57 protein-coding genes, 1 other RNA gene and 1 pseudogene are annotated in these 56,643 nt (G+C 56.6%); 40 read left to right on the plus strand and 19 right to left on the minus strand.

Going from position 1 to position 56,643, the window contains the following annotated elements:
• Positions 1–101: 101 nt before the first annotated feature.
• Positions 102–971, minus strand: coding sequence for an HpcH/HpaI aldolase/citrate lyase family protein (locus HMPREF3138_RS25985; RefSeq protein WP_223294880.1), 870 nt, complete (start codon positions 969–971; stop codon positions 102–104).
• Between the two features lie 171 nt (positions 972–1,142).
• Between HMPREF3138_RS25985 and HMPREF3138_RS24220 the strand changes: the two genes are divergently transcribed.
• The 10 genes from HMPREF3138_RS24220 to HMPREF3138_RS26575 all read left to right on the plus strand — a co-directional run bounded on the left by HMPREF3138_RS24220 (position 1,143) and on the right by HMPREF3138_RS26575 (position 13,446).
• The gene (locus HMPREF3138_RS24220) at positions 1,143–3,002 is read left to right on the plus strand and encodes an IucA/IucC family protein (RefSeq protein WP_038875468.1); all 1,860 of its coding nucleotides are present in this window, start codon (positions 1,143–1,145) and stop codon (positions 3,000–3,002) included.
• A 34-nt stretch (positions 3,003–3,036) separates the two neighbouring features.
• On the plus strand, positions 3,037–5,142 hold the full coding sequence (locus HMPREF3138_RS24225; protein WP_038875470.1) for a TonB-dependent receptor: 2,106 nt from the start codon (positions 3,037–3,039) through the stop codon (positions 5,140–5,142).
• An 11-nt stretch (positions 5,143–5,153) separates the two neighbouring features.
• Positions 5,154–6,554, plus strand: coding sequence for a Y4yA family PLP-dependent enzyme (locus tag HMPREF3138_RS24230; RefSeq protein ID WP_038875472.1), 1,401 nt, complete (start codon positions 5,154–5,156; stop codon positions 6,552–6,554).
• An 11-nt stretch (positions 6,555–6,565) separates the two neighbouring features.
• Positions 6,566–7,579: a PLP-dependent cysteine synthase family protein gene (locus tag HMPREF3138_RS24235; RefSeq protein ID WP_038875474.1), complete on the plus strand. Its 1,014-nt coding sequence runs from the start codon at positions 6,566–6,568 to the stop codon at positions 7,577–7,579.
• Complete coding sequence (locus HMPREF3138_RS24240) at positions 7,579–8,736, plus strand: NAD/NADP-dependent octopine/nopaline dehydrogenase family protein (protein ID WP_038875476.1); 1,158 nt, start codon at positions 7,579–7,581, stop codon at positions 8,734–8,736. The genes HMPREF3138_RS24235 and HMPREF3138_RS24240 overlap by 1 nt, the downstream gene beginning before the upstream one ends.
• A 2-nt stretch (positions 8,737–8,738) precedes the next feature.
• Positions 8,739–9,965 (plus strand): MFS transporter, encoded by a 1,227-nt coding sequence (locus tag HMPREF3138_RS24245; RefSeq protein ID WP_038875479.1) that lies wholly within the window; start codon positions 8,739–8,741, stop codon positions 9,963–9,965.
• Positions 9,962–11,122, plus strand: a complete 1,161-nt coding sequence (locus HMPREF3138_RS24250; RefSeq protein WP_047727816.1) for an ABC transporter substrate-binding protein — start codon at positions 9,962–9,964, stop codon at positions 11,120–11,122. Before HMPREF3138_RS24245 ends, HMPREF3138_RS24250 begins: the two co-directional genes overlap by 4 nt.
• Positions 11,091–12,275 (plus strand): aminotransferase class V-fold PLP-dependent enzyme, encoded by a 1,185-nt coding sequence (locus HMPREF3138_RS24255; RefSeq protein ID WP_038875482.1) that lies wholly within the window; start codon positions 11,091–11,093, stop codon positions 12,273–12,275. Before HMPREF3138_RS24250 ends, HMPREF3138_RS24255 begins: the two co-directional genes overlap by 32 nt.
• Positions 12,276–12,282: 7 nt before the next feature.
• Positions 12,283–12,699 carry a ParB N-terminal domain-containing protein gene (locus tag HMPREF3138_RS25990; RefSeq protein ID WP_071605388.1) on the plus strand — a complete coding sequence of 139 codons (417 nt, stop codon included), beginning with the start codon at positions 12,283–12,285 and terminating at the stop codon, positions 12,697–12,699.
• A 429-nt stretch (positions 12,700–13,128) separates the two neighbouring features.
• A complete protein-coding gene (locus HMPREF3138_RS26575; RefSeq protein WP_071605385.1) occupies positions 13,129–13,446 on the plus strand; it encodes a hypothetical protein in 318 nt (105 codons plus the stop codon).
• A gap of 122 nt (positions 13,447–13,568) precedes the next feature.
• On the opposite strand, the gene HMPREF3138_RS24260 is transcribed toward HMPREF3138_RS26575, so the two are convergent.
• The 8 genes from HMPREF3138_RS24260 to pyrC all read right to left on the minus strand — a co-directional run bounded on the left by HMPREF3138_RS24260 (position 13,569) and on the right by pyrC (position 19,127).
• A complete protein-coding gene (locus HMPREF3138_RS24260; RefSeq protein WP_038875485.1) occupies positions 13,569–14,558 on the minus strand; it encodes a zinc-dependent alcohol dehydrogenase family protein in 990 nt (329 codons plus the stop codon).
• 3 nt (positions 14,559–14,561) lie between these two features.
• Positions 14,562–14,678, minus strand: coding sequence for a DUF2770 family protein (locus tag HMPREF3138_RS26000; protein ID WP_004927822.1), 117 nt, complete (start codon positions 14,676–14,678; stop codon positions 14,562–14,564).
• 122 nt (positions 14,679–14,800) lie between these two features.
• Positions 14,801–15,427: a LuxR C-terminal-related transcriptional regulator gene (locus tag HMPREF3138_RS24265; RefSeq protein WP_038875489.1), complete on the minus strand. Its 627-nt coding sequence runs from the start codon at positions 15,425–15,427 to the stop codon at positions 14,801–14,803.
• Between the two features lie 216 nt (positions 15,428–15,643).
• Positions 15,644–16,759 (minus strand): N-methyl-L-tryptophan oxidase, encoded by a 1,116-nt coding sequence (gene solA, locus HMPREF3138_RS24270; protein ID WP_038875492.1) that lies wholly within the window; start codon positions 16,757–16,759, stop codon positions 15,644–15,646.
• A 141-nt stretch (positions 16,760–16,900) separates the two neighbouring features.
• Positions 16,901–17,155, minus strand: coding sequence for a biofilm formation regulator BssS (bssS, locus tag HMPREF3138_RS24275; protein WP_004927812.1), 255 nt, complete (start codon positions 17,153–17,155; stop codon positions 16,901–16,903).
• Positions 17,156–17,356: 201 nt separating this feature from the next.
• Positions 17,357–17,635 carry a hypothetical protein gene (locus HMPREF3138_RS24280; RefSeq protein WP_038875495.1) on the minus strand — a complete coding sequence of 93 codons (279 nt, stop codon included), beginning with the start codon at positions 17,633–17,635 and terminating at the stop codon, positions 17,357–17,359.
• Positions 17,636–17,765: 130 nt separating this feature from the next.
• Entirely contained in the window at positions 17,766–18,005 is a 240-nt protein-coding gene (gene dinI / locus HMPREF3138_RS24285; RefSeq protein ID WP_038875499.1) for a DNA damage-inducible protein I, read from the minus strand.
• Positions 18,006–18,080: 75 nt separating this feature from the next.
• Entirely contained in the window at positions 18,081–19,127 is a 1,047-nt protein-coding gene (gene pyrC / locus HMPREF3138_RS24290) for a dihydroorotase (RefSeq protein WP_038875502.1), read from the minus strand.
• Between the two features lie 213 nt (positions 19,128–19,340).
• Between pyrC and HMPREF3138_RS24295 the strand changes: the two genes are divergently transcribed.
• Entirely contained in the window at positions 19,341–19,628 is a 288-nt protein-coding gene (locus tag HMPREF3138_RS24295; RefSeq protein WP_015377446.1) for a putative quinol monooxygenase, read from the plus strand.
• 61 nt (positions 19,629–19,689) lie between these two features.
• On the opposite strand, the gene rne is transcribed toward HMPREF3138_RS24295, so the two are convergent.
• On the minus strand, positions 19,690–23,064 hold the full coding sequence (gene rne / locus HMPREF3138_RS24300) for a ribonuclease E (RefSeq protein ID WP_071605384.1): 3,375 nt from the start codon (positions 23,062–23,064) through the stop codon (positions 19,690–19,692).
• A gap of 552 nt (positions 23,065–23,616) precedes the next feature.
• Between rne and rluC the strand changes: the two genes are divergently transcribed.
• The gene (gene rluC / locus HMPREF3138_RS24310; RefSeq protein ID WP_038875510.1) at positions 23,617–24,576 is read left to right on the plus strand and encodes a 23S rRNA pseudouridine(955/2504/2580) synthase RluC; all 960 of its coding nucleotides are present in this window, start codon (positions 23,617–23,619) and stop codon (positions 24,574–24,576) included.
• A 6-nt stretch (positions 24,577–24,582) separates the two neighbouring features.
• Here rluC and HMPREF3138_RS24315 read toward each other — a convergent pair whose 3' ends face one another.
• Entirely contained in the window at positions 24,583–25,164 is a 582-nt protein-coding gene (locus HMPREF3138_RS24315) for a Maf family protein (RefSeq protein ID WP_038875513.1), read from the minus strand.
• 141 nt (positions 25,165–25,305) lie between these two features.
• Between HMPREF3138_RS24315 and yceD the strand changes: the two genes are divergently transcribed.
• The 16 genes and pseudogenes from yceD to HMPREF3138_RS26015 form a co-directional block, all read left to right on the plus strand.
• Positions 25,306–25,827, plus strand: a complete 522-nt coding sequence (yceD, locus tag HMPREF3138_RS24320) for a 23S rRNA accumulation protein YceD (protein ID WP_004927780.1) — start codon at positions 25,306–25,308, stop codon at positions 25,825–25,827.
• A gap of 16 nt (positions 25,828–25,843) precedes the next feature.
• Positions 25,844–26,011: a 50S ribosomal protein L32 gene (gene rpmF / locus HMPREF3138_RS26005; protein WP_004927778.1), complete on the plus strand. Its 168-nt coding sequence runs from the start codon at positions 25,844–25,846 to the stop codon at positions 26,009–26,011.
• A gap of 11 nt (positions 26,012–26,022) precedes the next feature.
• Positions 26,023–27,057 carry a phosphate acyltransferase PlsX gene (gene plsX / locus HMPREF3138_RS24325; protein WP_071605383.1) on the plus strand — a complete coding sequence of 345 codons (1,035 nt, stop codon included), beginning with the start codon at positions 26,023–26,025 and terminating at the stop codon, positions 27,055–27,057.
• Between the two features lie 6 nt (positions 27,058–27,063).
• Positions 27,064–28,017 carry a beta-ketoacyl-ACP synthase III gene (locus HMPREF3138_RS24330; protein WP_070559430.1) on the plus strand — a complete coding sequence of 318 codons (954 nt, stop codon included), beginning with the start codon at positions 27,064–27,066 and terminating at the stop codon, positions 28,015–28,017.
• Positions 28,018–28,035: 18 nt separating this feature from the next.
• A complete protein-coding gene (gene fabD / locus HMPREF3138_RS24335) occupies positions 28,036–28,965 on the plus strand; it encodes an ACP S-malonyltransferase (protein ID WP_015377451.1) in 930 nt (309 codons plus the stop codon).
• Positions 28,966–28,976: 11 nt separating this feature from the next.
• Complete coding sequence (fabG, locus tag HMPREF3138_RS24340) at positions 28,977–29,711, plus strand: 3-oxoacyl-ACP reductase FabG (protein ID WP_016928193.1); 735 nt, start codon at positions 28,977–28,979, stop codon at positions 29,709–29,711.
• Between the two features lie 154 nt (positions 29,712–29,865).
• Positions 29,866–30,102 carry an acyl carrier protein gene (gene acpP, locus HMPREF3138_RS24345; RefSeq protein WP_004719003.1) on the plus strand — a complete coding sequence of 79 codons (237 nt, stop codon included), beginning with the start codon at positions 29,866–29,868 and terminating at the stop codon, positions 30,100–30,102.
• An 82-nt stretch (positions 30,103–30,184) separates the two neighbouring features.
• Entirely contained in the window at positions 30,185–31,426 is a 1,242-nt protein-coding gene (gene fabF / locus HMPREF3138_RS24350) for a beta-ketoacyl-ACP synthase II (protein ID WP_070559432.1), read from the plus strand.
• A gap of 145 nt (positions 31,427–31,571) precedes the next feature.
• Positions 31,572–32,369, plus strand: coding sequence for an aminodeoxychorismate lyase (gene pabC / locus HMPREF3138_RS24355; protein WP_015377453.1), 798 nt, complete (start codon positions 31,572–31,574; stop codon positions 32,367–32,369).
• Between the two features lie 13 nt (positions 32,370–32,382).
• Positions 32,383–33,408 carry an endolytic transglycosylase MltG gene (gene mltG / locus HMPREF3138_RS24360; protein ID WP_038875523.1) on the plus strand — a complete coding sequence of 342 codons (1,026 nt, stop codon included), beginning with the start codon at positions 32,383–32,385 and terminating at the stop codon, positions 33,406–33,408.
• Positions 33,398–34,036 carry a dTMP kinase gene (gene tmk / locus HMPREF3138_RS24365; RefSeq protein ID WP_038875525.1) on the plus strand — a complete coding sequence of 213 codons (639 nt, stop codon included), beginning with the start codon at positions 33,398–33,400 and terminating at the stop codon, positions 34,034–34,036. The genes mltG and tmk overlap by 11 nt, the downstream gene beginning before the upstream one ends.
• Positions 34,036–35,043 carry a DNA polymerase III subunit delta' gene (holB, locus tag HMPREF3138_RS24370; RefSeq protein WP_038875527.1) on the plus strand — a complete coding sequence of 336 codons (1,008 nt, stop codon included), beginning with the start codon at positions 34,036–34,038 and terminating at the stop codon, positions 35,041–35,043. The genes tmk and holB overlap by 1 nt, the downstream gene beginning before the upstream one ends.
• A gap of 19 nt (positions 35,044–35,062) precedes the next feature.
• Positions 35,063–35,839 (plus strand): metal-dependent hydrolase, encoded by a 777-nt coding sequence (locus tag HMPREF3138_RS24375; RefSeq protein WP_038875529.1) that lies wholly within the window; start codon positions 35,063–35,065, stop codon positions 35,837–35,839.
• A 343-nt stretch (positions 35,840–36,182) separates the two neighbouring features.
• Positions 36,183–37,616, plus strand: coding sequence for a PTS glucose transporter subunit IIBC (gene ptsG, locus HMPREF3138_RS24380; RefSeq protein WP_016928184.1), 1,434 nt, complete (start codon positions 36,183–36,185; stop codon positions 37,614–37,616).
• 234 nt (positions 37,617–37,850) lie between these two features.
• Positions 37,851–38,360: a hypothetical protein gene (locus HMPREF3138_RS26010; RefSeq protein ID WP_048233419.1), complete on the plus strand. Its 510-nt coding sequence runs from the start codon at positions 37,851–37,853 to the stop codon at positions 38,358–38,360.
• Between the two features lie 24 nt (positions 38,361–38,384).
• Positions 38,385–38,510 (plus strand): annotated as a pseudogene (locus HMPREF3138_RS26015) (transposase); the annotation flags it as partial.
• A 10-nt stretch (positions 38,511–38,520) separates the two neighbouring features.
• Here the strand turns inward: HMPREF3138_RS26015 and HMPREF3138_RS27320 are convergent.
• Both HMPREF3138_RS27320 and mntR read right to left on the minus strand, forming a co-directional pair.
• Positions 38,521–38,706, minus strand: a complete 186-nt coding sequence (locus HMPREF3138_RS27320; protein WP_223294879.1) for a DUF4180 domain-containing protein — start codon at positions 38,704–38,706, stop codon at positions 38,521–38,523.
• A 196-nt stretch (positions 38,707–38,902) separates the two neighbouring features.
• Positions 38,903–39,373: a manganese-binding transcriptional regulator MntR gene (gene mntR, locus HMPREF3138_RS24385; protein ID WP_038875534.1), complete on the minus strand. Its 471-nt coding sequence runs from the start codon at positions 39,371–39,373 to the stop codon at positions 38,903–38,905.
• A gap of 230 nt (positions 39,374–39,603) precedes the next feature.
• Here mntR and HMPREF3138_RS24390 point away from each other — a divergent pair, with 230 nt between their 5' ends.
• Positions 39,604–40,908 carry an Nramp family divalent metal transporter gene (locus HMPREF3138_RS24390; protein ID WP_070559434.1) on the plus strand — a complete coding sequence of 435 codons (1,305 nt, stop codon included), beginning with the start codon at positions 39,604–39,606 and terminating at the stop codon, positions 40,906–40,908.
• Positions 40,909–40,945: 37 nt separating this feature from the next.
• On the opposite strand, the gene HMPREF3138_RS24395 is transcribed toward HMPREF3138_RS24390, so the two are convergent.
• Positions 40,946–41,695, minus strand: a complete 750-nt coding sequence (locus tag HMPREF3138_RS24395) for an SDR family oxidoreductase (protein WP_038875540.1) — start codon at positions 41,693–41,695, stop codon at positions 40,946–40,948.
• 99 nt (positions 41,696–41,794) lie between these two features.
• Between HMPREF3138_RS24395 and HMPREF3138_RS24400 the strand changes: the two genes are divergently transcribed.
• Entirely contained in the window at positions 41,795–42,172 is a 378-nt protein-coding gene (locus tag HMPREF3138_RS24400) for a winged helix-turn-helix transcriptional regulator (RefSeq protein WP_072145090.1), read from the plus strand.
• On the opposite strand, the gene HMPREF3138_RS24405 is transcribed toward HMPREF3138_RS24400, so the two are convergent.
• Positions 42,169–43,074 carry a transporter substrate-binding domain-containing protein gene (locus tag HMPREF3138_RS24405; protein WP_038875543.1) on the minus strand — a complete coding sequence of 302 codons (906 nt, stop codon included), beginning with the start codon at positions 43,072–43,074 and terminating at the stop codon, positions 42,169–42,171. The two genes, HMPREF3138_RS24400 and HMPREF3138_RS24405, sit on opposite strands and share 4 nt — an antisense overlap.
• Before the next feature lie 221 nt (positions 43,075–43,295).
• On the opposite strand from HMPREF3138_RS24405, the gene hinT reads away from it, so the two are divergent.
• From hinT to HMPREF3138_RS24450, 9 genes are all read left to right on the plus strand, one after another.
• On the plus strand, positions 43,296–43,646 hold the full coding sequence (hinT, locus tag HMPREF3138_RS24410) for a purine nucleoside phosphoramidase (RefSeq protein ID WP_004928776.1): 351 nt from the start codon (positions 43,296–43,298) through the stop codon (positions 43,644–43,646).
• 11 nt (positions 43,647–43,657) lie between these two features.
• A complete protein-coding gene (locus tag HMPREF3138_RS24415) occupies positions 43,658–44,053 on the plus strand; it encodes a YcfL family putative periplasmic lipoprotein (protein WP_038875546.1) in 396 nt (131 codons plus the stop codon).
• Positions 44,054–44,079: 26 nt separating this feature from the next.
• A complete protein-coding gene (gene lpoB / locus HMPREF3138_RS24420) occupies positions 44,080–44,670 on the plus strand; it encodes a penicillin-binding protein activator LpoB (protein ID WP_038875549.1) in 591 nt (196 codons plus the stop codon).
• Entirely contained in the window at positions 44,651–45,517 is an 867-nt protein-coding gene (gene thiK, locus HMPREF3138_RS24425; protein WP_038875552.1) for a thiamine kinase, read from the plus strand. The genes lpoB and thiK overlap by 20 nt, the downstream gene beginning before the upstream one ends.
• 38 nt (positions 45,518–45,555) lie before the next feature.
• Positions 45,556–46,575, plus strand: coding sequence for a beta-N-acetylhexosaminidase (gene nagZ / locus HMPREF3138_RS24430; RefSeq protein WP_038875555.1), 1,020 nt, complete (start codon positions 45,556–45,558; stop codon positions 46,573–46,575).
• A 79-nt stretch (positions 46,576–46,654) separates the two neighbouring features.
• Positions 46,655–47,197: an alpha/beta hydrolase YcfP gene (gene ycfP / locus HMPREF3138_RS24435; protein WP_033638056.1), complete on the plus strand. Its 543-nt coding sequence runs from the start codon at positions 46,655–46,657 to the stop codon at positions 47,195–47,197.
• Between the two features lie 332 nt (positions 47,198–47,529).
• Positions 47,530–48,834 carry an NAD(P)/FAD-dependent oxidoreductase gene (locus HMPREF3138_RS24440; protein ID WP_004928794.1) on the plus strand — a complete coding sequence of 435 codons (1,305 nt, stop codon included), beginning with the start codon at positions 47,530–47,532 and terminating at the stop codon, positions 48,832–48,834.
• A gap of 355 nt (positions 48,835–49,189) precedes the next feature.
• Positions 49,190–49,726, plus strand: a complete 537-nt coding sequence (locus tag HMPREF3138_RS24445) for a glycine zipper 2TM domain-containing protein (RefSeq protein WP_168166356.1) — start codon at positions 49,190–49,192, stop codon at positions 49,724–49,726.
• Positions 49,727–49,990: 264 nt separating this feature from the next.
• A complete protein-coding gene (locus tag HMPREF3138_RS24450) occupies positions 49,991–50,470 on the plus strand; it encodes an RrF2 family transcriptional regulator (RefSeq protein ID WP_015377469.1) in 480 nt (159 codons plus the stop codon).
• A gap of 64 nt (positions 50,471–50,534) precedes the next feature.
• Here the strand turns inward: HMPREF3138_RS24450 and sdeB are convergent, their stop codons facing one another.
• Entirely contained in the window at positions 50,535–53,678 is a 3,144-nt protein-coding gene (gene sdeB / locus HMPREF3138_RS24455) for a multidrug efflux RND transporter permease subunit SdeB (RefSeq protein ID WP_038875562.1), read from the minus strand.
• A 24-nt stretch (positions 53,679–53,702) separates the two neighbouring features.
• Positions 53,703–54,890, minus strand: a complete 1,188-nt coding sequence (sdeA, locus tag HMPREF3138_RS24460) for a multidrug efflux RND transporter periplasmic adaptor subunit SdeA (RefSeq protein WP_038875565.1) — start codon at positions 54,888–54,890, stop codon at positions 53,703–53,705.
• Positions 54,891–55,185: 295 nt separating this feature from the next.
• Between sdeA and HMPREF3138_RS24465 the strand changes: the two genes are divergently transcribed.
• Positions 55,186–55,542: a helix-turn-helix domain-containing protein gene (locus HMPREF3138_RS24465; RefSeq protein ID WP_004928813.1), complete on the plus strand. Its 357-nt coding sequence runs from the start codon at positions 55,186–55,188 to the stop codon at positions 55,540–55,542.
• A 69-nt stretch (positions 55,543–55,611) separates the two neighbouring features.
• On the opposite strand, the gene HMPREF3138_RS24470 is transcribed toward HMPREF3138_RS24465, so the two are convergent.
• Positions 55,612–56,307 (minus strand): hypothetical protein, encoded by a 696-nt coding sequence (locus HMPREF3138_RS24470; protein WP_139145181.1) that lies wholly within the window; start codon positions 56,305–56,307, stop codon positions 55,612–55,614.
• A gap of 146 nt (positions 56,308–56,453) precedes the next feature.
• Positions 56,454–56,573: non-coding RNA, RtT sRNA (locus tag HMPREF3138_RS24475), on the minus strand.
• Between the last annotated feature and the right edge of the window lie 70 nt (positions 56,574–56,643).

Raw genomic sequence — 56,643 nt, forward strand, 5'->3', positions numbered from 1 at the left:
GTTGTTAATGCGTTTGAATACCCCCCCCCCCCCAACGGTGGCTTAACGCTTCTATCTGACTGTTTATAGTTTGCGTGGTTGACCAATACATTCACTCTGGTTTATTTACTGTTCATTAAACGGACTGCCTGTTTTATTAAGGGTAAATCAACCATCGAGCCACCAACCTGAAAAGCATAGTTATCTCTGGATTGTTTTAACACCTCTTCAGCCCATTTAATTTGTTCCTCCGTAGGGCTAAATGCCTTGGCAACCACATTGATTTGATCCGGATGAATACATAATTTAGCACCGAATCCAAGGGAACGAGCATGGCAGCAATCCGTTAACAACGTTTCGGACGTACAAAATTCGGGGGTGACGCAATCAATAGGGGGCGATAGGTTGGCAAGCCGTGAAGCCACCACGATACGACTTCTCGCATAGAGAAGTGCCTCAGGTGTTTGCAGACAATTAATATCGTGTGAATAATCTAAAGAGCCGAACGCTAATCTGACTACACCGCTACAGGCTATACTCTCACAGTGATACAATCCTCGCGCCGTTTCTATGATGCCGATAAAGGGTAGTCTTGATATTCCGGAATTAAGCCTTGAATTTATATGGACTATCGTTTCACTGCATTCCAGTTTTGGCACCATCACACCCGTAATCAATGGCTTATTTAATGAATTGAGCAAGCTGATGTCGTCATCAAACTCCTTGTCGTTTGGATGATTTATCCGGATATATATTCCGGTTTTAATGCTGCTCTTATTAATTTTATGCAGCCAACTCAGAACGTTATCGCGACCAAGGGGCTTTTCGTTCGGATGAACGGCATCTTCAAGATCAATAATGATCGCATCGGTACCACTGGCCAACGCCTTTGAAAACATAACCTCTTTATTAGCAGGGACAAACAAATAGCTAATCTCTACACTCATACCTTTACCGCCTAAGTGATTGATATAAATTTGTAATCTCATCATTGATTACGGTTATGAGAATGATATTGATTATCATTTACATGAATTTATTTTGATGGTAGCGTAGTGACTGAAAGTTTTCAAGGAGCCTGAGAGAGCAATGAAATATCACGTTGACCTTAAGATGCTCAATTTACACCTAATCGTTTCAACCCTCTTACATTGGGAGAAAATATGATGGAGTTGGCAGAGGAGAATGGCTTTGCAGGACAAGCACTTTCAACACAACCTGATTTTTCGGCACGTAACGCACTCTCTCGCATAATTCGTTGTCTTTTTGCGGAAAAACTACTTGATGAAAAGAAACTTGAGGTTTTCGGTGAAGAAAGTAGGGTTAATTACCGCCTCTCTGATGGAGAACATATCCTTCAGCTAAATCTAACGGCGGTTTTTCCGGCGAATAGTGTTATTAATCGTGGTGATATTATCCTCGAGGCAGCCGACGGGAGCAAAACCCCGATTCAGTCACATGAACAACTGATCGACGTCCTGAAAAATGAATTTAGTTTCAGCCCATCGGCTGAGGGGATAGCTAAATTCAATAAAGATGTTGCTAACAGTATCCATAATGATCGGCTGGCCAGAGCACATCGGTCAAAATGGCGGAATAGCATTGCTAAAGATATGGAGAAAGAGGGGGAGTCTTATTTTGTTAAATGGGTAGGACGCCATCACAGTTTGAGAGAGGGGGCGACCCTCCTGGACCAGTGGGGATCTCTGGAAGGCCACCCTTATTATCCTACCTGGAAGTCCCGGCCTGGATTAAACGATGAAGACATCGAAGCCCTGTCCGCCGAATTTGGAGCCCGAGTCACTCTTCGCATGGGGGCCATACAGGACGACATGGTTTATTGCGAGAAGATGCCTCATGTTCAGGATATCCGTCAATGGCTGTCATCGGCCTTTCCTGGCGTCTGGAGTGAATGGTGCGACTGGCTCGAAAGTCAGCATCGCAACCCTCAAGAATGGCTGCCCATTCCCCTTCACCCCTGGCATCTTGAACATTGGATCTTGGGTCATTTCGCCAAAGAAATAGACGAAGGAATTCTTTTGCCATTTGGTCCCGAAATTGAAACCGCACCCTCAATGTCGTTCAGAACAATGCTTCCGACGGCCCCGGCATTGCCTTTTATAAAATTGCCCGTTGCCATATGGATGACCAGTGAGATGCGCAGCCTCCAGGCTAAATCCATTCACATGGGGCCGCGTATTAGTACGATTATTGAGGATATCCTGGATGTGGAGCAAGGTTTTGACGGCAAGCTCGACTTTTTCCGGGAAGATGCCGCATGGCACTTTCGTCATAAAGATCGTATGGATGACGCTGAGGGTAAGTTTCTCTCCGTCGTGTTTCGTAGTACGGATGCGTGGACAAGAAACGATAATTCATTGGCTATCACGGTTGCATCGCTATTTACCGCGCTCCCGCATAAATCCGATCCCCTTATCAGTGAGCTGATTGCCTTGTCAGGAGACACGCCTGAGACATGGTTTCGTCATTACACCCGGATCATACTGAAGCCGGTCTTGGCTATGTATTTGATTTATGGCGTGGCGCTTGAAGCACACCAACAAAATACGCAGGTTTTATTTGATGATTCCGGCCGCGCTGTGGCCATGCTTATCCGTGACTTCGGTGATGGCCGCAGCTGGGCCCCGGCACTCCGTAAGCAAGGTTACGAACTCAAACCTTATATCTGGCCTGGCATTTTACCCACGGTGTTTGAAGATGATATTGAACCCGTCAGAACCTTCGTCGTGGATGCTTGCCTTGTCAGTCATTTGCATGAAATCGCCCTTTGCCTGACTCACTTCTATTGCATCCCAGATAACCGTATGTGGAAAGTTATTGGCGAAGAACTTGACCGTGTATTTAAAGAACTTCACCCAAGGCTGGATGCCAGCTTCTGGCATCAGGAACGCGAGCATTTTATGAACCATCCCTGGTATACCCGCTCATTAATGAGCATGCATTTACAACAATATACTGATTATCGACTTCAGCACGGTCTTAATAATCCTTTAGCTGATTGATACGCCGGTAACTCTGGGACTAGAGATAATGGTTATGAATCGTAGAAAGAAGTTTCTGGTTTTGGCTGTTGTAGAAGTTTTAATTCCTTATATTGCGAACGCGGAAGATACCGTTGTCGTTAGCGCCGACAGTACAGTTACACAAACTGAAGATGCACTATCCAAACAAACCCATATTGGCTTATTAGGAAGTAAAGTCATTCATGATACGCCATTCAGTATCAAGGTATATAACTCGCGATACATTGAAAATAGGCAGGCTAAATCTCTCGGCGATGTTATAAAAAATGATTCATCCGTGCGGGTTACCTCTCCTTCAGGTGGGATCCTGGATTCTTTCATGATCCGTGGATTCCCTATTGGTGAAGGCAATACCGGTGAAGTGGCACTCAATGGTGTCTATGGTGTGGCACCAAATTATCAATTATTGCCGCAATATCTCGAACGAATAGAGTTACTGAAGGGGCCGGGCGCGGGACTCTATGGGATGTCCCCGAACGGAGGGGTTGGCGGTGTCATCAACGCAGTGACTAAAAGGGCTACAGCTCAGGATATTAAACGCCTCACCACCGCCTGGGAGTCCAACAACCAACTCGGTGCATATGTCGATGTCGGTAAATTGTGGGTTAACCCGGACGGGGAGATGTGGGGAATCCGTTTTAACGGTGGCGGTAGTGGTGGCGATTTGGCACTCGACAATGCCAATAAAAATACGGCATTAGGCGCGCTTGCTCTCGATTATGGGAACGGAGGGGTGAGGGCTTCCCTTGACCTGCTTGATCAATATCAGCGAGTCAAATCCCCAAATCGCCCCTTCACCGTCGCTGCAGGCATTGATGTTCCGGATGCTCCTGATGGCAAGACAAACATCGCACAAAAGGGGATGTGGTGGAAAATCCGGGATCAGGGGGCATTGCTACACACAGAATACGATATTAATGACAACGTGATCGTTTTTGCGAATGCAGGCGGTGGACGCTCGATGGTTTCACGCATATCAGAGCAAACCCCTAATATTATTAACGACAAAGGGGATGTCGTCTCGACGATTACTAATTTCCGCTTTAAGGTGAATCGTTATATTTTAGAAACTGGCGCAAGAAGTTATTTTTCAACCGGTTCCATTGATCATCAGGCGACGCTGCAGGTCAGTTATTACCATGATCGCCTCGCTATCGCCAGCACCTGGGGACAAACGGTAGATTCCAATATTTATTCCCCGCCAGACGTTGATGTCACCCTGCCTTCTGCGCCAGCCAGAGTATCAAAAACCTCCTCCAGCCAGTTAAGTGGTCTCGCGCTTGCCGACACAATGACCGTACTGGATGGAAGTGTTGACATCACGCCAGGCGTGCGTGTCCAAAGGGTTCGTGCCGATAACTTCGCCGCTAATGGCGATCGTTCATCCTCCTATGATGAATATGCCGTCACTCCGATGCTTGGCCTGGTCTACCGTCCCTGGAAACCCGTTTCGCTGTATGCCAACTACATTGAGGGGCTCAGCAAAGGTGATGTCGCCCCTGGTACGGCACAAAACGCAGGTCAGGTGATGCGTCCATACCGATCGCGTCAATACGAAGTGGGCATTAAATACGATGAGGCGGGAATCCAAAGCAGTCTTGCTCTTTTCCAGATCACGAAGCCAAGCGGTGCAATCGACGGTAACAATACATTCAATTCCAACAGCGAACAACGGAACCGTGGAATTGAACTGAATATCTCCCATGAACCTCTGGATAATTTGCGAATGTCAGGAAGTCTTTCCCTGATTGATGCTGAGCTCACCAAATCTCCCACCACTGGCGTTCGTGGTAACAAACCCGTTGGTGTATCCCCGATACAAGCAAACACGAGTGTGGAATATGACCTCCCTGTCCTACGGGGATTGTCCCTGAACAGTCATGTCAATTACAGCGGGAAGCAGTACGTCAATCAGGCGAATACGCAGTCTATCCGTTCTTGGACCACGGTAGATATGGGGGCTGCCTATAAAACGCGTGTTTACGGTACACCGGCAACTTTCCGCTTTGATGTTCAAAACGTGTTAGATCGCCATTATTGGGCTGGCGTGGCGTCATACAGCACCATTGCGCAGGGAGCGCCACGCACCTTCCTTGCATCGGTAACCATTGATTTCTGAGAGGATTTAATATGGCTTCGCTGTTAAATACCTATTGCCGGGAAACAACTTCATGGCGGTTAAGCCCGGCCAGAGAATTACCCCCCTATGTGGATCCTGTTATTGCCCGATGGTTAGAGACGTCCCCTGATACTCTTGTTCGCTTATCAGAAATTTACGGTTCTCCGCTCAATATTGTTTGGCCGCATACCGTGGAGGATAATTTCAATGCGATGGCTGCTATTACGGCGGGATTTGGCATTGAAGCGAAATTTTATTATGGCGTTAAAGTCAATAAATCACAGTCGTTATTACAGGCGGCCGTCACTGCCGGAACAGGGGCTGATGTATCCAGCCTGCATGAACTCAACGATGCTATCCGCGCTGGATGCAGAGGCAACGATTTGTGTGCCACTGGGCCTGCAAAAACAATACGTTTTTTGCAGGAGTTAATTCTGCAGGGGGCGCGGATTGTTGTGGATTCAGTCGAGGAAATGGACGACCTCATGGAGGTAGCTAAACGCTGGAAAAGCCCGACAGGCCGGATCAGTATACTACTGCGCCTTCGCCCCGCGTTCAGCCATACCAGCCGTTTTGGTATGTCATCCCGTGAAGTGAGTGCTGTGCTTCAGAAACTCGAGACCTGTAATCCCTTAAAAATCGATGGCTTCCATTTCCATCTTAGTGGCTACTCGCCCGTATCCAGGGTTAACGCTTTTTTTGACACTTTACCGTTAATTGCCTGCGCCCGTAATCTTGGCCATTCCCCATGCATTATCGATATCGGGGGAGGATTGCCCGTTCAGTATGTAGAGGGGAATTGCTATAAGGCATGGCTATCCTCACAAACGCAGGAAGACTATCGTACTCGACGGGTCCCGGATGCTTTCTATCCCTATGGTGGCGATATAAACGCTGAGCACTGGCTCACTCAGTTTCTTGGCGGCGCGGACCCTGAGGGTAAAAGAGTCTGCGATGCATTAATCGATGAAGGATTAACGCTGTGTGTCGAGCCCGGAAGAAGTCTGGCCAACCAGAGCGCCATAAGTGTTTTTCGCGTATGTCGAGTCCGGCCTCACGGTGATTCCGGATACGTTATTTTTGTCGAGGGAAGTAGCTTCAGTGCATGCGAAACATGGTTCAACTCTGAATTCCTGAGCGATCCGCTCCATATTCGTCAGAATTCTCATGAGCCACCTCCTGCTGCGAAAGCATGGATTGCGGGTCATAGTTGCCTTGACGAGGACGTTATAACTAACCGTCTGATTACATTCAAGCACCTGCCTGAACCGGGCGACTTGCTGATATTTGCCAATACTGCTGGTTACCAAATGGATTTACTGGAAAACCAGTTCCACCGGCACCCGCTCCCCACAAGACTGACCGCGGTCATGAGCTCGCGCCAAAATCTCATTTTTACCGTTGACAATTAAGGAGTTGTAAAATGATCTTCAGAAAAGTAACTGATTTGATTGGCAATACTCCCGTCATTCAATTACCGCTGGCGCAATCTGAATCTCGTCTTTATATCAAAGTGGAGAAAAACAATCCTGGCGGGAGCATGAAAGATCGCATGGCCAGAAATATGATTGTTGCGGCGCTGAAATCAGGGCGGATCCAACCAGGCGGGACAATTGTTGAATCATCGTCAGGAAATACGGGGATCGGCCTGGCCATTGCGGCTATCGAATTTGGGCTTAAATTTATTGCAGTGGTGGACCACCATGCCGCTCAGGATAAAATTACCATCATGCGAGCTCTGGGAGCAGATATTCGTTACGTTAAGGGTAATTACGGCGAAAATGAAGTCGCGGTTGTGGAACGACAGCGTATGGCGGCTGAAATTGCGAGTGAAATACCCGGCGCAGTGTTCATGAACCAATCAGATAATGCAGCCAATGCCGGTGGATATGCAGACCTGGTGCGTGAAATTATCTGCCAGATTGGCAAAGTCGACGCGTGGGTTGGATGTGTTGGTACTGGCGGTTCGATGACAGGGATAGCGCATGGCCTCAAGGTTCATAATCCGGATACAGTCACGATCGCCGTAGAGCCAGAAGGCTCTATCGTATTTGGAAAGCCAGGAAAGCCCTATTATCAATCAGGAACCGGCACACCGGAAGGAGACACCGTCGGATTAGTTCTGGATTACAGCTGCATTGATTATGGTGAACAGGTTTCCGACGTCTGCGCTTTTGAAACTGCACGCTATCTTGCGCGCCGTTTCGGGCTGCTTGTTGGCGGTTCTACCGGTGGTGCAATATATAAAGCGTTGGAATTTATCAATAATGGAACGATTCGGGGGAATGTGGCTCTCGTTATTGCAGATGGCGGTGAAAAATATCTAAATACGATCTTCAATGAGGAGTGGCTCAAAGAACGGGATCTTCTCTCCGAGCAAGTTTGGGGGCAACTTGATAGCTGGTTTGCACTCTCTTCTGTTGAGGAGGGAGAATAATGTTCTCAGGCGAGAAGTTAAGGGTAACAATATGTGGGGCCGGCCGTACGGGCCATCTTGCTGCCATTTTATTCAGTCAAAATCCCGCAGTTGCAGTCACTCTCTACACTAGCCGGCCAGAAACTGTCACCGCATATCAAGGCAGTGGCGCTCAGTTGCATGCGATCATGCCTGACGGAAATGTTATAAAAGCCCCTGCCGTCAGGATGACGGCGTCAGCCGATGAAGCCTGTAGCGCTGCAGATCTCATTATCATTACTGCCCCAAGCCATGTGCGCGAAAGCGTGCTTCACAGCATCGCGCCAGCGCTGCCCCGGCATAAGCAGGTCTTCGTCGGAGCCATTCCCGGTTTTGGCGGATTTGACTGGATGGCAGAAAAAGCATTTGGAGGCTTATCGAATATTGTTATATGGGGCATGAAAGATGTCCCCCATATTGCGTTTGATCTTGTACCTGGAAAAAGTGTCAGGATGGGGGGGGCGAAATCACAGTTGTACGTGGCTGTTCATTGCCGGGAAACACCTGAGAATACCGATATTCTGCTTGATTACCTAAAGCAGCTTTATGAAGCTCCCGTCACTCTGCTTTCTAATTACCTGGAGATTACCCTTACACCAGGAAATCCAATCATGCACAGCTCCGTCATTTATGGTCTCATCGGTCCATGGGGGCAGTGGCACGGGCATGCTTTCAATCATATTCCGTGTTGGTGGAGTGACTGCCCGGAACTCGGTGCTTATTTCCTCGCTCGCTGTGATGAGGAAAATCAGGCCTTATGTAAAGCTGCCGAACTTTCACTGGGTATCGATCTCAGCTCTGTGCAGTCATTGCAGCAGGAAATAGTCGAGGCATACGGTGACTCAATTTCTGACCCCAGAACACTCCTCAGCGTTTTACGAACGAATAAGGCCTATGAGGGTATCCCGCTGCCTCTGATCCGCGAAGGGCGATCCGACACTTTTATTTTTGATAAAAACCATCGGGTTTTTCGGGAAGATATTGGCTGTGGTTTAAGCCTGCTGGTTTCGATCGGCCAGAGGCTCAGGGTGCCAACACCATATATAGAAGAAATCTATTACTGGTGTTGCGAGTATATGGGAGGGAAGATTGCCCCCTCTCCGATCCCCGCCGATTGGCCAACGATAAGGGGGGAGTGAGGATGCGCGTAACGGGCAGCGTGACTTTTATTGTCCAGTTTCTGTTTATCGTGCAACTGCTTTCGATGGGAGCGATGGAAATGAGTGGCCCTTTTTGGCCGCTTCATCTCGAAAGTATGACGTCCACAGAACTACTGAGCATCGCTGGCACGGGAGTGTATATAGCGCCGATGCTTGGCGTTATGCTAACCAGTACATTCTGGGGGCGGGTAGGCGACAAAACGGGCAATAAAGTCATGATGATCCGCGCACTGATGGGCCTGGCATTAACGCAACTCGGGCTTGCTTTCGCCAATGAAGTCTGGCTGGTGCTTATTTTACGTTTTTTGCAGGGTACCTGTGCGGGTTATATTGCGCCGGCTCAGGCCTATGGTATTGCAATGGTGCCAGCGGCACAGCGTACGAGACTTTTTGCCTGGTTACAGGTGTCAACCAACGCAGGCTCTTTGACAGGGGCGATTATCGGGGGAGCCATTCTCGATCTACTGAGTTTCTTCTGGATAAACGTCAGCGCATTTATTATTTGTACGCTGTGTGCACTGATTGTTCTTTTCATATTACCTGCTGATGCTCCTCATGAAGTCTCGTCCACTTCAGCTGTTCATTCAAAAGATAAGAAAAGGACTCCAACTGGAATCAACAATGGCGTCATTGTTGGCTTACTGACGGTTCTTGGCTTGTTATTAATGAGCCGCATGATTACGCAAACGCCTTTTTCTCTTTATGTCAGCACGGTGTTCAATGCCCCTAATTGGCTAACAGGATTAGCTTATGGATTACAGGCTACGGGAGTGATTGTATCAGCGTCTCTCTGGGCAAGATTGTTTGAAGCGCACGATATAGCCAGCACGCTCTACCGAATGGTGGGGGTCATCATGGGATGTATCTTGGTAACACTGCTGCTGGCTACAGTAAGGGAAACCCTCTGGTTTATCGGGCTTTATTTTTTATGGGGAATTCTCCTTGGCGCAACCACGCCTGTGCTTACCGCATTAATCTCGCGTACAACAGCCGAAGGTATGCAAGGGTATATATTGGGGGTAGTCCAGAGTATCAGCCAGTTCGCCTCCATTGCAGGTATTGCTTTGGGGGGCGTAGTCCTTCTCTGGCCAGGGTTGTCAGCGTTGTTTCTTTGCGTTGCGGTCATGTATTCCATGACTTTAATTATTACGTTAAAAATCAGCCGCTCTTCAAGGGAATTCAACAAGAAAATAGGTTATGAGAAATGATATTACGACTTGTGCTCTTTATTGTATTGTTAACCTCATCAGTTGCTCATGCTGAACAGACGATGACGCCTGTAACCGATCTCTTCGGCCGGACCGTTAACATCAAATTACCGGTACAGCGTGTCATCCTTGGGGAAGGGCGCCAACTGTATCTGGTCGCCATGCTTGATAAAGAAAATCCTGCCAAGAGGATAGTGGCCTGGCGGAAAGATTTAATACAGTCAGATCCGGCAACATGGCAGCAGTACCGGCAACAGTTTCCACAACTGGAGAAAATCCCGACATTTGGGGGCCGCGAGCAAGGGACCTTCGATATCGAACAGGCTATTAATCTGAAACCTGACGTCATCATCATGAATATGGATGCGCGAAATGCTATTGTTGACTCAGGGTATGAAGCCGCACTTGCCAGTGCGGGTATCCCAATTGTCTACGTGGATTTTCGGTATGACCCTATTGCACATATTCCTCCAACAGTGAAACTATTTGGCGAGTTATTTGGCCAATCGGAACGCTCTGAAGCCTATTTGAAATTTCGCGAGAGTGAGTTACAACGCGTCACATCCAGGACTTTAAAATTAAAGAATCCATTGCCAAAGGTATTTTTAGAACGTCTTGGAGGTTATTCAGAAGAATGCTGTATGACCTTTGGCAAGGGGAGCTTTGGGCGTTTTACTAAATTAGCCGGAGGAGACAATATCGCAGCCAATCTTGCTCCCGGTTCATTTTTTACGTTAAATCCTGAAAAGGTGATAGCTGCAAATCCTGATGTCGTCATACTCACCAGCGGGAATTTTCAGGCCTTCGTTCCTGGTGGAAGGTGGATCCCTCTCGGGCCGGGCGTCAATATCGACGAATCCAGGCGTAAGCTGGCATGGTTCACCAGCCGTCCAGCTTATGCAGATAGCACTGCACGCCGTAATAGCGCATTTTTCGCCATCTGGCATCAGTTCTACAACAGCCCGTATGATGTCATTGCCATCCAGCAACTAGCCAGATGGATACATCCACAATTATTCGCGGACCTGGACGCTGATGACACATTCCGTCGCCTGCATCAGGAATTTCTTCCCGTTCCGTATCAATCCGGATATATGGTAAGCCTGCAAAAAGAGGAGAATAACCATGACGTTAAGTCTGGCACAACTCCGCGCTGACACGCCAGGGACTGAGCATGTTATTCATTTTAACAATGCAGGAGCAAGCTTAATGCCTGTCCCGGTTATACAGGCTGTACATGAACACTATTTAAAAGAAATTACCCTCGGTGGGTATGAAGCCGCAGATCGTGAGCGCCAATGGCTTGGTGATATATATGGTTATCTGGCGAAATTGATCCAGGCAAAGCCTGCAGATATCGCGCTTGTGGAAAATGCTACCCGGGCCTGGGACATCGCATTCTACTCTCTTCCCTTGCGCCCAGGGGATATCATCCTGACTTCGACCACTGAATATGCAGGCAATTATATACCTTACCTGCAACGACAAAAACGTGATGGCATTCAGATCAACATTCTGGAAGCGGATGAGGATGGGGCTGTTTGTCTGAAGCAGTTACAACATGCCCTTGACAATCCTCGAGTCAGATTAATCAGTCTCCCAATACTGGGAACTCATGGAGGACCAATACAGCCGGTAGAAAAAATAGGCGCCCTTGCTCGTGATGCTGGCGTGTGGTTTTTCCTTGATGCTTGCCAGGGTATTGGACATTTACAACTTGATGTCCAAAAAATTGGGTGCCACGTGTTAACAGCCTCAGGGCGTAAATACCTGAGAGCTCCACGCGGTACGGGTTTTTTATGGATGGACAGCACCCTGAGTTCGAATATTGAACCGGTGTGGCTTGATCACCATGCTGCCAGTCTTATAGATGAGCAGCGTTATCATATTAGCGAAGGAGCCCGACGATTCGAATGCTGGGAGGCAAATATTGCTGACAGGCTTGGCCTGGGGGCGGCCGCGAAATATGCGCTTTCGTTAGGGCAAGGTAAAGTAACGCAAAGGATTTTTAAGTTGGCTAAGCAACTTCGCTCAGGCCTGAAATGTATACCGCACGTTCAGTTACAGGATAAAGGAGAGAATCTGTCAGGAATCGTTACATTTACCGTTAAAAATAAAACAGCTGAATCTGTTAAGGAATACCTATCGGCTCAACCACGTCGAATTAATGTCTCATGTTCTCGATCGAGTTCGACATTCATTGACATGCGAAATCGTGGGCTGGAGTCAGTCGTTCGTGCATCCGTTCATGCGTATAACAGTGAAGATGAGATAGATATCTTACTTAATGCCCTTGAAAATTTCAGGTGAGGTGAACATGCAGTATGAGGTAATATTACATCCAGTTGCCTTGATCCGTCCCTCTGAAGAGGTCAACATGGAACATGTTATAGCATTAACAGAGGAGATAGCGCGTTGCCAAAAATGGATAACACCCGTTCCCATTGAAAAAAACACGGGGATCATTATGGATGGCAACCATCGATATCGCGTGGCCAATAATCTTGGGCTAACGTACCTTCCTTGTATATTGCTTGACTATACTGATGTACGCGTGAGAGTGCACGACTGGAATAATGGTGAGCCGTTCTGCCCGTTAAAAATCAGAGAGCACATAGTCAACCAAGGAAAAATTTTTCCGTATAAAACCACTCGTCATTTATTTTCACCGGTTCTTCCAGTTGTTGATTTTCAGCTAAGGCAGTTACTCGATATAAATTCATTAACCATGTAACTATTGTTGGCTCTGAAAAAAATTAATACCGGAGCCTTTTTTGCTGGAATAGTTTTGCACTAGGGAGTTGGCATGGACTGTGGAATCACTGAGGTTTTGCTACTTGTAGTGAATGCTTTTAGAAACTCTGTCATTACTTAGCTCATGACATTTTAATAATCGCCAATGCTTAGAGGTTTTTACAAAAACCAACTCTATCGACAAATATATACCTGCTAAAACGATTTAGCTTGTCGATAACATCTGCCAGCAGCGTGTTCCGTTGATTCAACTGACAGAGATGGCTTTTGGAAAGGGCGGAAAGGCACAAAAATCTGACTGGTCGCCGGCATCACTGACATGAGAAACGGTTTCAACTGTAGTGGCACAGTAAATTTGCCCACCTGATTAAAGGTGATATTCTCACTCCAACATGAAACAAGTGACTTAATGAACAAGAAAACTAAGCGTAACAACGGGGGGCTGACGCCGGAAGAATCAGAGAACAGATACCGTTCTTACTGTAAAACCGTGGCCAGTATTACTTTACCACTACAACCCCAATCTGCTGTTGTTGCCTGGCTTGTCGTACTGGCTGAAGTTGTTTTCAGGCATCTATCAGAGGATACGTACTTAAAGGTGGCGAAGATCTCAAACCCACTAGATTTAATGAGTTCATCGTTTGACTCTTTAATTGTCATGCTCATTTTACTATCGATCGTTATTTCTTGGGTAACGATGCGCCTTATCTCAAAGCGTAGAGATTGATAGCATAATAATGTCCGTTGCCCTAATAAAAGGGCATCTCACCACTAATAAGTTTGCATTAACGGAAAAGGCGCCTTTTCCTCCATTGTATTTTATTTATTGGGAACCCCGTTGAGTAATGGTTAATCCACCGCAATCGTCTCCGATACCGTCGGCGTAAGGAATATTTTGCCGCATACGCCGGGTAGGGCTGCGTGCTGCAGCGCCGCTGCGTACTGACGCAAAGGATAAATCGCGGCGGGGGGGCGCAAAGCCAGCTGGCCGCGTCGCAGCAGCTGGAATAGCTGATAAAACGCCGTTTGCCACTGCGCCGGTGCTGCCTGCGCATTCCATTTGCGCAAGTGGAACAGCGAAGCGCGCAGCTTCAATTCGTCTACCACGCGCCGCCAGTCCACCTGGCGCCCACCCAGCAGGCCCAGCGCCACAAAGTCGCCGCCGGTGCGAACCGCCCGCGCCAGCTGCAATCCGTCTTCTCCGCCGATGCAGTCGATAGCGGCGCGGGCGCCAAAGTGGGTCATTTGCGCCAGCTGCGGGGCTTCAATAACGCGCCAGGCGCCGGCGGCCAGCAGCGCTGGGCGATGAGCGAGGTTGCGTACCACCACCGCCAGACGAATGCCACGCAGCGCCGTCAGTTGCGCCAACAGCAGGCTAACGGCGGAGCCGCCGCCGTTGAGCAGCAGCACGTCGCCAGCGCTGAGCGGTAGCCATTGCGTCAGCAGCACCCAGCAGGTGAGCGGGTTGATATAGATTTGCGCTGCGCTGGCGTCGTCGATGTCGTCCGGTACCCAGACCACCCGTTCTTCAGGCAACGTGACGAAGGTTTGCCAACTGCCGTCACCCGCTACCGCCAGTGCGCGTCGGCCGGTCGAGCGTCCGCTTTGCGGATCGATGATGACGCCTACGCCTTCATAGCCAGGCACCTGCGGCAGGGCGATGCGGTGCGCGTATTGGCCGTGAATCGGGATCAGGTCGGAAGGGTTGATCGGGGCATAGCGCATCTGCAGTAGCCGCCGGCCGGGGCGCAGCGACGGCATGCTCGTCTGCTGCAGCGCCAGCACCTGGGCGGGATCGCCGAAGCGGCTGAAGCTCAATCGGGGAAATGACGACGGCATGGGTTACATCACGAAGAAAAAATAGACATCCAGCGCCAGCAGCACCAGCCACAGACAAAGATACAGCACCAGGTGCTCACGCACGTTGTTGACGATAGCCGCCAGTATTCGGTTTAACATTTCAGCCGCCTGAAGAAAGAGACCTTTGATTATAGTCCTTTTCTCGGCACCTTTTATAGCGGGGCGCGCGTGAGCGCTGGAAGAGTGGCGATAAAAAAGCCTGCGTTATCGCAGGCTTGATGTTACACCGCCAGCAGCGCCAGCGGCGTCGAATTCGTTGGCGCGCTGGGCGGGTAGAAATAACGCAGCACGTTATACAGCGAGTAGAACTCCAGCCGGTTGCGCGCGTTGATCTTCTCCGTGATATGGCGCTTGTGCACATACACCGTATGCGAGCTGATCTGCAGCTTTTTCGCGATGCGGTAGTTGGGCATTTCCGCCATCCAATATTTCATCACCGTCAGTTCCTGCGGGCTGAACAGGGAACGCTCTTCGCCGTCATCGGCCAGCGCCAGCGGATTTTCGCGCAGCGTGCGCAAGGTGAGCGGCAGAATGCTTTTATTGAACAGGAACGCGTTATCGGCGATGCGCATTGGCGTTTCGCTGTAGGGGTAAGGCGTATCGAGATAGATAAACAGCAAGGCAGACTGACTGGCTTCCATAAACGCCAGCAGCTGTGCGTCCGCTTCGTTATAGCGGCACTGGTTGCTGAGGTTCACCAGAATGTGGCTCGGCTGAAAGCTGGCCAACAGCGGCGTAGCGTACTCAATGCTGTGGCAGCACTTGATCGTTGTAATCCCACTATCAGCAAAGTAGCTGGCTATACCGACCCGGGTGAAGCAGCATTCGTCCACGACAAGTAGTTTCATGGTGACGTCCTTGTTGAAAGCCGATGGAGCATATCTTCTGTAAAATAGGACTTACACTGCAAGTGTTCAATTCGGAAATTCAAATGCTGAATGCAAGAAATTTCCGTTATCAGAATTTTTACTTGGTATTTAAAAGAGTTAGCAGGTTAATAAATTGTAACCGCCAAATTTTGCTGTCCAGGGCTCTGCGGCAACCTGGACAGAGAAATCCTTCGCTTAGCTAAATCGTTTCAGACCAAAGCTGGAGACGTCGACCGGCGGCGCTTTGTCCTGCGCGAACAGCGCGGCAATCTCACCCAACGCGCTGGCGAACTTGAAGCCGTGGCCGCTCAATCCGCTGATGACCATCAGGCGATCGCACTCCGGCAGGGTATCGATAATAAAGTCTTCGTCGGGGCTCATGTCATAACTGCAGGCTTCGCCGTGTAAACATACGCCTACACCCGGCAAAAACTGCCGCAGGAAGGAGAAAACTTCGGTACCGTCGCTGGCGTAGCTACCGAAGGGTTTACGCTGCTCGGGGGCAGCCATCGGCTGCCCGCCGTCGTGTTTACCCACTTTCAGGCCGTCGTTATCCGCCGGGAAGCCGTAATAGTGCGTGCCGTCCTGCGCTTCGACGGTAAAGGCCGGGAAGCGATTGTTCACGCTGTAGCGGCCGTCCGCCTGATGCCAGGAGAATACCTTGCGCAATGGCGTAATCGGCAGCTGCGGCAACAGCGCTTTCACCCAGGTGCCGGCGGTGACCACGGCTTTTTGCGCCGTGAAACGCCCTTCGCCGGTGACGACCTCAACGCCGCCATCGATAGGCTCCACCGCGCTGACCGGGCAGTTGAACAACTGGCTGCAGCCGGCCTCTTTCGCCAGCTTGATCAGGCTGGCCACCGCCAGTTCGGAACGCAGGAAGCCGGCGTCCGGCTCGAAAACGCCGACGTAACCTTCCGGAGCGCGGAATTCCGGCCAGCGTTGAGCGATCTGTTCGGCACTGAGGGTTTGTGCGTTCAGGCGGAATTTCTGCGCGCTCTGCTGAGCATTGCGAATGAATTCGGAGTGCTGCGGCCCCAAATTGAGCACGCCGCACGACTGGAACAGTTCCTCGCCGGATTGTTGAATCAGCGCATTCCACAACGCCTGTGCGCGCAGCACCAGCGGCACGTACTTTTCACCTTCGCCGTAAGCGTGACGGATGATACGGGTATCGCCGTGATGGCTGCCGTTGCGGTGCGGGGGAATGGCGCTGTCGATCATCAGCACTTTCAAGCCGGCCCGGGTAGCGTAATACCCTGCCGCCGCGCCGACTGAACCGCTGCCCACCACAATCAAATCATATTCCACGTGCCCACCCTCTCTGATAGCGATTTCTTATCGCCCCATGATAAAAGGTTGCCGAGCGCAATGCACTGATTGAACGGCGAAAGGCAAAGAAAAAGGCGCCGGGAATGGGGCGCGGCGCCTCAGGGGTTAGAGGACGATGAATCAATGTTTTCTGCGATCAAGATCCTGGTAATCCGTAGCTTCAATCTTGGCGATGCCGGCCTCTAAAATATTGATTAATTGACGGGCGACATCTGTGGTCAGCCAAAGCGTTCTGTCTACTTGGGCTTCTTCTGGCGTTTGGTCTAGTGAAGACAGGTAATGAAGGCGTATCATCATGGCGTCGTAAACGTCGACAGTACTGATATCCCAACCGACAAGCGGGTGCGTCTGAATTACTTCATCATTTCTGTCCATAAAGACCCCTTATTGAGTAGTAACTACCGTGAGTGACTAACGAGGATCAATGCGGCTCATCATCATGAGAGCAATTACAGTATACGCATCCGCTTTCATCGGTGGAGGGGGTTGTCACCGAAATTTGCAAAATAAATATTTATTCGAACAATTATTCTACAAACCGGTATGCGAATTTTTGGATGAGTAAAGCGCAGGGCGTTATTCCGCGCCGGCTGGCGGCGGTGAGCCGTGCAGGCATTTTTCCAGCTCTTCGGCCAAATGGGCGAAATGTTTTTGCGTTTCGGCGTCGCGGTTCTGGCTGTGCGATTCCAGCTTCAGGCTGTGGATCAGCAGTTGGTTGGCTTTGTCATCCAGGCTGAAGGCCAGATAAGAGAAAGCCACTTCCAATACGTTCAAGCGCCTTTTCTGATCGGCAATCAGCGCCAGCAGTTCACCAAACGTCATCGCGTCTTCGGATTTCACCTTGTCCGGGGCCATGCTTACTCCTTTGCGTTAACTACAGCGCTGAGGCGGATTTTGTTCCAAAGTAAGGGTAAGCGATGAATGGGCAGGGCGCCAGAAACAAAAAAGCCGGAGAGCGACCCCCGGCAAAAACAGCATTGCAGTGTTATTCTGCGCTGAACCACTCGTCCGCGCTTTCCCAGGTTTCCTGAAGGATTTCCTCGATCAGGTCCCGGTCGGTTTTGGCGCCTCCCAGCACGGAGAGGCCGTTGGCGCCGGCATAACGTACTTGCACGACGGCGTCTGGAAACTGGCGATTGACCCGCTTGCCCAGTTCGCCGGTCAGCGCCTCAATGGCACCCGCCGGCAGCGGCCGGGTTTTATCTATAGTGACTTCAACACGCATAATTGCCCCCGAAGCGATTTACTGTTTATTTATACAGTTAACCGCGTGCGGGGGCAAGAGGGCGGAGCAAAAATATCAGTCTTTCAGCGACCAGTTCAGGGTTTCACCGGCCAGGAAGGGGATCACGGATTCATTGCCCAGGGCGATCTCTTCCGGTTGGGTGGTTGGCACGCGCTGCAGCTCGATGAAGTCTTCGTTGAGCGGCAGACCATAGAAGCGTGGACCGTTGAGCGAGCAGAAGGCTTCAAAGTGCTCCAACGCGCCGAGTTGTTCGAACACGGCAGCGTAAGCCGGGATGGCATTCGGCGCGTTGAAGCAGCCGGCGCAGCCACAGCTGGATTCTTTGCGGTGCTTGAGATGCGGCGCGGAGTCGGTGCCGAGGAAGAAACGATCCGAACCGCTGGCGACCGCCTGACGCAGCGCTTCCTGGTGGACATTGCGCTTGAGGATCGGCAGGCAGAACAGGTGTGGGCGAATGCCGCCCACCAGCATGTGGTTGCGGTTGAACATCAGGTGCTGTGGCGTGATGGTGGCGCCGAGGAAACGATTGCCTGCCTGCACATATTGCGCCGCTTCTTTGGTGGTGATGTGCTCGAAAACGATCTTCAGCTCCGGGAACTGGCGGCGGATAGGTTCCATGACCTGTTCGATAAAGCGCGCCTCGCGGTCGAAAATATCGACGGCAGGATCGGTCACTTCGCCGTGGATCAGCAGCGGCATGCCGATTTTTTGCATCTGTTCGAACAGCGGGTAAATGCCGGTCACGTCGCTGACGCCGTGGCTGGAGTTGGTCGTAGCGTTGGCCGGATACAGCTTGGCGGCGGTAAACACCCCTTGCTCGAAGCCGTTGACCAGTTCACTGGCGGCCAGGGAGTTGGTCAGGTAGCAGGTCATCAGCGGAGTGAAGTTGTGGCCCTGCGGGACCGCCGCCAGAATGCGATCGCGGTAGGCGCGCGCGGCGGCCACGGTCGTTACGGGGGGAACCAGGTTCGGCATCACGATCGCCCGGCCAAATACCTGGCTGGTATAGGGCACCACCGTTTTCAGCATCTCGTCGTCACGCAGGTGGATATGCCAGTCGTCTGGGCGGCGGATTTTCAGAACTTGAGGTTGTGCGGTCATCTAGCTAGGCTCCGGCGGTCAAATACGTCTAATGAAAAGCGAATAATGGGTTTATTCACGCCGGGGTGTAAGGATAAGCGGAAAGTGCCTGAGATGCATCTGTTTGTTGGCGACAAGTTGAAATCAATAGGGCGGCGGGCGCATAGTGGCAGAGATTTCAACGATGCCGACGCCAATACCGTCGACCTTCATCAAGTGGAAAGGGAGAAAGCAATGGAAGTACGCGTTATCGCCACCCTGCAAGCGAAAGCGGGATTTGAAGCCGCCGTCAGCGAAGCGGTGCACGATATTATCGAGCCGAGCCGCCAGGAGTTGGGCAACCTGCAGTATGATTTGCATCGCGATCTGGAAAAACCGGGTGTCTTCGTGTTCTTTGAGCGTTGGGCCAGCAGTGAAGCGCTGGATAAGCATAATGAGACGGCGCATTTTCAGCAGTTCGTCAGCCGGCTTGACGGCAAGTTGGATGTTTTGGACATCAAGAAACTGAAAAAGATAGCCTGAGCCTTTTTACCGGCAAGAAAAAACCCGCCATCGGCGGGTTTTTTTAGGGTTGCAGATTAACTCATTCGTTAACCGGCTGCGGCTTGGTGGCCGGCGCGGTCGCCTGGCTCACCGCCGAATGGCCGCCTGCGGAGCCTTTGCCTTCAAAGTTGAAGGAAGGGCGCTGCCAATCGCTGTGCTTGCGTTCTTCCGGCACGTAGGCCGGCGCAGGCGCTTTGGTCATCGGCGCAGTGGCGATGTGTTTGTACAGCACGTCCTGCACAGCTTTCACCGGTGCCGGCTGCTGAACAACCACAGGCGCAGGTTCCGCGGCGATTGGCGCTGGGGCTTTTTCGACCGGAGCGGCTTCTACGGCGGCTGCCGCAGGTGCGGCTTCTACCACTGGCGTTTCTTCCGCTGGCGTGGCTTCTACCGGTGCAGTTTCGACCACAGGCTTCTCTTCCACCAGCTTGGCTTCAACCACAGGCTCTGCAGTTACGGCTTCAGCTACCGGCTCGGCTTCCACTGCCGGGGCAGTCTCTTCCGCTTTCGGCTCTTCAACTGCGGCAGGTGCCGGTGCGGCTTCCACCGGTGCCGGGGTTTCCTCGGCCGGGGTGGCAACGACCGGTGCCACGGCTGCCGCTTCTTCCGTTACGGTGACGGCTGCAGTTTCAACGGCGGCTTCTGGTGCCGGCTCGTTGACGCTGGCCGCAGCCTGAGTTTCTTCCACGGCAACGCTGTGTTGTTCAACCGCTGCGGCGACAACCGGTGCCGCTGCCTGTTCTACGACTTCGGCCTGCACTTCGGTTTCTTCAACCTGAGCAACCGGGTAGCTTACCCAGACTTTGCCCGACGCCATTTCCGGCGAAGCGAATGCGCCCGCCAGCGGCATTGGGGATTGCAGCGGGTAACGCTCATCACGGTAACGGCGGCGGCGCTGGCCGCTGACGCGCAGGTGACGCGGTGAACGACGGGAGCGACGCGGCATGCCTTCGCCGTTGCCGCGGTTTTCGCCCTGGGCATCGTCTTCCGGCTGAGCGGCAACGGTTTCCGGCAGCAGCTTGACGCTGTCGTCGGCAGTCGGCTGCGCGTCGGCGGCTTTCGCTACCGGCGCTTTCGGCGCCAGCAGTTCTTCCGCTGCACGCTGCAGTTCTTCTTCCGCAGACAGGATGCGCACTTTCTGCGACAGAGGGCGGCGCTGACGGCGCTGCATGTTCTGCTGCTGGCGTTCTTCCTGCTCTTCGTCGGTGCTCTCGATCGTGTCAACGCTTTCCAGCGCTTTCACTTCCTGCTGAGCCTGGCGCTTCTCTTCCTGACGACGACGCTGGCGTTCAGCACGTTGCTCACGACGCTGCTGCTGATCTTCGCGCGGCGCTTTAGCGTTTTCTTCCGAGGCGGTTTCCTCAGTGACCGGTGCGTTCTGCTGCTGGTTGCGGCGGTTACGGCGCTGTTCATCGCGGGATTCACGCGATTCACGGCCTTCACGGTTCTCACGTGGTTCACGGTTGTCGCGCTCGCGATTGTCACGGCCTTCACCGCGCTCTTTACGCTCGCCGCGTTCCGGACGATCGGCACGCTCACCGCGCTCTTTACGGCCGGTGCCTTGACGGCGTTGACCGCGACGATCCTGACGACGGTTTTCACCGTTGCCTTCCGCCTTCGGCGTTTCGGCCGGTTTGGCTTCTTCGACGGCAGGTTGTTCTTCACCGGCGAACAGGCTCTTCAAACCCCCGAACAGGCGGCCCAGGAAGCCCGGCTTGGCGGCGACCGGCGCTGCGGCTTGAGCCTTGGCGGCGGCAGCGGCAGGCTTGGCCACGGCGACAGCTTCTTCAGCCGGCGGCGGCGCATCGGCGGACAGGGAGAAGGAAGCCAGGGCCGGTTGCTCCGGACGCTTGCGTTCCATCGGCGCATCTTCCAGCGGGCGCTCCATGTCTTCTTCATGCAGCTTCGGCAGCAGGTAGCTCAGGGTAGAGGTTTCCTCACCTTTACGCACACGCAGCACCGAGTAGTGCGGGGTTTGCATCTGATCGTTCGGCACGATGACGGCTTTCACGCCGCCCTGGCGTTTTTCGATCGCGCTGACGGATTCGCGCTTTTCGTTCAGCAGGTACGAAGCGACCTGAACCGGCACGATAGCGTGAACTTCTTTGGTGTTTTCCTTCAGCGCTTCTTCTTCGATCAGGCGCAGGATGGACAGCGCCAGCGATTCGTTGTCGCGGATGGTGCCGGTGCCGTTACAGCGTGGGCACACGTGGTGGCTGGACTCGCCCAGCGACGGGCTGAGGCGCTGACGAGACATTTCCAGCAGGCCGAAACGGGAAATGCGGCCGATCTGGATGCGCGCACGGTCCTGGCGCACGGCGTCGCGTAGGCGGTTTTCCACTTCGCGCTGGTGGCGAACCGGCGTCATGTCGATGAAGTCGATGACGATCAGGCCGCCAAGGTCACGCAGGCGCAGCTGGCGAGCGATCTCGTCCGCCGCTTCCAGGTTGGTGTTGAACGCCGTCTCTTCGATGTCGCCGCCGCGGGTTGCGCGGGCGGAGTTGATGTCGATGGCGGTCAGCGCTTCGGTGCTGTCGATGACGATCGAACCGCCGGACGGCAGGCGCACTTCACGCTGGAAGGCGGATTCGATCTGCGATTCGATCTGGTAGTGGCTGAACAGAGGGATTTCACCGCTGTACAGTTTAATTTTGCTGCTGAAATCCGGGCGGCCCAGCGCAGCGATGTGCTCTTTGGCCAGATCGAGAATTTTCGGGTTGTCGATCAGGATTTCGCCGATGTCCGGGCGCAGGTAATCGCGGAAGGCGCGCACGATAACGTTGCTTTCCTGGTGGATCAGGAACGGCGCAGGGCGGCCCTCGGCGGCTTTTTTAATCGCTTCCCAGTGCTTGAGACGGAAGGAGAGATCCCACTGCAGCGCGTCGGCGGATTTGCCTACGCCCGCGGTGCGAACGATCAGGCCCATGCCGTCCGGCAGTTGCAACGAGGAGAGCGCTTCTTTCAGCTCGGTGCGATCGTCGCCCTCGATGCGGCGGGAAATACCGCCGGCACGCGGGTTGTTCGGCATCAGCACCAGATAGCTGCCCGCGAGGCTGATGAAGGTGGTCAAGGCGGCGCCTTTGTTGCCACGTTCTTCTTTGTCTACCTGAACGATGACTTCCTGGCCTTCGCGCAGCACATCTTTGATGTTCGGGCGGCCATGGGAAGAGTAATTGCTAGGGAAGTATTCGCGGGCGATTTCTTTAAGGGGGAGGAAACCATGTCGTTCTGCGCCGTAGTCCACGAACGCTGCTTCAAGACTTGGTTCAATGCGGGTGATTTTGCCTTTGTAAATATTCGCTTTTTTCTGCTCATGACCCGGACTTTCGATATCCAAATCATACAGCCGCTGTCCATCTACGAGGGCAACACGCAACTCTTCCTGCTGAGTTGCGTTAATCAACATTCTTTTCATCTTAACTTACTCGTTATTTTTACATTATCGACAAAGCTGCGGGCAAAATAACCTCATGGCCGGAGTTAAACCGAAAGCCCCGTGTCTTCTCGCAAAGCCGTCAACCTCACGGTTGTCGCCTGCATAGGGGCGCATTATCTCGGTAAGCCTGCTTTTCTTTGTGAAAGACAGCACTTTTACTAGGGGAATAGCCTCTGATTTACGTCGACAGATCTGATTCCATTTGCCGGCCAAGCTGCAACCCGCAGCCCGCTAATTGTTTGATTTCGCATTACGTCTTACGCCATTGCTGCGTTTTTGCGCGATCAGACAAATTTTATAATCCCACCGTTTTCCCTGTTTAACGGGAATCAACGCGGAAAGTAACTGCATTATTCCACTGCTGATGCCGTTATAGCAAGGTGACTTTTCCTTAACTGCGGAAGAAATCGCAAACGTTCAAATCGGCTTGCTGCCTTATTGTCCGCTGGGGTTTCGCCCGCCGTTAGAGAGACAGTTAAGCACAGAAAAAGATGTGGCGCTATTCACGCGCTCTATTTAGAATCCCGCACCATGAAAACGAACAATCCAGCAGTACAATTCATCACGATATCCGACGACGAAGCCGGTCAGAGAATCGACAACTTTCTGCTCGCTCGCCTGAAAGGCGTGCCGAAGAGCATGATTTATCGCATCGTGCGTAAGGGCGAGGTGCGGGTCAATAAAGGACGCATCAAGGTCGAATACAAATTGGCGGCCGGCGACGTGGTGCGCGTGCCGCCGGTGCGGGTGGCCGAACGCGAAGAGACGCCGGTGTCCGCCAAGCTGGATAAGGTAGCCGCATTGGCAGACTGCATCCTTTATGAAGACGACCACCTCCTGATCCTCAACAAGCCCTCCGGCACCGCGGTGCATGGCGGCAGCGGCCTGAGCTTCGGCGTGATCGAAGGGCTGCGCGCGCTGCGCCCGGAAGCCCGTTTCCTCGAGCTGGTGCACCGTCTGGATCGCGACACCTCCGGCGTGCTGCTGGTGGCCAAGAAGCGCTCCGCGCTGCGCTCGCTGCACGAACAGCTGCGGCTGAAGGGCATGCAGAAGGATTATCTGGCGCTGGTGCGCGGCCAGTGGCAATCCCACTGCAAGGCCGTACAGGCGCCGCTGCTGAAAAACATTCTGCAAAGCGGTGAGCGCATCGTGCGCGTCAGCAGCGAAGGCAAGCCTTCGGAAACCCGCTTCAAGGTGGAAGAGCGTTACGAATTCGCCACCCTGGTGAAGGCCAGCCCGATCACCGGGCGCACTCACCAGATCCGCGTGCACACGCTGCATGCCGGGCATCCGATCGCCTTTGACGATCGCTATGGCGACCGCGAGTTCGATCGCCAGCTGGCGGGTACCGGCCTGAAGCGGCTGTTCCTGCACGCTGCGGCGCTGCGCTTCGAGCATCCCTCCACCGGCGAAACGATGCGCATCGAAGCGCCGATGGACGAAGAGCTGCGCCACTGCCTGCAGGTGCTGCGCCGGCAGGCGGCCAAGTAATCCGCGTCAGACCAGCGGGTTGATGCCCTCAGCCCGCAACATCTCCAACAGCGCGATCAACGGCATGCCGATCAGGGCGTTCGGGTCCCGGCCTTCCAGCCTGTCAAACAGCGCGATCCCCAATCCTTCACTCTTAAAACTGCCTGCGCAGTTCAGCGGTTGCTCCAGACGCACATAGGCGGCGATCTCCGTTTCGCTCAGCGCGCGAAAATGCACGTGGAACGGCTCGCACAGGGCCTGCAGCTGTTTGCTGCGGCCGTTGTACAGCGCCAGGCCGGTATAAAAAGTCACGGCCTGGCCGGCGGCCTGGCGCAGCTGCGCCCGGGCGTTCTCCTCGGTGTGGGGCTTGCCGGTGATGTTGCCATCGATCACGCAGACCTGATCGGAGCCGATGATCAGATGTTCGGGATAGGCGAGGGCCAGCGCCTGCGCCTTCGCTGCTGCCAGGCGCAGCACCAGCGCTTCGGCGGTTTCGCCCGGCAGTGGGGTTTCATCCACCTCGGGTGCGGCACAGTCGAAGGGCAGCTGCAGCTTCTCCAGCAGCATTTTTCGATAGGGGGAGGTGGAGGCTAAAAGCAATCTCTGCATAATTTTTTTCGCAAACCGTAGCGTAAATGGGTACGGCATTTTAAACTGTCGGCCGCTGTGGAAGCGAATATTGGTGAAAGGAGCCGTTTTACGGCCTTTTTCTTTGACTCTATGTCGTTACAAAGTTAATATGCGCGCCCTATGCAAAAGGTAAAATTACCCTTGACCATTGATGCGGTACGTACCGCTCAGAAACGCCTGGACTATGCTGGTGTCTATGCGCCTGAGCAGGTTACTCGTGTTGCCGACTCCGTGGTCAGTGTGGACAGTGATGTCGAGGTGTCGTTGTCGTTCAATATCGACAATCAGCGCCTCGCGGTGATAACAGGGCATGCGGACGTCACGGTAACGTTGATGTGCCAACGCTGTGGAGTCCCGTTCGAACATCAGGTTCACACAACATATTGTTTTAGCCCGGTCGTCAATGATGAGCAGGCTGAGGCATTACCGGAAGCGTACGAACCGATCGAAGTTGACGAGTTTGGCGAAGTCGATCTGTTGGCAATGATTGAAGACGAAATTATTCTTTCACTGCCTGTCGTTCCGGTACATGAATCTGAACACTGTGAAGTGTCCGAAGCGGACATGGTATTCGGCCAACTGCCTCCCGAGGCGGAGAAACCGAATCCGTTTGCCGTATTAGCCAGTTTAAAGCGTAAGTAATTGAGGAGTAAGGTCCATGGCCGTACAACAGAATAAACCAACCCGTTCCAAGCGTGGCATGCGTCGTTCTCACGATGCTCTGACCACGACTACTCTGTCTGTAGACAAAGTATCCGGTGAAACTCACCGTCGTCACCACATCACTGCCGACGGTTTCTACCGCGGTCGCAAGGTTATCGGCTAAGTAGCGATACCTTGACTCGTCTAACCCTGGCGTTAGATGCAATGGGCGGGGACTTCGGTCCCTGCGTCACAGTGCCTGCTTCGTTGCAGGCACTGGCCTCTAATTTACAGCTTCATCTCCTGCTGGTCGGCAATCCCGACGTCATCTCCCCTTTGCTTGCCCACGCCGATCCGGTTCTTCTGGAGCGTCTGCAAGTCGTGCCCGCCGAGTCCGTGATCGCCGGCGACGCCAAACCTTCACAAGCGATACGCGCCAGCCGCGGCACGTCGATGCGCATTGCGCTCGAGCAGCTCAGCAGCGGAAACGCGCAAGGCTGCGTCAGCGCCGGCAATACCGGTGCGCTGATGGGATTGGCGAAGCTGTTGGTCAAGCCGCTGGAGGGCATCGAACGCCCGGCGCTGATGACGGCGATCCCGAATCAGCAACGCAGTAAAACCGTGGTGCTGGATCTGGGCGCCAACGTTGAGTGCGACAGTACCATGCTGGTGCAGTTTGCCGTGATGGGTGCGGTGATGGCGGAAGAGGTGATCGGCATTGCGCAACCGCGGGTGGCGCTGCTGAATATTGGCGAAGAAGAGATTAAAGGCCTGGATAATATCCGCGAAGCGGCCGCTGTGCTAAAAAATACTCCGGCAATCAACTATATTGGTTACCTGGAAGGAAACGAACTGCTCACCGGCAAGACCGACGTGTTGGTTTGCGATGGCTTCGTGGGCAACGTCACCCTGAAAACCATGGAAGGGGTGGTCAGGGTGTTCTTATCGCTGCTGAAATCGTCCGGCGACGGAAACAAGCAAGCGTGGTGGCTGAAATTGTTGGGCCGTTGGTTGCAAAAACGGGTGGTTAAGCGGTTCGGCCACCTGAACCCCGACCAGTATAATGGCGCATGTCTGTTAGGATTGCGCAGCACCGTAGTCAAGAGCCACGGCGCTGCGAACACTCACGCGTTTGCAGTCGCAATCGAACAGGCTGTGCAGGCGGTGCAGCGGCAAGTCCCGGAAAGGATTGCTGCGCGCCTTGAGGCTGTATTACCTAAGAGTGACTGATCGTACATGTATACAAAGATTCTCGGTACGGGGAGTTATTTGCCCGTACAAGTGCGCACCAATGCTGATTTGGAAAAAATGGTGGATACCTCTGACGAGTGGATCGTCACGCGTACCGGTATCCGCGAACGTCGCATCGCCGCTGCGGATGAAACCGTTGCGACGATGAGCTTCCAGGCCGCTGAGAAAGCGCTGGAAATGGCAGGTGTGGCTAAAGAAGACATTGGGCTGATCGTCGTGGCGACCACCACGACCACTCACGCGTTCCCGAGCGCGGCGTGCCTGGTGCAGCAAATGCTGGGCATCAAAGACTGCGCGGCGTTCGATCTGGCTGCGGCCTGCGCCGGCTTTACTTACGCGCTCAGCGTGGCCGATCAGTACGTGAAAAACGGTGCGGTCAAACATGCGCTGGTTATCGGCGCGGACGTCTTGTCGCGCACGCTGGATCCTGAAGATCGCGGCACCATCATTCTGTTTGGCGATGGCGCAGGGGCGGTGGTGCTGGGGGCTTCTGAAGCGCCGGGCATTCTGTCTACCCATCTGCATGCCGACGGCAGCTACGGCAACCTGCTGACGCTGCCGTACAAGGATCGTCAGAATCAAGACAAGCCGGCCTATGTCACCATGGCGGGCAACGAAGTCTTCAAGGTTGCGGTTACCGAGCTGGCGCGCATCGTCGATGAGACGTTGCAGGCCAACAATATGGACCGCAGCGAGCTGGATTGGCTGGTACCGCACCAGGCCACCCTGCGCATCATCAGCGCAACGGCGAAAAAACTGGGCATGGGAATGGACAAAGTGGTGGTGACGCTCGATCGTCACGGCAACACCTCTGCCGCCTCGGTGCCTTCCGCACTGGACGAAGCCGTGCGCGACGGGCGAATTCAGCGTGGCCAACTGGTGCTGCTGGAGGCCTTCGGCGGCGGCTTTACCTGGGGCTCGGCGCTGGTTCGTTTCTGATTTGGACAGGAAGAAAAAATGACGCAATTTGCTTTTGTTTTCCCGGGCCAGGGGTCACAGACCGTTGGCATGCTGGCCGAATTGGCCGCACAGTTCCCGATCGTTGAAGAAACCTTCGGCGAGGCCTCTTCCGCCCTGGGTTACGACCTGTGGCAGCTGGTGCAGCAAGGCCCGGCGGAAGAACTGAACAAAACCTGGCAGACCCAACCGGCTCTGCTGGCCGCCTCGGTGGCGATTTTCCGCGTTTGGCAGCAGCAGGGCGGTAAAGCGCCTGCGCTGATGGCGGGTCACAGCCTGGGCGAATACTCGGCGCTGGTCTGCGCCGGCGTGCTGGACTTCAAGGCGGCGATCCGTCTGGTCGAGCTGCGCGGCAAGCTGATGCAGGAAGCGGTGCCGGAAGGCACCGGCGCGATGTATGCCATCATCGGTCTGGACAACGACGCGATCGCCAAAGCGTGTGAAGAGTCTGCGCAAGGGCAGGTGGTTTCTCCGGTCAACTTCAACTCGCCGGGCCAGGTGGTCATCGCCGGCAACAAAGAAGCGGTTGAGCGCGCAGGCGCCGCCTGCAAAGCCGCCGGCGCCAAACGTGCGCTGCCGCTGCCGGTGAGCGTGCCTTCGCACTGCGCGCTGATGAAGCCGGCCGCCGACAAGCTGGCCGTGGCGCTGCAGGACATCACCTTCAACGCGCCGCAGGTGCCGGTGGTGAACAACGTCGACGTGCGCACCGAAAACGATCCGGAAGCGATTCGCAGCGCGCTGGTGCGTCAGCTGTACAGCCCGGTACGTTGGACCGAGAGCGTAGAATTTATCGCAGCACAGGGAGTGACGTCGCTGCTGGAAGTGGGGCCGGGCAAAGTGCTGACCGGCCTGACTAAACGTATTGTTGACACCCTGACGGCTGCGGCGGTGAACGACACCGCCAGCCTGTCGGCGGCGCTTGAACAATAAAGAGGAAAATGATGAGCTTCGAAGGTAAAATCGTTCTGGTCACCGGCGCGAGCCGCGGTATTGGCCGAGCTATTGCAGAAACGTTTGTGGCACGCGGCGCCAAAGTGATCGGCACCGCGACCAGCGAGAGCGGCGCTGAAGCGATCAGCAGCTACCTGGGCGCAAACGGCAAAGGGTTTATGTTGAACGTTGTTGATGCGCAATCTATCGACAGCGTGCTGGCATCGATTCGCGCCGAATTTGGCGAAATCGACATTTTAGTGAATAATGCCGGCATCACGCGTGATAACCTGCTGATGCGTATGAAGGATGACGAGTGGGAGGATATCCTCGACACCAATCTGACTTCCGTATTCCGCCTGTCAAAAGCGGTAATGCGCGCTATGATGAAAAAGCGGTTTGGCCGTATCATCACCATCGGTTCCGTTGTCGGCACCATGGGGAACGCAGGGCAGGCGAATTACGCGGCGGCTAAAGCCGGTCTGATTGGTTTTAGCAAATCTTTGGCACGTGAAGTTGCTTCGCGTGGCATTACGGTCAACGTCGTGGCACCTGGCTTTATTGAGACGGACATGACACGGGCGTTGACAGATGATCAACGCGCAGGCATTTTGTCATCAGTTCCAGCCAACCGGCTGGGCGATGCTAAAGAAATCGCCAGCGCTGTTGCATTTTTGGCCTCTGATGAGGCCGGCTATATCACCGGTGAAACGTTACATGTCAATGGCGGCATGTACATGATTTAAAAAATGTGAAAACCATTTGCGTTATTTGAGGCAAAAACCGCAAAATAGCGTAAAATCGTGGTTTGACCAGCCGGGATTTAGTTGCATCTTTTTCAGCATTTTATACACTACGAAAACCATCGCGAAAGCGAGTTTTGATAGGAAATTTAAGAGTATGAGCACTATCGAAGAACGCGTTAAGAAAATCATTGTTGAGCAACTGGGTGTTAAACAGGAAGAAGTTTTGAACAACGCTTCTTTCGTTGAAGATCTGGGCGCTGATTCTCTTGACACCGTTGAGCTGGTAATGGCACTGGAAGAAGAATTCGACACCGAGATTCCAGACGAAGAAGCTGAGAAGATCACTACTGTTCAGGCAGCTATTGATTTCATCAACGCTAGCCAGCAGTAAGAGAACATATCTAGGCGGTCGTTCGACCGCCTAAGTTTTTTCTATCCCTAGTGTCATATTTTTCCCTCCCTGGAGGACAAACGTGTCTAAGCGTCGAGTAGTTGTGACCGGACTGGGCATGTTGTCTCCTGTCGGCAATACGGTAGAGTCCACGTGGAACGCTCTTCTTGCCGGTCAGAGTGGCATCAGCCTGATCGATCATTTCGATACCACTGCCTATGCGACCAAGTTTGCTGGCCTGGTAAAGAATTTTAATTCTGAGGATTTCATCTCTCGCAAAGATGCGCGCAAGGTGGACGCCTTTATCCAGTACGGTATCGCTGCCGGCATGCAAGCCATGCAGGATGCAGGTCTGGACATCACCGAGGCTAACGCCAGCCGCATTGGAGCCGCGATCGGTTCCGGCATCGGCGGCCTGGGTTTGATCGAAGAAAACCACAGTTCACTGGTTAACGGTGGCCCACGGAAAATCAGTCCGTTCTTCGTGCCATCCACCATCGTGAATATGATTGCAGGCCACCTGACAATCATGTACGGCATGCGTGGCCCAAGCATTTCCATTGCCACCGCCTGTACTTCAGGTGTGCACAACATCGGCCATGCGGCGCGTATCATTGCTTACAATGATGCTGACGTGATGCTGGCCGGTGGGGCAGAGAAAGCCAGCACCCCATTGGGCGTCGGCGGCTTTGGCGCAGCGCGCGCCCTGTCCACCCGTAATGACAACCCACAGGCGGCGAGCCGTCCGTGGGATAAAGACCGTGACGGCTTCGTGCTGGGCGACGGCGCCGGCATGATGGTGCTGGAAGAGTACGAGCACGCGAAAAAACGCGGCGCGAAAATCTACGCCGAAGTGGTGGGCTTTGGGATGAGCAGCGATGCTTATCACATGACGTCACCGCCGGAAAACGGCGCGGGCGCTGCGCTGGCGATGGAAAATGCCCTGCTTGACGCCGGTGTGACCCCGTCACAAATCGGCTACATCAATGCGCATGGCACCTCTACGCCGGCGGGTGACCAGGCGGAAGCGCAGGCGGTGAAATCCGTCTTCGGCGCCGATGCCCACAGCGTGCTGGTGAGCTCGACCAAATCGATGACTGGCCACCTGTTGGGGGCGGCAGGCGCGATCGAGTCTATCTTCACCGTGCTGGCGCTGCGCGATCAGGCGGTACCGCCAACCATCAACCTGGATAACCCGGATGAAGGTTGCGATCTGGACTTCGTGCCTCACGAAGCGCGCCAGGTCAGCGATATGGAGTTCACCCTGTGTAACTCCTTCGGCTTCGGCGGCACCAACGGCTCGCTGATCTTCCGCCGAGTGTAACTCGCGCTGCGGATAGCTGACGAAAAGCCCGGTTTTTTAACCGGGCTTTTTTACGCCTGCCGTTTGGCCGCTGGCGGGGCTGCGTATCGTCTCGCCGCCTGCTATCCTGCGAGCGTAATGAAATAACCCGGCAACAGGAGGAAGCATGTACTGGATTAACGGACAGCGCCACGATGCGCTGGCGCCGAGCGATCGTGGCCTGCAGTTCGGCGATGGCTGCTTTACTACCGCCCGGGTTATCGACGGTAAAATCGAGCTGCTGCCCTGGCATCTGGAGCGGTTGCAGCAAGCGGCGCAGCGGCTGATGCTGCCTGCCACCGATTGGCTGGCTTTCGAGCGGGAGATGGCGCTGGCGGCCGAATCAATTCCGCTCGGCGTGGTCAAAGCGATACTGACGCGCGGCAGCGGCGGGCGGGGTTACAGCCCGACGGGGTGCGAAAATCCGACGCGTATCGTCGCCCGCAGCAGCTACCCTGCGCACTATTTGCAGTGGCGCGAGCAGGGCATCACGCTTGCGCTCAGCCCGGTGGCGCTGGCGCGCAATCCGTTGCTGGCGGGGTTGAAGCATTTGAACCGCCTGGAGCAGGTGCTGATCCGCGCGCATCTTGACCAGACGGCCGCCGACGAGGCGCTGGTGCTTGACACTGCCGGTATGCTGGTGGAATGCTGTGCGGCTAATTTGTTCTGGCGTAAGGGAAAAGCGGTATTTACCCCGGATCTGAGCCAGGCCGGCGTCGCGGGCCTGATGCGGCGGCGGGTGATCGCGCTGCTGGCGGGCTCGGAATACCGTCTGCACTGCGTCAGTGAACCGCTGGAGACGCTGGCCGATGCCGACGAAGTGCTGGTGAGCAATGCGCTGATGCCGCTGCTGCCGGTAAACGCTGCGCAATCATGGCGTTATGCTTCGCGCCAGCTGTATGATTTTTTGCGTCCACACTGTTAACCATGGCTGATTGATGAAGAAAAGAAAGCTGAAGGTCCTGTCTGTTATTGTTGTTCTGGTATTGGCGCTGCTGTTTTGGGGCTACCAGAAGATCGAACGCTTTGCCGATACGCCGCTGGCTATCCAGCAAGAAACCATCTTCAAACTGCCGGCCGGCACCGGCCGGGTAGCGCTGGAAGGGCTACTGGTACGCGATAAACTGGTACGCAACGGGCGCTGGTTCCAGTGGCTGCTGAAGCTGGAGCCGGAGTTGGCGGAGTTTAAAGCCGGTACCTACCGGTTCACGCCGGGCATGACGGTGCGCCAGATGCTGAAACTGTTGGCCAGCGGCAAAGAGGCGCAGTTCACCGCACGCTTTATCGAAGGCTCACGCCTGCGTGACTGGCAGCAGGTGCTGCAGCAGTCCAAATACCTGAAACACACCCTGTCGGGTAAGAGTGAGGCGGAGATTGCCGCAGCGCTCGGCATTCCTGCGGGAGAAACGCCGGAAGGGCATTTGTACCCGGATACCTATCAGTATACCGCCGGCATGAGCGACATCGCGCTGCTCAAACGCGCACACGTGCGCATGAACAAAGCGCTGCAGGCCGCCTGGGCCGGCCGCGACACCAGCCTGCCGTATAAAACGCCGGAAGACCTGCTGACCATGGCCTCGATCGTCGAGAAAGAGACCGCAGTGCCGGAAGAGCGCAGCAAGGTAGCGTCGGTGTTCGTCAACCGCTTGCGCATCGGCATGCGTCTGCAGACCGATCCGACGGTGATCTACGGCATGGGCGAAAGCTATAATGGCAACATCACGCGCAAGGATCTGGAGACGCCGACGCCGTACAACACCTATGTGATCGCCGGCCTGCCGCCAACGCCGATCGCCATGCCGGGTGAGGCCTCGCTGCAGGCGGCTGCCAATCCGGCCAAAACGCCTTATCTCTATTTTGTCGCCGACGGCAAGGGTGGGCATACCTTCACCACCAATCTGGCGAGCCATAACCAGGCGGTGCGCGTGTACCGTCAGGCGTTAAAGGAAAAGAATGAAAAGTAAATTCGTTGTTATCGAAGGGCTGGAAGGCGCGGGTAAAACCACCGCGCGCGATACGGTGGTCAATGTGCTGCGCGAACACGGCGTCAGCGACATCGTCTTCACCCGCGAGCCGGGTGGCACGCCGCTGGCGGAGAAGCTGCGCGATCTGTTCAAGCGCGGCATCGACGGCGAATTGCCGACCATCAAGGCCGAAGTATTGATGCTGTACGCCGCGCGCGTGCAGCTGGTGGAAACCGTGATCAAACCGGCCCTGGCGCGCGGCGCCTGGGTGGTGGGCGATCGCCACGATCTCTCTTCACAGGCTTACCAGGGCGGCGGCCGCGGCGTGGATCCGCAGCTGATGAGCTCGCTGCGCGACACCGTGCTGGGGGATTTTCGCCCGGATTTGACGGTGTATCTCGATCTGCCGCCGTTGGTCGGCCTGCAACGCGCACAGGCGCGCGGTCAGTTGGATCGTATCGAACAGGAGGCGCTGCCGTTCTTCGAGCGCACCCGCGCTCGCTATCTCGAGCTGGCGGCGCAGGATAAAACCATCGTCACCGTCGACGCCGCCCAGCCGCTGGAGCTGGTGACCGCGGCGATCCGCTGCTGCCTCGGCCACTGGCTGCGGCAGCAGGAAGGCGCATAATGAACTGGTACCCGTGGCTGAACGGCCCTTATCGCCAGCTGGTTGGGCAGTACGCCGACGGCCGCGGCCATCATGCGCTGCTGCTGCACGCGGCAACGGGCAACGGTGACGACGCGCTGGCCTACGGCCTGAGCCGCTGGTTGATCTGCCAGCAGCGCAACGGTGAAAAAAGCTGCGGCGAGTGCCACAGCTGCCGGCTGATGCTGGCGGGCAACCACCCGGATTATCACGTGCTGGCGCCGGAAAAGGGCAAGAGCAGCCTGGGCATTGAGCCGATCCGTCAGGTGATTGAAACGCTGTACGCCCACGCGCAGCAGGGCGGCGCTAAAGTGATTTGGCTGCCGCAGGCGGAACAGCTGACCGAGGCGGCGGCCAACGCGCTGCTTAAAACGCTGGAAGAGCCGCCGGAGAAAACCTATTTTCTGCTGGGTTGCCGTGAGCCGTCGCGCCTGATGGCTACGCTGCGCAGCCGCTGCCTGTACTGGCATTTGGCGAGCCCGGATGAGCAGCTCAGCCTGCAGTGGCTGGGCCGACAGGCGGCCGGCTCTCAGACGGACCGCCTCACGGCGCTGCGCCTTCACGACGGTGCGCCGCTGGCCGCCGAACAGCTGTTGCAGCCGCAGCAGTGGCAACAGCGCAGCACCCTGTGCGCCGCGTTGAGCGCCGCGCTGCCGCAGCGCGATATGCTGTCGCTGCTGCCGGTGTTGAATCATGAAGACGTCGCCGAGCGCCTGCACTGGCTGTGCGCGCTGCTGGTGGACGCGATGAAGTGGCAGCAGGGCGCGCATCAGTATGTATTGAATCAGGATCAGCAGCCGCTGGTGCATCAGCTGGCCAGCCTGCTGAGCAGCGCCTCGCTGCAGCAGATCGTGCAGCAGTGGCTGAACTGCCGCCATCAGCTGCTCAGCGTGGTGGGCGTCAATCGTGAGCTGCTGCTGACCGAACAGTTACTTCGCTGGGAACAGATGCTCGGCGCCGCCGGCTATTCCCACCCTCATTCGCTGTAAAGTAAAAGAGTTAAACATTATGTTGTTAGTCGATTCTCATTGCCACCTTGACAGTCTGGATTATCAAACGCTGCACCAGAATGTGGACGATGCGCTGGCCAAGGCCAAAGCGTGCGACGTCGGCTATGTGCTGGCGGTCGCTACCACGCTGCCGGGCTACCGTTCCATGACCGAGCTGATCGGTGAGCGCAACGACGTGGCCTTCTCCTGTGGGGTGCATCCGCTCAATCTGGAAGAGGGGTATGATTACGCCGAGCTGCGCCGCCTGGCGGCGGCGGAACAGGTGGTAGCGCTGGGAGAAACCGGGCTCGATTACTTCTACCAGAAAGACAATCTTGAGCTGCAGCAGGACTCTTTCCGCGAACATATCCGCATCGGCCGGGATCTGAACAAGCCGGTGATCGTCCACACCCGCGATGCGCGCGCGGATACGCTGGCGATCCTGCGTGAAGAGAACGCACAGGACTGCGGCGGCGTACTCCACTGCTTCACTGAAGATCTGGCCACGGCCGAAGCTCTGCTGGATCTGGGCTTTTACATCTCCTTCTCGGGCATCGTGACCTTCCGCAACGCTGAACAGCTGCGTGAGGTGGCCCGCTATGTGCCGCTGGATCGCATTCTGGTGGAAACCGATTCGCCTTACCTGGCGCCGGTGCCGCATCGTGGCAAAGAAAACCAACCCGCCTATGTGCGCGATGTGGCTGAATACATGGCGGTATTGAAGGGCGTCAGCCTGGAGCAACTGGCCGAAGCCACCACCGCCAACTTTTCACGTTTATTTCACCTCGATCTGTGATCTTTGACCTAGGCTATAGCTGTAGGTCATTGTCTGCGTAATTTTTTTTAAGCTCGTAATTAATCACTGAAACGGGTAAGGTTCCCTCCCGTTTCAGGGTGATTGATGCATGCTTTTTGGTCAGTTTTGCCAAAAAACAGCCGGTTTATGCAAAGTTACTGCGGCTCGATCATCGAAACGTGATTGTCATCAAACATTGCGCAGGCTATTTATTTTACTCTGCGTAATAAATTCAAGGGGTGCTCAGACACCCTGAATTGCAGGGGTTTTTCTCCCCCCCTTGCAGCGCGAATTATCGCGACAAGAAGTAGCAAAGCATTATTACTCAGGAGCACACTCAACTATGTTCAAGAACGCATTTGCAAACCTGCAAAAAGTAGGTAAATCGCTCATGCTGCCGGTGTCCGTGTTGCCTATCGCAGGTATCCTGCTGGGCGTCGGCTCCGCCAACTTTAGCTGGCTACCTGCGGTAGTCTCCCACGTGATGGCGGAAGCGGGCGGTTCGGTCTTCGCCAACATGCCGCTGATTTTCGCCATCGGCGTCGCCCTGGGCTTCACCAACAACGACGGCGTTTCTGCGCTGGCGGCGGTGGTGGCCTACGGCATCATGGTGAAAACCATGGCGGTGGTTGCGCCGCTGGTGCTGCACCTGCCGGCTGAAGAGATTGCGGCCAAGCACCTGGCGGATACCGGTGTGCTCGGGGGGATTATCTCCGGTGCCATCGCGGCCTATATGTTCAACCGCTTCTTCCGCATTCAACTGCCGGAATACCTGGGCTTCTTTGCCGGTAAGCGTTTCGTGCCGATCATTTCCGGTCTGGCGGCGATCGTTCTGGGCGTAGTGCTGTCCTTCATCTGGCCGCCGATCGGTACGGCTATCCAGACCTTCTCGCAGTGGGCGGCTTATCAGAACCCGGTCGTGGCCTTCGGCATTTACGGCGTGGTTGAGCGTGCTCTGGTGCCGTTCGGTCTGCACCACATCTGGAACGTACCGTTCCAAATGCAAATTGGTGAATTCACCAACGCGGCGGGCCAGGTATTCCACGGCGACATCCCTCGCTACATGGCGGGTGACCCAACCGCGGGCAAACTGTCCGGCGGCTTCCTGTTCAAAATGTACGGTCTGCCTGCTGCGGCCATCGCCATCTGGCACTCGGCCAAGCCGGAAAACCGCGCGAAAGTCGGCGGCATCATGATCTCCGCCGCGTTGACCTCGTTCCTGACCGGTATCACCGAGCCGATCGAGTTCTCCTTCATGTTCGTCGCGCCGATCCTGTACGTGATCCACGCTATCCTGGCCGGCCTGGCGTTCCCAATCTGCATCCTGTTGGGCATGCGTGACGGCACCAGCTTCTCGCACGGCCTGATCGACTTTATCGTACTGAGCGGCAACAGCAGCAAAATCTGGCTGTTCCCGATCGTCGGCATCGTCTACGGTCTGGTGTACTACACCATCTTCCGCGTGCTGATCGCCAAGCTGGATCTGAAAACCCCGGGCCGTGAAGACACCGCTGCCGAGCAGACTGCACAGGGCGGTTCCGAAATGTCCGCGGCGCTGGTTCAGGCCTTCGGCGGTAAAGAAAACATCACTAACCTGGATGCTTGCATCACCCGTCTGCGCGTCAGCGTGGCCGACGTGTCCAAAGTTGACCAGGCGGGCCTGAAGAAACTGGGCGCAGCGGGCGTAGTCGTCGCTGGCTCCGGCGTGCAGGCCATCTTCGGCACCAAGTCCGACAACCTGAAAACCGATATGGACGAATACATCCGTAATCACTGATTCAGGCAGGGGAGTTACCAAGGGAGGCGAAAGCCTCCTTTTTTTTGCAAGGTCCAAAGTAGAACGAACCCGCGCCAGAGAAGGTCTGTAATGGATGAGATCGAATTATTGTGCAAAACTGCGCGGGATTTCGCCGTTAAACCGACTTAAGATTGTTGCGTTGACGTGTAGTCCCAACAACATAGGTCTAATGTCTATACCTATAACAAGGATTTTGTAAGAAGGACTCTTCGAGTGAAAAAGTACTCCTATCCGTTTCTCTTCGCTGCGACCATATCATTTCTAATTGTTGTTTTTCTATTCATCGTATGGAAGCGAGAAATTTATCAAATCACTTTTCTCCGTGTTTCAACGAATCGCTGCATGATTGTTTCTGCGATGGTGTTGTCCCTATTTATTTCATTGTATTTTATAAATAAAGGTGCTGTTAAAAGCAATAAGTACATTGATTATCTAAAGTTTTATGGTGGCGCTTGCGTTTCTTTGTTATTTATTTTTTTGATTCCAATAATCACAATTACGTATCTGGTGCCAGGCGAAACGTCCAGTTATACGGTCCACTATTCTTACGCATCAGGAAGTTACAAAAGCTGTTCTGGTGCAGATGTTGATGATCCTGATTTAGGGACCAATATCAGGATATGTTACCCCGGTGGTAACTATGAATCTGACAGGGTGATTTTTGTTCAGAAAAGGAGTAATGCCTTGGGAGCTGTGGTTTTGCATGCAACTACATCTCCTTGAAATATCAAAATGAGGAAGAGTGATCATATCCGCATACTGGAAGGGATGAACAATAAGATAAAAGTGGTGAAGCGAATGGCCTATGGTTTTCGGGATAACGCTTACTTCTTCCTGAAAATCAAAGCAGCGCTTCCCGGTAAAGCGCGATGAACCTTTTCTATCAGGCACCAAGCCGCTGTTCGAGTTCGGCGAGAGAAGAGAGGAACCAGACCTGTTCGCCGCGGTTGGCTTCACGCACGAAATCTTGCAGCGCGTTGCTTTGCGCCGGCCGGGGGGGGGATATCGCCCAGCAGCGCCACGCGCAGGCGGTAGTTGATGAATTTCTGCGATATGGCGCGGCCGCCATGCCGCTTCTGAGTTGGAAGAAGGCGGCGTCGAGGCGGTGACGGGGAGGGCAATCATCCCGGCATCGTGTTCAAAGGCGGGCGCGATAAACAGGCTGACGTCGTTTTCGTCTTTCAACAGCGGCCCGGCTTCGGCGAAAACCACCAGGCGCAGATCATGGATTTGCCGCACGGCGTAGCTCATCGGCGCTCCGGGAGTCAGGGTTTGGCGTGCTTTTGCAGGTAATGCTCGAACACCGCCAGCGTTTCGTCCGAGATATGGTGCTCAATCCCTTCGCTGTCCAGCTCGGCGGTTTCGCTCGGCACCCCGACGCACATCAGCAGATCGACCACGATGCGGTGACGGCGGCGCACCTTCTGCGCCAGCTGCTCGCCTTCTTCCGTTAAAAACACCCCGCGATAAGGGCGCGATTCCACCAGCCCAGCGCTTTTCAGCCGCGCGATATTTTTGATCGCCGTCGGGTGAGACACGCCGAAGCGGCGCGCGATGTCGGTGGTTCTGGCTTCGCGGGTGCTTTGCAGCAAATCGGCGATCAGCTCAACGTAATCTTCGATCAGCGCATTGGACTGCGCTTCGCGGGCGCGGCTAAAACGCAGGGCGTGCTCGGCCTCGTCCGGCATGTCGGTCTGGGCGTGGCGGTCGGCGTTATCTGGCGCGCGGGTAACCATAGCGTGGGGCGTCCTGTAAGCATAAAAATGGCATCTCCCGGCAATGCGGGAAGGGTTGCCCTAAGTTAGTCCAAATAGCACACATTATCAATTCGATGCCACGCATTGTGGTAGTTAGAAATATCTCTACACAAAGCCAATGAATTTCGCCTGTTGCATAAAGTGTAGCCGATGCTACATTGTCAGCATGATAGGTGGAAAAATAACCAGTGAAAGATTGAGGGTACTTCATGCGTGATGCGGCAACCACTCCATCGTTAACCGAACGGACCAACATTGCGATTGGCGCCGCCCTTGCCGGACGCAAGCGCGGTGCCTTTACGCCGTTGCTGTTCGCCGGCCCGGCGGTGATTGCCTCTATTGCCTATATGGATCCCGGCAACTTCGCCACCAACATTCAGGCCGGGGCGAAATACGGCTACAGCCTGCTGTGGGTGGTGGTGATGGCCAACCTGATCGCCATGTTGTTCCAGGCGCTGTCGGCCAAGCTGGGCATCGTCACCAATCGCAATCTGGCGGAGATGTGCCGCGACCAGTTTTCACGGCCGGTAGTGATCGGCATGTGGCTGCTCAGCGAAGTGGCGGGGATGGCCACCGATCTGGCGGAGTTTCTCGGCGGGGCGATCGCGCTGGCGCTGCTGTTCCATATGCCGCTGCTGGCGGGGATGGGGGTGACGGCGGTGATCACCTATGCGCTGTTGATGGTGGAAAAAAAAGGTTTCCGCCCGGTCGAGCTGATGATCGGTGGTCTGGTGGGCATCATCGCGCTGTGTTACCTGGTGGAGATGTTCATCGTACCGGTGGACTGGCAGGCGGCCGGGATCGGCATGGTGACGCCGCAGCTGCCGGACGCGCAGGCGCTGACCATCGCCGTTGGCATTATCGGCGCCACCGTGATGCCGCACGCCATTTTCCTGCATTCGGGGCTGACCCAGCACCGCAGCCCGGCCAGCGATAACGGCGAACGGCGCAAGCTGCTGCGTTTCTCCAATATTGAGGTGGTGATCGCGCTGGCGCTCGCCGGGCTGGTGAATATCGCGATGGTCATCATGGCCTCGAGCGCCTTCCACGCCGGTAACAGCGACGTGGCCGAAATTGGCACTGCCTACCATACGCTGACGCCGCTGTTCGGTGCAGCGGCCGCCGGCATCTTCCTCGCTTCGCTGATCGCCTCCGGCATTTCCAGCTCGGTGGTGGGCACCATGGCCGGGCAAATGATCATGCAGGGCTTCGTTGGCTTCCGCATTCCGGTGTGGGTGCGCCGCCTGGTCACCATGGTGCCGGCGTTTATCGTGGTGGCGATGGGCGTCAACGCCACCGACGCGCTGGTCTACAGCCAGGTGGTGCTGAGCCTGGCGCTGCCGGCGCCGATGATCGCGCTGGTGATGTTCACTCGCCGCCGCGACATCATGGGCGAGTTCGCCAACGGCCGTTGGACCAGCCTGGCGGCGATAGTCGGTACGGTGGTGATCGTGCTGCTCAACGTGGTGCTGCTGTTGCAGACCTTCGGCGTCGAGATCCCTGGGCTGGGGTGATCTTATGGGCCGCGCGGGGTGCGGCCGCTTCGCTAAATTATAAATTCCCCACGCCACCGTCCATCTGCAGCTCGGCGCCGACCATAAAGGCCGACTCGTCCGCCGCCAGAAACACCGCCGCTTTGGCCAGCTCCAGTGCGCTGCCCATGCGGCCGATCGGCACCAGCGCGCGGATATCGTCGCGCAATGCCTGTTCATCCGCTTCCGCCAACCCCAGCTTACCCAACGCCGGGGTTTCGGTCGGGCCGGGGCTGAGGCCGTTGACGCGAATGCCGCGCGCGTGCAGCTCACCGGACAGCGTTCTGGCCAGCGACAGCAAGCCGGCTTTGCTGGCGGCATAGGCGCTGCTCTGCGGCAGGCCGATATGGGCGCTGACCGAACCGCACAGGATCACCGAAGAAGGGTTGGCCAGCAGCGGCAGCAACGCCTGGATCAGAAAAAACGGCCCCTTCAGGTTGATGTCCATTAGCCGCTGATAGCTCTGCTCATCCCACTCCTGCAGCGGGCGATGCGTAACGTCGCCGGCGTTGATGTACAGCACGTCCAGCTGCGGCCACCGTTGCCCCAGCCGCTGCGCCAGTTCGCGCTGCTGCGGGATATCGCCGGCGTTGCTCAGCAGCAACAGCGCCTTGCCCGCCAATGCCTGGCCCGCCGCGTCCAGGGCGCTTTGGCTGCGCCCGGTGATCGCCACCGTCGCGCCCTCGGCGATGAACTGGCGGGCGGTTTCCAGCCCGATGCCGCTGGTGCCGCCGGTAATCAATGCGTATTTGCCTTGCAGTCGTGACATAACCGATTCCTCTTTAGCGTTAGTTGCGGCATTATTTGCGCTATAGTTCCTTTTGCATAGTAGGCACCTTTTGGATACTAAAGGGCGAGGTGGGATGAAATGACGGCGCAAGCGCCATTAGCGGCGGAAAATAATTTGGCGGCGTTGCCGACGCCGGGCGAATCCTGCCCGATGGTGGACTTCGTCAATCTGGTGTCGGGCAAGTGGGCGATACCGATCCTGTATCGGCTGATAATGATCGATGGCCCGGTACGATTCAGCGAACTGCAGCGGGCGGTGGCGCCCATTGCGCAAAAAGAGCTGACGCGCCAGCTGCGGCTGTTCGAGCAGCGCGGCCTGGTGACGCGGCAGGTGTTTCCCGAAGTGCCGCCGCGGGTGGAGTATCAGGTCACCGCGCTCGGTAAGTCGCTGCGGCCGACGCTCGATTCGCTGGCCGAGTGGATGCGTCGGCATGCGCCGCAGCTTATCGGCGGCTAGTCGCCGATGCCCGGTGGGTTGATGGCGGAGCGCTCGACCTTTTCGTCGCCTTCGCCCCAGCGCTCCAGCACCTGCGCGTATTCGCCGCTGACGATGACGCCGTTGATGGCGGCGTTGATGGCGTTCACCAGCCCATTGCCTTTCTTGCTGGTAACCGCGACGTAGGCCACGCTGGGGCCGATGCCGACCATTTTGGTCTTACCGGTCAGCGCCGCCTTGTAGGCGCCGGTGGAGTGGGGGCCGAAGAACGCGTCGGCCCGCCCGGACTGAATGCTCAGGTTGGTGGCGGCGTCGTCGGTCACATAGATCGGCTGCACCGGCGGCAGCCCGGCGGCGCGGTTCTGTTTATCCCATCCCAGCAGAATGTTTTCCTGATTGGTGCCGGATCCGACGATGATCCGCAGCCCGGCGACGTCCTGCGGCCGGTTGATCGAGGTGATGTGGCTGGTGGATTTGACGTAAAAGCCCAGCGTGTCCACCCGATAGGTGGCGAAGTCGAATTTGGTCTTGCGCTGTTTGGTGACGGCGATGTTGAAGATCGCCGCATCGTATTTGCCGGCGCTGATGCCCAGCGGCCAATCTTCCCAGGAGGTGGGCACCAGATTCAGCGCCAGCCCGAGGCTGTCGGCCACCAGGCGGGCGATGTCCGGATCGCTGCCGATCAGCGTTTTATTGTCATCGGCGAACAGCGCCAGCGGTGGGGAGTTCTCGAACGCCACCGCCACCGTCAGCTTGCCGGGCACCGCAAAGTGAAAGTTCGCCGGAATCAGTGCGATAGCGGCCGGGTTCGGCTCTGCGCGTATCGGCTCTCGGTTAGCCTGCAGATCGATACCGCCCGCCGTGGCCGCCTGAACGGCCGCGCTCAGCAACAGCGCACACAGCGCCGAAATCCTCAGTGGCATAACACCCTCTACTCTTTGTTAATCATGGGGTTACTATTGGCGGCGGCACGGGGCAAGTAAAGCAACAATAGTGAATAACCAAAGTGAAAAGATGTACAAGCGGGGCGCCGGCCTGCGCGAATCTGCAGCACTCGACGCGGAAAGTGCGCAATCAGGTTGAAAGCAGTAGAATTTGTCACTCATACTGCGTACAGCTAATTGTGTAAAACAAGGAACGCCAGATGGCCGAAGAAACGATTTTCAGTAAAATTATCCGCCGCGAAATCCCTGCTGATGTGGTTTATCAGGATGAACTGGTCACCGCTTTCCGTGACATCTCCCCTCAGGCACCCACCCATGTGCTGATCGTTCCCAACGTGCTGATCCCAACCGTCAACGACGTGACCGTGGAGCACGAAGCCGCTCTGGGCCGCATGATCACCGCCGCGGCGAAGATCGCCGAACAGGAAGGCATCGCCGAAGACGGCTATCGCCTGATCGTCAACTGCAACCGCCACGCCGGTCAGGAGGTCTATCATATTCATATGCACCTGGTCGGTGGCCGCTCGCTGGGGCCGCTGTTGTCACGTTAAGCGAGGAAATCATGCGCGGTAAAAAAACTCTGCGTGGTCTGGTGGCGTTGGCGTTGGCGTTGCCCGCCGCGTTGCTGATGGGGTGCAGCTCGCCGTCAGGCATCGCGGTCAATAAACGCCAAACGGTGGTGATGGATCCTTCGGTGCTGACCGCCGGCATTTTGGCCGATACGCCCTCGATTTCGAACGCCTCCGGGCGGGTGATGGCGACCTCGGTGCTCAACAACAGCCAATCGACGCCGGTCACCGTGCATTATCGTTTCTATTGGTACGACGCGCAGGGGCTGGATATTCGCCCCTTCGAGAAACCGCGCGAGATCGTCGTGGCGCCCGACTCGGACGCCAAAATCTACTCGATTAACGGCAACCTGGACGCCAAAAGCGCACGTCTGTATCTGTACCTGTAAGCGCTTGCCAGGTTTGGAGAAAAAGCATGAAAAAGTACGTCTTAGTGGCGCTGGCCGCATTAACCCTGAGCGGCTGTCTGTCGCGTCCGCCTGAGCCGGATCAGCCGCTGCCGCCGGTCACCGTCGAGCCGGATCAACCGAATCCGCCGGTCGAGCAGCCACAGCCGCCAACCAGCGAGCCGGTGCCGCAGCCGCCGAAAATCCAGCAGCTTGACTGGCTGGGCAGCGTTCAGCCGCTGGTGGGGCAGATGCTGAAGGCCGATGGCGTCACGGCCGGCAGCGTGCTGTTGCTGGACAGCGTCAAGAACAATACCAACGGTTCGCTGCAGATGGGCAAAGCCACCGCGGCGCTGTACAAGGCGCTGGCGTCGAATTCCACCTTCAGCGTGGTGCCGGAAGCGAAGCTGACCAGCGCCCGACAAACGCTGGGCCTGTCGGCGGATGACAGCTTCGGTTCGCGCAGCAAGGCGATTGGCCTGGCGCGCATCGTCGGCGCGCAGTACGTGCTGTACAGCGACGTCAGCGGCGACGTGAAGTCGCCGGCGTTGGATATGCAGCTGATGCTGGTGCAAACCGGCGAGATCGTCTGGTCGGGCAATGGCGCCGTTAAACGCTGAGGCCGCGCTGCGACGATTGATGGAAACCAGACTGCCGGCGGTGAATACCGCCGGTTGTCATTTCAGCCCGGTGCAGGGGCTGACCGGCGAGAGCTGGCGCATCGACGGTGTGGGCATCACGCTGTTGGCGCGGCAGCACAGTGCGGAAAAACGCGCGCTGGGCGTGAGCCGCCGGCGGGAAGCGCGGGTCTTGCGCCGCTGCGCGCCGGGGCTGGGGCCATGGGTTTTCGCACAAAATAATCAGTGGCTTATCCTCGAATGGCTCGAAGGTGACGTCGTCACAGATACCGAGTTTGCGGCGCTGAATCAGCGCGGCGAGCTGGCGGCGATGGCGGCGGAACTGCACCGGCGGCCGCTCAGCGGTTACCGACTGGATCTGCGACGGCAGTTCCGCCGCTACTGGCAACAGCTGGATAGGCGGCGTTTAACCCCTGACTGGCTGCGCCTGCAGCGTCATTTTTTACGCAGCGCCTTACCACGGCCACTGCGCCTGGCGCCGCTGCACATGGACATCCATCCGGGCAATCTGCTCGCCACCGGCGAAGGGCTGCGGCTGATCGACTGGGAATATGCCGCCGACGGCGACGTGGCGCTGGATATCGCCGCGTTGTTTCGCGGCAACGGTTGGTCGGCCGGCCAGCAGCAGCGCTTTTTGCAGCACTACGCGCGCCAGGGCTATCACGACGTCGCCCGGCTGCAGGCGCAGGTGCGCCGCTGGCTGCCGTGGGTGGATTATCTGATGCTGCTGTGGTTTGAAGTGCGCTGGCAGCAGAGCGGCGACGCCGAATTTTTGCGCTGGGGCGCGGCGGTGCGCCGGCGACTTTGTTTATCATCATCCGAATTCTGAACGAACAATAATGAAGTGAGGTGCCCGTGGGCCCAGTAATGCTAGATGTCGCCGGCTACGAGCTGGATGCAGAAGAACGCGAAATTTTGAAACACCCGCTGGTTGGCGGATTGATCCTGTTTACCCGCAACTTCCACGATGCGGAGCAGCTGCGTGAGCTGGTGCGCCAGATCCGCGCCGCCTCGCACGATCGGCTGGTGGTGGCGGTAGATCAGGAGGGCGGGCGCGTACAGCGCTTCCGCGAGGGCTTCACCCGCCTGCCGGCGGCGCAGTCGTTCGCCGCGTTGCACGATGCGCAGGAAGGCGGTCGTCTGGCGCAGGAGGCCGGCTGGCTGATGGCGGCGGAAATGATCGCACAGGATATCGACATCAGCTTTGCGCCGGTGCTGGACATCGGCCACGGCAGCGCGGCGATCGGCGAGCGTTCGTTCCACAGCGATCCGCAGCAGGCGCTGGCGATGGCGGAGCGCTTTATCCTCGGCATGCACAGTGCCGGCATGAAAACCACCGGCAAACACTTCCCGGGGCACGGCGCCGTCAGCGCCGATTCGCACAAGGAAACCCCGCGCGATCCGCGGCCGCTGGCGCAGATCCGTGAGCACGACATGGCGATCTTCCGCGAGCTGATCAATCGCCAGCTGTTGGACGCCGTCATGCCGGCCCACGTCATCTATACTGAAGCGGACCCGCGTCCGGCCAGCGGCTCGCCTTACTGGCTGCAGCAGATCCTGCGTCAGGAGCTGGGCTTCGAAGGCGTGATTTTCTCCGACGATCTGTCGATGGAAGGCGCCGCCATTATGGGCAGCTACGCCGAGCGCGGCCAGGCGGCGCTGGATGCCGGTTGCGACATGATCCTGGTGTGCAACCACCGCGAAGGTGCGGTCAGCGTGCTGGATAACCTGTCCCCGGTCAAAGCAGAGAAGGTGAAGCGGTTATATCATCGCGGTCAGTTCACCCGTCAGGAACTGCGCGACTCCGAGCGCTGGCAGCAGGCGCACAAGGCGCTCAGCGCGCTGAGCGAACGCTGGGAGGAGCACAAGCAGCGTTCGCAAGGGTGAATCCAGGCGCCGCGCCGCGGCGCAGAGCGGAAATGATGAGGGCCGCGCCCGCGGCCCTTGGCTTGTTGCGAGGATCCACATGATTATCTATTTGCACGGCTTCGATTCCACCAGTCCCGGCAATCATGAAAAGGTGTTACAGTTGCAGTTTATCGATCCGGACGTGCGCTTCATCAGCTACAGCACACTGCATCCGCGTCACGACATGCAGCATCTGTTGAAAGAGGTGGACAAGGCGGTGCAGCAGGGCGGCGACGCGCACCCGTTGATCTGCGGGGTCGGCCTCGGCGGTTTTTGGGCGGAGCGCATCGGCTTCCTGTGCGGCATTCGCCAGGCGATGTTCAACCCCAATCTGTACCCGGAAGAGCACATGCACGGCAAGATAGACCGGCCGGAAGAGTATCGCGATATCGCCACCAAGTGCGTGGAGGATTTCCGCGAGAAGAACCGCGACCGCTGTCTGGTGGTGCTGTCGCGGCACGACGAGGTGCTGGATAACCGGCGCAGCGCCGAATTGCTGCATCACTACTACGAAATCGTCTGGGATGAACAGCAGACGCACAAGTTCAAAAACATCTCACCCCATCTGCAGCGGATCAAGGCGTTCAAGGCGCTGGGTTAACAGTTTCATAACGCCGCCGCGAGCCGCGCTCCCCGTTTTGTACCGACGGAAAGTGCGGCTTTTTTGTACGCCAAGGTAAAGTTTTTCGTGGCAATCGGCAAAATTTAAAACTGTGACTCAGCGCTAACTATTTGAATCACAATCCCCAAAAAATCCCCGCGTCCAGCCTTTAACCAAAAAAATTTGATGTACGTCAATTTTGGTATGACCAAATAACCTCGCATGTTATTCTGGCCTTAGAGAGCCGATTTATTTTAAGCGAACCCTATGTATTCTAAGGATATTATTTATTTACCCTGGAATAACAAATGGTTCACATTTAGGGGGTTATTTTGACAACGCCAAAGAAGAAAATCGTTATTGTTGGCGGCGGCGCCGGTGGCTTGGAGCTGGCGACCAGCCTGGGCCATAAACTTGGCCGCAAGAACAAAGCGGAGATCACGCTGGTGGATCGCAACCACAGCCATTTGTGGAAACCGCTGTTGCACGAAGTGGCGACCGGTTCCCTCGATGACGGCGTGGATGCGCTCAGCTACCTGGCGCACGCGCGCAACCACCATTTCAGCTTCCAACTGGGGTCGTTGACCAACATCAACCGCGAGACGCAAACGCTGCAGCTGGCGCAGATCTGCGACGAGCAGGGCGGCGAGCTGGTGCCGGCGCGCGAATTGCCGTACGACATCCTGGTGATGGCGCTGGGCAGCACCTCGAACGATTTCGGTACGCCGGGCGTGAAAGAGCACTGCATCTTCCTGGATAACCCGCATCAGGCGCGTCGCTTCCACAACGAAATGCTCAACCTGTTCCTGAAGTTCTCGGCGCAGCCGGGGCAAAAAGAGCGGGTCAACATCGCCATCGTCGGCGGCGGCGCCACCGGCGTTGAGCTGTCCGCCGAACTGCACAACGCGGTGAAGCAGCTGCACAGCTACGGTTTCGAAGGCCTGGACAACAGCGCATTGAACGTGACGCTGGTGGAAGCCGGCGAGCGCATTCTGCCGGCGCTGCCGCCGCGCATTTCCGCTGCGGCGCACCAGGAGCTGATCAAACTGGGCGTACGCGTGCTGACCAACACCATGGTGACCAGCGCGGACGCCAAAGGCCTGAACACCAAGGGCGGCGAGTTCATCGACGCCGATCTGATGGTATGGGCGGCCGGCATCAAGGCGCCGGACTTCATGAAAGACATCGGCGGCCTGGAAACCAACCGCATCAACCAGCTGGTGGTGGAGCCGACGCTGCAGACCACGCGCGATCCGAACATCTTCGCCATCGGCGACTGCGCCTCCTGCCCGAAAGAGGGCGGCGGTTTCGTGCCGCCGCGCGCCCAGTCGGCGCACCAGATGGCCTCGCGCTGCGCCACCAATATTCTGGCGCTGATGAACGGCCAGACGCTGAAGCCATACGTGTATAAAGACCACGGCTCGCTGGTGTCGCTGTCGCGCTTCAGCACCGTCGGCAGCCTGATGGGCAACCTGATGCGCGGCTCGATGATGGTGGAAGGGCGCATCGCGCGCTTCGTTTACATCTCGCTGTACCGCATGCACCAGGTGGCGCTGCACGGCTACATCAAAACCGGCCTGATGATGCTGGTAGGCGGCATCAACCGGGTGATCCGCCCGCGTCTGAAAATGCACTGATCCTGCCTTCGTCGACCAACCCGCGCCGGTTCGCCCGCGCGGGTTTTTTTATGGCGGCGCGAGGCGAACGGCGGCGGTTGTTTGATTCTTCAGCATAAGCTGTCGTCGGCATGGGTAAAATTCTTAAGATTCCTCCTAAACAGCGGCAAAACGGCCGTTTTCCCGCATTTTTGGTCCCCTTGTCTTATTGCGGGCCCTCAAATCATTGTGCAGACTTTACCTCGTTTACAGACGGCGCGTCGCGCACGCCGTAAACCGGGATACCGCAAGCCGCCCATGCGCAAAATAATAAGCGCGGTGCAGCCGGTCACAGACCCCGGACAAAATGCGTGGTAACACTTTCAGGAGGTTTCCTGTGAACAAATCAATGTTAGCCGGTGTTGGGATTGGTATCGCTGCCGCTCTGGGGATTGCCGCGGTAGCCAGCCTGGACGTCTTTTCTGCCGGTCCGCAGTACGCGCAGGTGCTCGCCGCAACGCCGATTAAAGAAACCATCAAAACGCCGCGTCAGGAATGCCGCAACGTCACCGTTACGCATCGTGCGCCGGTGCAGGATGAAAACCGCATCGCCGGTTCTGTGCTGGGCGCAGTGGCGGGCGGCGTGATCGGCCACCAGTTCGGCGGCGGTCGCGGGCGCGACGTGGCGACCGTGGTCGGCGCGCTGGGCGGCGGTTATGCCGGCAACCAGGTGCAAGGGGCGATGCAAAACAACGACGTCAGCACCAGCGTTCAGCAGCGTTGCAAAACGGTCTACGACAAGTCTCAGAAAATGCTGGGTTATGACGTGACCTACAAGATCGGTAATCAGCAGGGCAAGATCCGCATGGATCACGATCCGGGCACGCAAATCCCGTTGGACAAAAACGGCCAGCTGGTGCTGAACAGAGCCTGATCGCCACATTCGAATTAAGCCCGCGGGCAGTGTTAGTTCTGATCGTTTAACCCGGTTAAGCGAGCGGCGTTAACATTGACGCGGGTTTCTGTTTTCTGCCTGCCCAAAAATTTGCGATCGTTCTAATGTCTGCGTGCGATATCACTGGGCAAAACTTCAAAAAAGCCCCCGTGTTTGTTATATTATTGTGCAATTAAGCGGTGTGTTCGGCGCCAATCGCCGCACCGGTAAAACCCGAGTATTTCGTCTCGCAGAGATAACGACATGTTAGATTTTCGCTTTCCGACAGCGTTGCAAATGGTCCTTAGCGTCGCCGTAGCTGAGAAGCAGGGCATGCGTTCGACGAGCGCCACCCTCGCCGCCGCTCTGGAAGCCAACCCCAGCTTTATCCGCAAACTGATGGTCCCGCTGACTAAAGACGGCATCATCGTTTCTACCCTGGGCCGAAACGGCTCTATCCACCTTGGCCGCCCGGCGGAAGAGATCACCCTGCGGGATATCTATCTGGCAGTGATCGACGACAAGCGCATCTGGGCTTCCCGCCCTGAGGTACCGGCCCGCTGCCTGGTGAGCGCCAACGCCTGCTGGTATTTCAAATCGGTGGTGAACGAGGCCGAGCAGGCTTCGCTCGCGGTGCTGGCGCGCCATACCGTGGCCGATTCGCTGGCCGAACTGGAGCGGGGCGACAAGCGCGCCTGCGCGGAATACGCCGCCGAGCAAGAGGCCGAAGCCGCCGGTAAATAATCGCGGTTCGCATGCATAAAAAAGGTCGGGCAATGCCCGACCTTTTTGCATGTTAAGACGATGATTACGCCGCTTGCGGCTGCGCTTTGCGTGCCACCAGGCGCCGGAGGGTGACGTAGAACACCGGCGTCAGGAACAGCCCGAACAGGGTGACCCCCAACATGCCGGAGAACACCGTGATGCCGGTGACGCCGCGCACCTCGGCGCCGGCGCCGTGGCCGAGGATCAGCGGGATGGTGCCGGCGATGAAGGCGATGGAGGTCATCACGATCGGCCGCAACCGCAGGCGACAGGCCTCCAGCGCCGCCTCGACGATGCCTTTGCCCTGCATTTCCAGCTCGCGGGCAAACTCGACGATCAGAATGGCGTTCTTGCAGGCCAGCCCCATCAGAACGACCAACCCGACCTGCACGAACACGTTGTTGTCGCCGCCGGTCAGCCACACGCCGAACAGCGCCGACAGCATGGTCATCGGCACGATCAGGATCACCGCCAGCGGCAGCGTCCAGCTTTCGTACAGCGCCGCCAGCGCGAGGAACGCCAGCAGCACCGCTACCGGGAACACCACCAGCGCGGCGTTGCCCTGGGTCGATTGTTGGTAGCTCAGATCGGTCCACTGGATGTTCATGCCGTTCGGCAACAGCTTGCCGGCCATCTGCGTCAGCGCGCCCATCGCCTGGGTAGAGGAGAGCACGCGCGGATCGGCGTCGCCGATCAGGTCCGCCGCCGGGAAGCCGTTATAACGGATCACCGGATCCGGGCCGTAGGTGGTGCCAATGCTGACCATGCTGCCGATCGGTACCATTTCGCCCTTGTCATTGCGGGTGCGCAGGTTGGCGATGTCTTCCACGCTGTCGCGGAACTGGCCGTCGGCCTGCGCCATCACCTTCCAGGTGCGGCCATAGCGGTTGAAGTCGTTGATGTAAGACGAACCGAGGTAGGTCTGCAGCGTGCTGAACAGCGCATTGAGCGGTACTCCTTGTGCCTTGGCCTTGTCGCGATCGATTTTGGCGTCCAGCTGCGGCACGTTGGCCTGATACGAAGAGATCGGGAACCCCATCCCCGGCGTTTGCATAATGGCGCCGGACAGGGTGTTGATCGCCGTTTGCAGCGCGCCGTAACCCAGCCCGCCGCGATCCTGCACATACAGCGAATAGCCTGAACCCTGGCCGATACCGAGGATCGGCGGCGGCATGATTGAGAAGGCGAAGCCTTCCTGAATCTGTGAAATGCGCGCGTTGATCTCGGCGTTGATCTGCGCCGCAGTGCGGGTTCGGGTACTCAACGACTCCAGTGCGAAGAACACCGTGCCGGTATTCGGCGTATTGGTGAACTGCAGCGCGTTCAGGCCGGGGAAGGCCACCGCATCGGTGACGCCGTCCACGCTCAGGCCGATGGCGCTCATCTTGCGGATCACCGCGTCGGTGCGCTCCAGCGATGCGCCTTCCGGCATCTTCACGCCGCCGATCAGGTACAGCTTGTCCTGCGTCGGGATAAAGCCGCCGGGCACGGTCTTGAACATCACGCCGGCGGCGGCCAGCAGCAGCAGATAGACGACGAACACCGCGCCGCGCCGGCCCAGCACGCGGGAGACGCCGCGCTGATAGCGTTGCGAGCCGCTGGCGAAGAAGCGGTTGAACGGCCGGAACAGCCAGCCGAACAGCCGGTCGATAAGGCGTGACGGCAGATCTTTCGGCGCGCCGTGCGGTTTAAGCAAGCGCGCCGCCAGCGCCGGCGACAGGGTCAGCGAGTTGATGGCGGAGATCACCGTCGAGATGGCGATGGTGACGGCGAACTGCTTGTAAAACTGGCCGGTAACGCCGGAGAGGAACGCCATCGGCACGAACACCGCACACAGCACCACGGCGATGGCGATGATCGGGCCGGAGACCTCGCGCATCGCCTGGTGCGCCGCCGCCAGCGGCGACAGCCCCTCTTCGATATTACGCTCGACGTTTTCCACCACCACGATGGCGTCATCCACCACGATGCCGATCGCCAGCACCAGCCCGAACAGGCTGAGGGTATTGAGCGAGAAGCCCAGCATATACAGCACGGCAAAGGTGCCGACCACGGAGATCGGGACCGCCAGCAGCGGAATGATCGAGGCGCGCCAGGTCTGCAGGAACAGAATGACCACCAGCACCACCAGGATCACCGCTTCCAGCAGGGTATCCACCACCGCGCGGATCGAATCGCGTACGAACACCGTCGGATCGTAAGGCGATTTCCAGCTCATGCCGTCCGGGAAGCGGGTCGCCAGCTCGGCCATCTTGCCGCGCACCGCGTCAGACAGCTCGATGGCGTTGGCGCCCGGCGACTGGAAGATACCGATACCGACCGCATCCTTGTTATTGAGCTGGGCGCGCAGCGCGTAGCTGCCGGAGCCCATTTCGATGCGCGCCACGTCGCGCAGCCGCACGATCTCGCCGTTGTCGCCGCTCTTGAGGATGATGTTGCCGAACTCTTCTTCGGTTTGCAGGCGGCCCTGGGCGTTGATCGACAGCAGATAGTCGCTGCGCGTCGGCATCGGCTCCGCGCCGAGCTGGCCGGCGGAGACCTGTACGTTCTGCTCCTGCATGGCGCTCACCACGTCGGAGGCGGTCAGGCCACGCGCGGCGACCTTGTTCGGATCGAGCCAGATGCGCATCGCATACTCACCGGCGCCGAAGATCTGCACCTGGCCGACGCCCGGAAGACGGGCGAGCTCATCCTTGACCTTCAGGGTGGCGTAGTTGCGCAGGTACAGCGAATCGTACTTGCCGGAAGGCGACACCAGATGTACCACCAGCGTCAGCGCCGGGGACTGCTTCTGAGTGGTGATGCCCTGGCGGCGCACGTCTTCCGGCAGGCGCGCTTCGGCCTGCGCCACGCGGTTTTGCACCTGTACCTGCGCCTGATCGGGATCGGTGCCGGGGCGGAAGGTGACGGTGGTCACCAGCACGCCGTCGGAACCGGCGACCGATTTCATGTACATCATGTTTTCGACGCCGTTGATCGCTTCTTCCAGCGGCGTGGCCACCGTTTCAGCGATCTCTTTCGGGTTGGCGCCCGGGTATTCGGCGCGCACCTGCACGCTGGGCGGCACCACGTCCGGGTACTCGCTGATCGGCAGCAGCGGGATGGCGATCGCTCCGGCGACAAAAATCAGGATCGACAGCACCGCGGCAAAGATCGGCCGGTCGATGAAAAAACGGGAAAAGTCCATGGGTCAGAAGTCTCTGCTGGGAGCTTAGTTAAGTGCGGAGGCGATAGGGTTCATGGCGACGGCTTTCGCGTCGACCGGCATGCCCGGCATAAACACTTTCTGCATGCCGTCGACGATCACCCGATCGCCGTTTGCCAACCCTTTCTGCACGATGCGCAATCCTTCGGCCATGCGGCCCACGTCGATGTCGCGGCGCTGCGCCTTGCCGTCTTTATCGACGATGTAAACGAATTTGCGGTTCTGGTCGGTCATCACCGCTTTATCGTCGATCAGCATGGCGTTGAACTCGGCGCTGCCGGGCATTTGTACCCGGGCGAACAGCCCCGGCGTGAAGCGGCGATCGCGGTTGTCGAGCAGGGCGCGCATGCGGATGGTGCCGGTCCCGGCGTTCAGCTGGTTATCGGTGAAATCCACCAGACCCTGATGCGGGGTGCCGTCTTCTCCCACCAGGCCGACCTTCACCGGCAGGCGCGCGTCGTGCCGACCCTGCTGCTGATAGCGCAGGAAGGTGGCTTCATCCACGTCGAAATAGACGTAGACCTTGTCGAGCGACACCAGCGTCGTCAGCACGCTGGCGCTGTCGCCGGCGGTGACCAGGTTGCCGGCGGTGATCATTGCGCGGCTGGCGCGCCCGTCAATCGGCGCGGTAACGCGGGTAAAGTCGAGATTCAGCTGCGCCATGTCGAGCTGGGCCTGTGCCGCCAGCACGTTGCTTTGCGCCTGCGCGGCGGACGACCGGCGCTGCTCCCAGACTTCTTGAGAGATGGCCTGAGTGCCGATCAGTTTCTCGGTGCGCGAGGATTCGCTGCGCGCCAGGGCGGCCTGGTTGCGTGCCCGCACCAGCTCGGCCTGCGCCTGTTCGCGCGCGGCGCGGTAGGTGCGATCGTCGATGGTGAACAACACCTGGCCTTTCTTCACCTCGTCGCCCTCGGTGTAGTTGACCCGCTCGATGTAGCCGGAGACCCGTGGGCGCAGCTGCACGCTTTGCACCGCTTCGACCCGGCCGTTGAAGGCATCCCATTGGCTGATGGGCTTGACCACCACGCTGGCGGCGCTGACCACCGGCGGCGGTGGCGGGGCGTTGTGCGCGACGCTGTTGTCGCACCCGGCGAGCAGGGTGGCCAGCAGCGCCACTCCGGAGAGCCGCTGGCCCAGAGCGACGGCGCGCGTGCGGCCGCCGGCGTTGAACGATGAGTTTGGTTGATTTGCCATTATTTTTATTCCGATAAGTAAGCGCGGTCAGGCCCCATACCCGGCCCTGTTCTCCGGGATTCGCCCCTGCGCCGGCGTGCGGCGAGGGGGCGGCTGCGTCGTGCAGCGGCGCAGCGTTAGGTTTTGAAACACATTGGTGTCACATTAATGTATCAATATCGGTTACATTAATTGGGTGGAGTATAGTGGCGGCTTTCTGGTAAATGCAATAATAAAAATTGCATTTAAAGCGAAACTGTTGCAACGTATGTGCATCGGGCAGAGGGTGACCCTGCCGAATGATGGGAGCATCAGCATGAACACTACGGGCTTTATTACCGATTTGAAGGCGTGGATCGACAACAATCTGGAAGAGAAACTGGATATCAACACCGTGGCGGACCGCGCGGGCTATTCCAAATGGCATCTGCAGCGCATGTTCAAACGCCAGACCGGCTACGCGCTGGGGGAGTATATCCGCATGCAAAAACTGAAAGTGTCGGCGGAGCGCCTGGCCAACAGCGGGGAGCCTATCGTCAGCGTGGCGATTTCGCTCGGCTTCGACTCACAGCAGTCGTTCAACCGCAGCTTCAAACGCCAGTTTGGCCAAACGCCGGGCGACTGGCGCCGCGCGTTGGCGCAGCCGGCGTCCATGGGGCGCACGCACCACTGAGCGGTTGGGCAGTGGGGATAAAAAAGCCTGAATTTGCGTTCGGGCTTTTTTGTCTTTACCCGTGGGGATTCAAAAGTTGGCGCAACTGCCTGACTTCGCCACCGTGTCGCTGTCGCGGCAGAATATGCGAATCGCCTCGTTGAGGGAGTTTGAACGAGAAGGCGTCCAGTAGTTTTCAATGACCAGGTAGCGAACGGTGTGCTGGCGGGAGTGGAAGCCAAGGACGTCAAATATGCCTTCAATAGCGGCAAGTACAGGGTTTGACGAGTCGATTTCATAACGAATATCGACGATGGCCGCCTCCGGCGCCATCCAGGTGCGATTGGAAAGCGGCGGCACGCGAAACTTGAATGAGGCGTTCGCGGATAGGCGCTGGCCATCGAGCTCTTTAAATTCTGCGGCGGGAACATAGCTCTGGTTGCCGCCCGGCAAGGTAATCTGCCCTTTTTCGTCGCGGGTGGCATACACATCCTCGGTGACTTTGTAGATCACTTGCTGGACGTCGGGGGGAATGATGCGGAAGGAGGTTACGGTGCGATCCGAAGGCGTGTCATTCGTCAGTTGGAACTCATAGGCTCTTCCGACGGATTGAACGAAAGCTAATGAAACGCTGCCGGCGAAGTACTGATAGGCGGCGCCCAATATCGCCATGAGAATCCCCGAGCCTACCAAAAATGCCGATACTTTCGCCAAACGGTTATTTGATTTTGCTTTAACGGGGCCTGTCTTTGGCCGCGGGGCATTGCCTTTCTTCTTACGCGCCACGTTTCTCCCTTGCATTACGCATTGGCCTATCTTTATGAGGGCATTATGGTCGACAGCTTATGCCGCTGTCGAGGGGGCTCCCTCCCGGTCGGTGCGCTATGCATACAAAAAAGCCTGAACGCGAGTTCAGGCTTCTTCGTAGAATATGGCGGTGAGGGAGGGATTGATTCGCTGCGCTCACCCTGCGGGCCGCCGTTGGCGGTCCCAAACGCAGGCGTTTTGTCGAAGCCTGTCGAGGGTTCTCACCCTCCCGGTCGGTGCGCTATGCATACAAAGAAGCCTGAACGCGAGTTCAGGCTTCTTTGTAGAATATGGCGGTGAGGGAGGGATTGATTC

It is taken from the genome of Serratia sp. HMSC15F11, from assembly GCF_001808215.1.
Taxonomy (GTDB): domain Bacteria; phylum Pseudomonadota; class Gammaproteobacteria; order Enterobacterales; family Enterobacteriaceae; genus Serratia; species Serratia nevei.

Coding starts and splice junctions, on each gene's coding strand:
- HMPREF3138_RS25985 (WP_223294880.1), bottom strand. CDS start 971: ATGATGAGATTACAAATTTATATCAATCACTTAGGCGGTAAAGGTATG.
- HMPREF3138_RS24220 (WP_038875468.1), top strand. CDS start 1,143: ATGATGGAGTTGGCAGAGGAGAATGGCTTTGCAGGACAAGCACTTTCA.
- HMPREF3138_RS24225 (WP_038875470.1), top strand. CDS start 3,037: ATGAATCGTAGAAAGAAGTTTCTGGTTTTGGCTGTTGTAGAAGTTTTA.
- HMPREF3138_RS24230 (WP_038875472.1), top strand. CDS start 5,154: ATGGCTTCGCTGTTAAATACCTATTGCCGGGAAACAACTTCATGGCGG.
- HMPREF3138_RS24235 (WP_038875474.1), top strand. CDS start 6,566: ATGATCTTCAGAAAAGTAACTGATTTGATTGGCAATACTCCCGTCATT.
- HMPREF3138_RS24240 (WP_038875476.1), top strand. CDS start 7,579: ATGTTCTCAGGCGAGAAGTTAAGGGTAACAATATGTGGGGCCGGCCGT.
- HMPREF3138_RS24245 (WP_038875479.1), top strand. CDS start 8,739: ATGCGCGTAACGGGCAGCGTGACTTTTATTGTCCAGTTTCTGTTTATC.
- HMPREF3138_RS24250 (WP_047727816.1), top strand. CDS start 9,962: ATGATATTACGACTTGTGCTCTTTATTGTATTGTTAACCTCATCAGTT.
- HMPREF3138_RS24255 (WP_038875482.1), top strand. CDS start 11,091: ATGACGTTAAGTCTGGCACAACTCCGCGCTGACACGCCAGGGACTGAG.
- HMPREF3138_RS25990 (WP_071605388.1), top strand. CDS start 12,283: ATGCAGTATGAGGTAATATTACATCCAGTTGCCTTGATCCGTCCCTCT.
- HMPREF3138_RS26575 (WP_071605385.1), top strand. CDS start 13,129: ATGAACAAGAAAACTAAGCGTAACAACGGGGGGCTGACGCCGGAAGAA.
- HMPREF3138_RS24260 (WP_038875485.1), bottom strand. CDS start 14,558: ATGCCGTCGTCATTTCCCCGATTGAGCTTCAGCCGCTTCGGCGATCCC.
- HMPREF3138_RS26000 (WP_004927822.1), bottom strand. CDS start 14,678: ATGTTAAACCGAATACTGGCGGCTATCGTCAACAACGTGCGTGAGCAC.
- HMPREF3138_RS24265 (WP_038875489.1), bottom strand. CDS start 15,427: ATGAAACTACTTGTCGTGGACGAATGCTGCTTCACCCGGGTCGGTATA.
- bssS (WP_004927812.1), bottom strand. CDS start 17,155: ATGGACAGAAATGATGAAGTAATTCAGACGCACCCGCTTGTCGGTTGG.
- HMPREF3138_RS24280 (WP_038875495.1), bottom strand. CDS start 17,635: ATGGCCCCGGACAAGGTGAAATCCGAAGACGCGATGACGTTTGGTGAA.
- dinI (WP_038875499.1), bottom strand. CDS start 18,005: ATGCGTGTTGAAGTCACTATAGATAAAACCCGGCCGCTGCCGGCGGGT.
- pyrC (WP_038875502.1), bottom strand. CDS start 19,127: ATGACCGCACAACCTCAAGTTCTGAAAATCCGCCGCCCAGACGACTGG.
- HMPREF3138_RS24295 (WP_015377446.1), top strand. CDS start 19,341: ATGGAAGTACGCGTTATCGCCACCCTGCAAGCGAAAGCGGGATTTGAA.
- rne (WP_071605384.1), bottom strand. CDS start 23,064: ATGAAAAGAATGTTGATTAACGCAACTCAGCAGGAAGAGTTGCGTGTT.
- rluC (WP_038875510.1), top strand. CDS start 23,617: ATGAAAACGAACAATCCAGCAGTACAATTCATCACGATATCCGACGAC.
- HMPREF3138_RS24315 (WP_038875513.1), bottom strand. CDS start 25,164: ATGCAGAGATTGCTTTTAGCCTCCACCTCCCCCTATCGAAAAATGCTG.
- yceD (WP_004927780.1), top strand. CDS start 25,306: ATGCAAAAGGTAAAATTACCCTTGACCATTGATGCGGTACGTACCGCT.
- rpmF (WP_004927778.1), top strand. CDS start 25,844: ATGGCCGTACAACAGAATAAACCAACCCGTTCCAAGCGTGGCATGCGT.
- HMPREF3138_RS24330 (WP_070559430.1), top strand. CDS start 27,064: ATGTATACAAAGATTCTCGGTACGGGGAGTTATTTGCCCGTACAAGTG.
- fabD (WP_015377451.1), top strand. CDS start 28,036: ATGACGCAATTTGCTTTTGTTTTCCCGGGCCAGGGGTCACAGACCGTT.
- fabG (WP_016928193.1), top strand. CDS start 28,977: ATGAGCTTCGAAGGTAAAATCGTTCTGGTCACCGGCGCGAGCCGCGGT.
- acpP (WP_004719003.1), top strand. CDS start 29,866: ATGAGCACTATCGAAGAACGCGTTAAGAAAATCATTGTTGAGCAACTG.
- pabC (WP_015377453.1), top strand. CDS start 31,572: ATGTACTGGATTAACGGACAGCGCCACGATGCGCTGGCGCCGAGCGAT.
- mltG (WP_038875523.1), top strand. CDS start 32,383: ATGAAGAAAAGAAAGCTGAAGGTCCTGTCTGTTATTGTTGTTCTGGTA.
- tmk (WP_038875525.1), top strand. CDS start 33,398: ATGAAAAGTAAATTCGTTGTTATCGAAGGGCTGGAAGGCGCGGGTAAA.
- holB (WP_038875527.1), top strand. CDS start 34,036: ATGAACTGGTACCCGTGGCTGAACGGCCCTTATCGCCAGCTGGTTGGG.
- HMPREF3138_RS24375 (WP_038875529.1), top strand. CDS start 35,063: ATGTTGTTAGTCGATTCTCATTGCCACCTTGACAGTCTGGATTATCAA.
- ptsG (WP_016928184.1), top strand. CDS start 36,183: ATGTTCAAGAACGCATTTGCAAACCTGCAAAAAGTAGGTAAATCGCTC.
- HMPREF3138_RS27320 (WP_223294879.1), bottom strand. CDS start 38,706: ATGGCGGCCGCGCCATATCGCAGAAATTCATCAACTACCGCCTGCGCG.
- mntR (WP_038875534.1), bottom strand. CDS start 39,373: ATGGTTACCCGCGCGCCAGATAACGCCGACCGCCACGCCCAGACCGAC.
- HMPREF3138_RS24390 (WP_070559434.1), top strand. CDS start 39,604: ATGCGTGATGCGGCAACCACTCCATCGTTAACCGAACGGACCAACATT.
- HMPREF3138_RS24395 (WP_038875540.1), bottom strand. CDS start 41,695: ATGTCACGACTGCAAGGCAAATACGCATTGATTACCGGCGGCACCAGC.
- HMPREF3138_RS24400 (WP_072145090.1), top strand. CDS start 41,795: ATGACGGCGCAAGCGCCATTAGCGGCGGAAAATAATTTGGCGGCGTTG.
- HMPREF3138_RS24405 (WP_038875543.1), bottom strand. CDS start 43,074: ATGCCACTGAGGATTTCGGCGCTGTGTGCGCTGTTGCTGAGCGCGGCC.
- hinT (WP_004928776.1), top strand. CDS start 43,296: ATGGCCGAAGAAACGATTTTCAGTAAAATTATCCGCCGCGAAATCCCT.
- HMPREF3138_RS24415 (WP_038875546.1), top strand. CDS start 43,658: ATGCGCGGTAAAAAAACTCTGCGTGGTCTGGTGGCGTTGGCGTTGGCG.
- lpoB (WP_038875549.1), top strand. CDS start 44,080: ATGAAAAAGTACGTCTTAGTGGCGCTGGCCGCATTAACCCTGAGCGGC.
- thiK (WP_038875552.1), top strand. CDS start 44,651: ATGGCGCCGTTAAACGCTGAGGCCGCGCTGCGACGATTGATGGAAACC.
- nagZ (WP_038875555.1), top strand. CDS start 45,556: ATGCTAGATGTCGCCGGCTACGAGCTGGATGCAGAAGAACGCGAAATT.
- ycfP (WP_033638056.1), top strand. CDS start 46,655: ATGATTATCTATTTGCACGGCTTCGATTCCACCAGTCCCGGCAATCAT.
- HMPREF3138_RS24450 (WP_015377469.1), top strand. CDS start 49,991: ATGTTAGATTTTCGCTTTCCGACAGCGTTGCAAATGGTCCTTAGCGTC.
- sdeB (WP_038875562.1), bottom strand. CDS start 53,678: ATGGACTTTTCCCGTTTTTTCATCGACCGGCCGATCTTTGCCGCGGTG.
- sdeA (WP_038875565.1), bottom strand. CDS start 54,890: ATGGCAAATCAACCAAACTCATCGTTCAACGCCGGCGGCCGCACGCGC.
- HMPREF3138_RS24465 (WP_004928813.1), top strand. CDS start 55,186: ATGAACACTACGGGCTTTATTACCGATTTGAAGGCGTGGATCGACAAC.